General features: G+C 50.3%; 52 protein-coding genes, 1 other RNA gene and 1 pseudogene (1 of these 54 running past the window's edge). 25 read left to right on the top strand and 29 right to left on the bottom strand.

The window, feature by feature from the left end; translation table 11 throughout:
- From MES37_RS04670 to MES37_RS04635, 8 genes are all read right to left on the bottom strand, one after another.
- Positions 1–389 carry the 5' end (the start) of an MFS transporter gene (locus tag MES37_RS04670; protein WP_121814219.1) on the bottom strand. It extends 982 nt beyond the left edge of the window, so only the first 389 of its 1371 coding nucleotides appear in the window; its start codon is at positions 387–389; its stop codon lies off the left edge, out of view.
- 118 nt (positions 390–507) lie between these two features.
- On the bottom strand, positions 508–1395 hold the full coding sequence (gene cyoE, locus MES37_RS04665; protein WP_064549149.1) for a heme o synthase: 888 nt from the start codon (positions 1393–1395) through the stop codon (positions 508–510).
- An 11-nt stretch (positions 1396–1406) separates the two neighbouring features.
- Positions 1407–1736 carry a cytochrome o ubiquinol oxidase subunit IV gene (locus tag MES37_RS04660; protein WP_064549147.1) on the bottom strand — a complete coding sequence of 110 codons (330 nt, stop codon included), beginning with the start codon at positions 1734–1736 and terminating at the stop codon, positions 1407–1409.
- Positions 1736–2350, bottom strand: a complete 615-nt coding sequence (locus MES37_RS04655) for a cytochrome o ubiquinol oxidase subunit III (protein WP_064549145.1) — start codon at positions 2348–2350, stop codon at positions 1736–1738. Before MES37_RS04655 ends, MES37_RS04660 begins: the two co-directional genes overlap by 1 nt.
- The gene (cyoB, locus tag MES37_RS04650; RefSeq protein WP_121814218.1) at positions 2340–4331 is read right to left on the bottom strand and encodes a cytochrome o ubiquinol oxidase subunit I; all 1992 of its coding nucleotides are present in this window, start codon (positions 4329–4331) and stop codon (positions 2340–2342) included. The genes MES37_RS04655 and cyoB overlap by 11 nt, the downstream gene beginning before the upstream one ends.
- A gap of 19 nt (positions 4332–4350) precedes the next feature.
- Positions 4351–5298 (bottom strand): cytochrome o ubiquinol oxidase subunit II, encoded by a 948-nt coding sequence (cyoA, locus tag MES37_RS04645; protein ID WP_121814217.1) that lies wholly within the window; start codon positions 5296–5298, stop codon positions 4351–4353.
- Between the two features lie 473 nt (positions 5299–5771).
- The gene (gene ampG / locus MES37_RS04640) at positions 5772–7247 is read right to left on the bottom strand and encodes a muropeptide MFS transporter AmpG (RefSeq protein ID WP_133522333.1); all 1476 of its coding nucleotides are present in this window, start codon (positions 7245–7247) and stop codon (positions 5772–5774) included.
- A 48-nt stretch (positions 7248–7295) separates the two neighbouring features.
- Positions 7296–7874, bottom strand: coding sequence for a lipoprotein (locus tag MES37_RS04635; RefSeq protein WP_064549138.1), 579 nt, complete (start codon positions 7872–7874; stop codon positions 7296–7298).
- Positions 7875–8179: 305 nt separating this feature from the next.
- Here MES37_RS04635 and bolA point away from each other — a divergent pair, with 305 nt between their 5' ends.
- From bolA to MES37_RS04590, 9 genes are all read left to right on the top strand, one after another.
- The gene (gene bolA, locus MES37_RS04630; protein WP_064549136.1) at positions 8180–8497 is read left to right on the top strand and encodes a transcriptional regulator BolA; all 318 of its coding nucleotides are present in this window, start codon (positions 8180–8182) and stop codon (positions 8495–8497) included.
- Between the two features lie 355 nt (positions 8498–8852).
- Positions 8853–10151: a trigger factor gene (tig, locus tag MES37_RS04625; RefSeq protein WP_064549134.1), complete on the top strand. Its 1299-nt coding sequence runs from the start codon at positions 8853–8855 to the stop codon at positions 10149–10151.
- Between the two features lie 318 nt (positions 10152–10469).
- Positions 10470–11093 (top strand): ATP-dependent Clp endopeptidase proteolytic subunit ClpP, encoded by a 624-nt coding sequence (gene clpP, locus MES37_RS04620; protein ID WP_034457992.1) that lies wholly within the window; start codon positions 10470–10472, stop codon positions 11091–11093.
- A 130-nt stretch (positions 11094–11223) separates the two neighbouring features.
- Positions 11224–12498 carry an ATP-dependent protease ATP-binding subunit ClpX gene (clpX, locus tag MES37_RS04615; protein WP_034457994.1) on the top strand — a complete coding sequence of 425 codons (1275 nt, stop codon included), beginning with the start codon at positions 11224–11226 and terminating at the stop codon, positions 12496–12498.
- 307 nt (positions 12499–12805) lie between these two features.
- Positions 12806–15160 carry an endopeptidase La gene (gene lon, locus MES37_RS04610; RefSeq protein ID WP_064549120.1) on the top strand — a complete coding sequence of 785 codons (2355 nt, stop codon included), beginning with the start codon at positions 12806–12808 and terminating at the stop codon, positions 15158–15160.
- Positions 15161–15371: 211 nt separating this feature from the next.
- Entirely contained in the window at positions 15372–15644 is a 273-nt protein-coding gene (gene hupB, locus MES37_RS04605; RefSeq protein WP_034457998.1) for a nucleoid-associated protein HU-beta, read from the top strand.
- A 268-nt stretch (positions 15645–15912) separates the two neighbouring features.
- Positions 15913–17784 (top strand): peptidylprolyl isomerase, encoded by a 1872-nt coding sequence (gene ppiD / locus MES37_RS04600; protein ID WP_237930198.1) that lies wholly within the window; start codon positions 15913–15915, stop codon positions 17782–17784.
- A 163-nt stretch (positions 17785–17947) separates the two neighbouring features.
- Positions 17948–18313, top strand: a complete 366-nt coding sequence (locus tag MES37_RS04595) for a helix-hairpin-helix domain-containing protein (RefSeq protein ID WP_064549132.1) — start codon at positions 17948–17950, stop codon at positions 18311–18313.
- Positions 18314–18436: 123 nt separating this feature from the next.
- Positions 18437–18835: a YbgC/FadM family acyl-CoA thioesterase gene (locus MES37_RS04590; RefSeq protein ID WP_064549116.1), complete on the top strand. Its 399-nt coding sequence runs from the start codon at positions 18437–18439 to the stop codon at positions 18833–18835.
- Between the two features lie 33 nt (positions 18836–18868).
- On the opposite strand, the gene queC is transcribed toward MES37_RS04590, so the two are convergent.
- Together queC and MES37_RS04580 are read right to left on the bottom strand one after the other, a co-directional pair.
- A complete protein-coding gene (gene queC / locus MES37_RS04585) occupies positions 18869–19564 on the bottom strand; it encodes a 7-cyano-7-deazaguanine synthase QueC (RefSeq protein ID WP_121814214.1) in 696 nt (231 codons plus the stop codon).
- A 78-nt stretch (positions 19565–19642) separates the two neighbouring features.
- The gene (locus tag MES37_RS04580; RefSeq protein ID WP_133522335.1) at positions 19643–21346 is read right to left on the bottom strand and encodes an SgrR family transcriptional regulator; all 1704 of its coding nucleotides are present in this window, start codon (positions 21344–21346) and stop codon (positions 19643–19645) included.
- 101 nt (positions 21347–21447) lie between these two features.
- Here MES37_RS04580 and cof point away from each other — a divergent pair, with 101 nt between their 5' ends.
- Positions 21448–22269: an HMP-PP phosphatase gene (cof, locus tag MES37_RS04575; RefSeq protein WP_237930189.1), complete on the top strand. Its 822-nt coding sequence runs from the start codon at positions 21448–21450 to the stop codon at positions 22267–22269.
- 62 nt (positions 22270–22331) lie between these two features.
- On the opposite strand, the gene MES37_RS04570 is transcribed toward cof, so the two are convergent.
- Both MES37_RS04570 and MES37_RS04565 read right to left on the bottom strand, forming a co-directional pair.
- Positions 22332–23546: a lysozyme inhibitor LprI family protein gene (locus MES37_RS04570; protein ID WP_202914384.1), complete on the bottom strand. Its 1215-nt coding sequence runs from the start codon at positions 23544–23546 to the stop codon at positions 22332–22334.
- Positions 23547–23610: 64 nt separating this feature from the next.
- Complete coding sequence (locus tag MES37_RS04565; protein WP_133522336.1) at positions 23611–24663, bottom strand: PLP-dependent cysteine synthase family protein; 1053 nt, start codon at positions 24661–24663, stop codon at positions 23611–23613.
- 126 nt (positions 24664–24789) lie between these two features.
- On the opposite strand from MES37_RS04565, the gene MES37_RS04560 reads away from it, so the two are divergent.
- The 5 genes and pseudogenes from MES37_RS04560 (at position 24790) to amtB (ending at position 30767) form a co-directional block, all read left to right on the top strand.
- Positions 24790–25251, top strand: coding sequence for an Lrp/AsnC family transcriptional regulator (locus MES37_RS04560; RefSeq protein ID WP_064549128.1), 462 nt, complete (start codon positions 24790–24792; stop codon positions 25249–25251).
- A 56-nt stretch (positions 25252–25307) separates the two neighbouring features.
- A pseudogene (locus tag MES37_RS04555) lies at positions 25308–27085 on the top strand (SmdA family multidrug ABC transporter permease/ATP-binding protein).
- On the top strand, positions 27078–28856 hold the full coding sequence (locus tag MES37_RS04550; protein WP_064549105.1) for a SmdB family multidrug efflux ABC transporter permease/ATP-binding protein: 1779 nt from the start codon (positions 27078–27080) through the stop codon (positions 28854–28856). The pseudogene MES37_RS04555 and the gene MES37_RS04550 overlap by 8 nt, the downstream one beginning before the upstream one ends.
- Positions 28857–29109: 253 nt before the next feature.
- Positions 29110–29448, top strand: a complete 339-nt coding sequence (glnK, locus tag MES37_RS04545) for a P-II family nitrogen regulator (protein WP_002891893.1) — start codon at positions 29110–29112, stop codon at positions 29446–29448.
- Between the two features lie 32 nt (positions 29449–29480).
- Complete coding sequence (gene amtB, locus MES37_RS04540; protein WP_064549103.1) at positions 29481–30767, top strand: ammonium transporter AmtB; 1287 nt, start codon at positions 29481–29483, stop codon at positions 30765–30767.
- 110 nt (positions 30768–30877) lie between these two features.
- On the opposite strand, the gene tesB is transcribed toward amtB, so the two are convergent.
- A complete protein-coding gene (gene tesB, locus MES37_RS04535) occupies positions 30878–31738 on the bottom strand; it encodes an acyl-CoA thioesterase II (protein ID WP_064549101.1) in 861 nt (286 codons plus the stop codon).
- A gap of 215 nt (positions 31739–31953) precedes the next feature.
- On the opposite strand from tesB, the gene MES37_RS04530 reads away from it, so the two are divergent.
- Complete coding sequence (locus MES37_RS04530; RefSeq protein ID WP_064549099.1) at positions 31954–32490, top strand: YbaY family lipoprotein; 537 nt, start codon at positions 31954–31956, stop codon at positions 32488–32490.
- Positions 32491–32598: 108 nt separating this feature from the next.
- On the opposite strand, the gene MES37_RS04525 is transcribed toward MES37_RS04530, so the two are convergent.
- On the bottom strand, positions 32599–32910 hold the full coding sequence (locus MES37_RS04525; protein WP_064549097.1) for an MGMT family protein: 312 nt from the start codon (positions 32908–32910) through the stop codon (positions 32599–32601).
- A 172-nt stretch (positions 32911–33082) separates the two neighbouring features.
- Between MES37_RS04525 and ffs the strand changes: the two genes are divergently transcribed.
- Positions 33083–33179: signal recognition particle sRNA small type (ffs, locus tag MES37_RS04520), an RNA gene on the top strand.
- 23 nt (positions 33180–33202) lie between these two features.
- On the opposite strand, the gene yczR is transcribed toward ffs, so the two are convergent.
- Positions 33203–34633, bottom strand: a complete 1431-nt coding sequence (gene yczR, locus MES37_RS04515) for a MocR-like transcription factor YczR (protein WP_237930187.1) — start codon at positions 34631–34633, stop codon at positions 33203–33205.
- Between the two features lie 90 nt (positions 34634–34723).
- Here yczR and yczE point away from each other — a divergent pair, with 90 nt between their 5' ends.
- The 3 genes from yczE (at position 34724) to MES37_RS04500 (ending at position 36641) form a co-directional block, all read left to right on the top strand.
- Positions 34724–35338 (top strand): membrane protein YczE, encoded by a 615-nt coding sequence (yczE, locus tag MES37_RS04510; protein ID WP_064549126.1) that lies wholly within the window; start codon positions 34724–34726, stop codon positions 35336–35338.
- A 34-nt stretch (positions 35339–35372) separates the two neighbouring features.
- Positions 35373–36191, top strand: coding sequence for a GNAT family N-acetyltransferase (locus MES37_RS04505; RefSeq protein ID WP_121814209.1), 819 nt, complete (start codon positions 35373–35375; stop codon positions 36189–36191).
- Between the two features lie 96 nt (positions 36192–36287).
- The gene (locus MES37_RS04500; RefSeq protein WP_064549091.1) at positions 36288–36641 is read left to right on the top strand and encodes a DUF1428 domain-containing protein; all 354 of its coding nucleotides are present in this window, start codon (positions 36288–36290) and stop codon (positions 36639–36641) included.
- Positions 36642–36682: 41 nt separating this feature from the next.
- Here the strand turns inward: MES37_RS04500 and MES37_RS04495 are convergent, their stop codons facing one another.
- Positions 36683–38254: an EAL domain-containing protein gene (locus tag MES37_RS04495; RefSeq protein ID WP_121814208.1), complete on the bottom strand. Its 1572-nt coding sequence runs from the start codon at positions 38252–38254 to the stop codon at positions 36683–36685.
- Positions 38255–38396: 142 nt separating this feature from the next.
- Here MES37_RS04495 and MES37_RS04490 point away from each other — a divergent pair, with 142 nt between their 5' ends.
- Positions 38397–39119, top strand: a complete 723-nt coding sequence (locus tag MES37_RS04490) for a GntR family transcriptional regulator (protein ID WP_064549124.1) — start codon at positions 38397–38399, stop codon at positions 39117–39119.
- On the opposite strand, the gene MES37_RS04485 is transcribed toward MES37_RS04490, so the two are convergent.
- Positions 39107–40306 carry an enolase C-terminal domain-like protein gene (locus MES37_RS04485; protein ID WP_237930185.1) on the bottom strand — a complete coding sequence of 400 codons (1200 nt, stop codon included), beginning with the start codon at positions 40304–40306 and terminating at the stop codon, positions 39107–39109. The two genes, MES37_RS04490 and MES37_RS04485, sit on opposite strands and share 13 nt — an antisense overlap.
- Before the next feature lie 306 nt (positions 40307–40612).
- On the opposite strand from MES37_RS04485, the gene MES37_RS04480 reads away from it, so the two are divergent.
- Positions 40613–41983 (top strand): PTS transporter subunit EIIC, encoded by a 1371-nt coding sequence (locus MES37_RS04480; RefSeq protein ID WP_237930183.1) that lies wholly within the window; start codon positions 40613–40615, stop codon positions 41981–41983.
- Positions 41984–42047: 64 nt separating this feature from the next.
- Here MES37_RS04480 and MES37_RS04475 read toward each other — a convergent pair whose 3' ends face one another.
- The 4 genes from MES37_RS04475 to MES37_RS04460 are packed head-to-tail and all read right to left on the bottom strand — an operon-like array spanning position 42048 to position 45357.
- On the bottom strand, positions 42048–42719 hold the full coding sequence (locus tag MES37_RS04475; RefSeq protein WP_064549083.1) for a methionine ABC transporter permease: 672 nt from the start codon (positions 42717–42719) through the stop codon (positions 42048–42050).
- Complete coding sequence (locus tag MES37_RS04470; RefSeq protein ID WP_121814205.1) at positions 42704–43495, bottom strand: methionine ABC transporter ATP-binding protein; 792 nt, start codon at positions 43493–43495, stop codon at positions 42704–42706. Before MES37_RS04470 ends, MES37_RS04475 begins: the two co-directional genes overlap by 16 nt.
- Positions 43492–44301, bottom strand: coding sequence for a MetQ/NlpA family ABC transporter substrate-binding protein (locus tag MES37_RS04465; RefSeq protein WP_064549081.1), 810 nt, complete (start codon positions 44299–44301; stop codon positions 43492–43494). Before MES37_RS04465 ends, MES37_RS04470 begins: the two co-directional genes overlap by 4 nt.
- An 18-nt stretch (positions 44302–44319) precedes the next feature.
- A complete protein-coding gene (locus MES37_RS04460) occupies positions 44320–45357 on the bottom strand; it encodes an isopenicillin N synthase family dioxygenase (protein ID WP_064549079.1) in 1038 nt (345 codons plus the stop codon).
- 294 nt (positions 45358–45651) lie between these two features.
- Between MES37_RS04460 and ykgO the strand changes: the two genes are divergently transcribed.
- Entirely contained in the window at positions 45652–45792 is a 141-nt protein-coding gene (gene ykgO / locus MES37_RS04455; protein ID WP_034458060.1) for a type B 50S ribosomal protein L36, read from the top strand.
- A 39-nt stretch (positions 45793–45831) separates the two neighbouring features.
- Here ykgO and MES37_RS04450 read toward each other — a convergent pair whose 3' ends face one another.
- The 6 genes from MES37_RS04450 to acrA all read right to left on the bottom strand — a co-directional run bounded on the left by MES37_RS04450 (position 45832) and on the right by acrA (position 52704).
- On the bottom strand, positions 45832–46290 hold the full coding sequence (locus tag MES37_RS04450; RefSeq protein WP_064549077.1) for a YlaC family protein: 459 nt from the start codon (positions 46288–46290) through the stop codon (positions 45832–45834).
- A 102-nt stretch (positions 46291–46392) separates the two neighbouring features.
- Positions 46393–46959 (bottom strand): maltose O-acetyltransferase, encoded by a 567-nt coding sequence (gene maa / locus MES37_RS04445; RefSeq protein ID WP_064549075.1) that lies wholly within the window; start codon positions 46957–46959, stop codon positions 46393–46395.
- A 195-nt stretch (positions 46960–47154) separates the two neighbouring features.
- A complete protein-coding gene (locus MES37_RS04440) occupies positions 47155–47373 on the bottom strand; it encodes an HHA domain-containing protein (protein ID WP_064549071.1) in 219 nt (72 codons plus the stop codon).
- 29 nt (positions 47374–47402) lie between these two features.
- Positions 47403–47777, bottom strand: a complete 375-nt coding sequence (gene tomB / locus MES37_RS04435; RefSeq protein ID WP_064549070.1) for an Hha toxicity modulator TomB — start codon at positions 47775–47777, stop codon at positions 47403–47405.
- Positions 47778–48332: 555 nt separating this feature from the next.
- On the bottom strand, positions 48333–51482 hold the full coding sequence (acrB, locus tag MES37_RS04430; RefSeq protein ID WP_064549068.1) for a multidrug efflux RND transporter permease subunit AcrB: 3150 nt from the start codon (positions 51480–51482) through the stop codon (positions 48333–48335).
- A 22-nt stretch (positions 51483–51504) separates the two neighbouring features.
- Positions 51505–52704, bottom strand: coding sequence for a multidrug efflux RND transporter periplasmic adaptor subunit AcrA (acrA, locus tag MES37_RS04425; protein ID WP_064549066.1), 1200 nt, complete (start codon positions 52702–52704; stop codon positions 51505–51507).
- A 143-nt stretch (positions 52705–52847) separates the two neighbouring features.
- Between acrA and acrR the strand changes: the two genes are divergently transcribed.
- Positions 52848–53489, top strand: coding sequence for a multidrug efflux transporter transcriptional repressor AcrR (gene acrR, locus MES37_RS04420; protein WP_237930174.1), 642 nt, complete (start codon positions 52848–52850; stop codon positions 53487–53489).
- Between the two features lie 130 nt (positions 53490–53619).
- Complete coding sequence (mscK, locus tag MES37_RS04415) at positions 53620–56997, top strand: mechanosensitive channel MscK (RefSeq protein ID WP_273693556.1); 3378 nt, start codon at positions 53620–53622, stop codon at positions 56995–56997.
- A 3-nt stretch (positions 56998–57000) separates the two neighbouring features.
- Here mscK and rsmS read toward each other — a convergent pair whose 3' ends face one another.
- Together rsmS and priC are read right to left on the bottom strand one after the other, a co-directional pair.
- The gene (gene rsmS, locus MES37_RS04410; RefSeq protein ID WP_064549061.1) at positions 57001–57156 is read right to left on the bottom strand and encodes a pleiotropic regulatory protein RsmS; all 156 of its coding nucleotides are present in this window, start codon (positions 57154–57156) and stop codon (positions 57001–57003) included.
- A 152-nt stretch (positions 57157–57308) separates the two neighbouring features.
- Positions 57309–57671, bottom strand: a 363-nt coding sequence (gene priC / locus MES37_RS04405) for a primosomal replication protein PriC (protein WP_237930172.1), incomplete at its 5' end; no start/stop codon positions are given.

Below are 57671 nucleotides of genomic sequence, written 5' to 3'. Positions count from 1 at the left end.
TCACGGGTTAAATCAGAAAGCAGTGCCATGACGGCTGCGGCAATGGCACCCGAGCCTTGCAACGCACGGCCAAGGATCACGCCCCAGATAGATTCAGAAAGTGCGGCAATCACGCTGCCGAGAACGAAAATCAGCAAGCCGCCAATAATCAGCGGTTTGCGGCCAATGCGGTCAGAAAGCAGGCCAAAAGGGATCTGGAAGATAGCTTGCGCCAGGCCATAAATACCGATGGCGATGCCAATCAGTGCTTCGCTTGCGCCCTGTAAGGCCATCCCATAAGTAGTAAGAACGGGCAGCACCATAAACATGCCGAGCATGCGCAGTGAAAAGACCGTGCCTAAACCCCACGTCGCACGTAACTCGACGGGCGTCATTTTATAATCGTTCATTACCACCTCAGATAAAATGCAGGCCTTAGTGTAGTGCGTGGGTAAAGGGGGGTAAATGGATACATTGATAGTACTAATAAAAAAGGGCACCGAAGTGCCCTTTTATCAGGTTCAGAACTTACCAGACGTAAGTCAGCAGATTATGTGAATCTGGCACCATGAAATCGACCGACATCATCACGCTCAGTGAAGTGATAGCGACGATGGAAAAGACGAACAGTTTGCGCGCCCAGACTTTATCGTCTTCCACTTTATATCCGCGTAATGCCATGCCCAACCACCAGACGCTCACCGCAGCAGCTACCACCAGATATTTATACCCAGCGTAACCACCCAGAGTCAGCATCAGCGTGGCAACAGCGAACGCAATGATATACAGCGTGATGTGGTTCTTGGCGACCGAAATCCCTTTAACCACTGGCAACACCGGAATGTTAGCAGCCTGGTAATCTTTAAAGCGGAAGATGGCAATCGCATAGGAATGCGGCATCTGCCACAGGCTAAAGATAGCCAGCAGGATCAAAGCACCGGTGTCAAACTCGCCGGTCACCGCACAGTAACCAATCACTGGCGGTGCTGCACCGGAAAGGCTGCCAATCAGTGTGCCGTAGACAGATTTGCGCTTCATGTACAGGCTATAAACGCCGACATAAACCACAAAGCCCATCACGCCTAACCACATGGCTAGCGGATTAGCACCAAACCACAGCAGCATGAAGCCAGCAATACCCAACAAGGTGGCGTATACCAGCGAGGTTTTCGGCGCAATCAGGCCTTTGACCAGAACCCTGTTCTTGGTTCGCTCCATCTTGCGGTCGATGTCACGGTCGATGAAGTTGTTATATACACAACCCGACGCCACGACCAACGACACCCCAACAAGAGTGGAGATGAACAGGGAATAATCAATGCTGCCCTTTGAGGCCAGTAAAAATCCCCCAATGACAGAAATTAAATTGCCGAAAATAATTCCTGGTTTAGTGACTTGTAGGTACCGCTTCATCATATAGGCTGCTCTTAGTGAACCATCATGTTCTGGTTGAGGTTCCACATAATCCAGATAGAGCCGACCACCAGAATGGCTATTATCAGTGCGGTAAAGACAAAGGCCACCAGGTTCCAACGCTCTTCAGAAGAGGTGTTCATGTGCAGGAAGCACACCAGGTGAACCAAAATCTGTACCACGGCACTAACCAGTACCGTGCCGAGAATCACGGCATGGGAGGCTGTTCCTGACATCACCATCCAGAACGGGATTGCCGTTAGGATTATCGACAGGATAAAGCCGGTCAGATACGTTTTAACGCTACCGTGGTGGGCGCCTGCGTGTTCAGTTGAATGACTCATTACATCGCCCCCATCAGATAAACAACAGAGAATACGCAGATCCATACTACGTCCAGGAAGTGCCAGAACAAGCTCAGGCACATCAGGCGAGTACGGTTAGCGCTGGTCAGGCCGCGACGGTAGACGTGGAACATCATCAACGCCATCCAGACCAGACCAGAAGTCACGTGCAGACCGTGCGTTCCGACCAGGGCAAAGAAGCCTGACAGGAAGCCGCTACGATCCGGCCCGAAACCTTCTTTAATCAGGTGATGGAATTCATAGATTTCCATCCCGACGAAGCCCGCACCAAACAGGAAAGTCAGCGCCAGCCAGGAGATAACCTGGCTCTTGTTGTCTTTGTTCATGGCGATGATCGCCATGCCGTAAGTGATGGAGCTGAACAACAGCAGGGCAGTTTCGACCAGCACAAACGGCAGTTCGAAAATGTCTTTCCCTGCCGGGCCGCCGGCAGTGCCGTTCACCAGAACAGCATAAGTAGCAAACAAGCAACAGAACAGAATGCAGTCGCTCATCAGGTAGATCCAGAAACCAAAGACCTTATTGGTTCCTGCATCGTGATGCCCATGCTCAGCGGCGTGGGCGTTAGCGTGAGTGAGAGTTTCAGTTGACATTTTTCAGCCCTGCTTTGGTAATTTCATCGAAATGCTGGTTTTCCAGTTTTTCGACTTCCGCAACCGGAACGTAGTAATCCACATCTTCGTCGAAGCTTTTCGCAATCCAGGTGATGATGATGCCGGCAAAGCCAACAATCGCCAGCCACCAGATGTGCCAGATCATCGCGAAACCAAACACGGTAGCGAACGCGGCAATAATGATGCCCGCAGCGCTGTTACGTGGCATATGAATTTCTTCATAATGCGCTGGCTGTTTGTACGCTTCGCCTTTCTCTTTCATTTCCCAGAATGCATCACGCTCATGAACGTGTGGCAAGTGGGCAAAGTTGTAGAACGGAGGAGGGGAGGAGGTTGCCCACTCCAGCGTACGGCCACCCCACGGGTCACCGGTCAGGTCGCGGTTCTGCTCACGGTCACGAATTGAGACGTAGAACTGAATCAGCTGGCACAGGATGCCCAGAGCAATCAGCGCGGCACCACAAGCTGCAACAACCAGCAGAGTGTGGAACTGCGGATCAATCTGCTGGCTCAGACGACGGGTCATACCCATGAAGCCCAGCACGTACAACGGCATAAATGCTACGAAGAAACCGATGATCCAGAACCAGAAGGCGCGCTTGCCCCAGGTTTCATTCAGCGTGAAGCCAAAGGCTTTTGGCCACCAGTAAGTCAGGCCTGCGAAGCAACCGAATACCACACCACCGATAATCACGTTATGGAAGTGAGCAATCAGGAACAGACTGTTATGCAGTACGAAGTCAGCACCCGGAACCGCTAACAGAACACCGGTCATGCCACCGATAGAGAAGGTGACGACGAAACCAATGGTCCACAGCATTGCGGAGTTGAACTCAATACGGCCTTGATACATGGTGAACAGCCAGTTGAAGATCTTCACCCCGGTCGGGATGGCGATAATCATGGTGGCGATACCAAAGAAGGCGTTAACGTTCGCGCCGCTGCCCATGGTGAAGAAGTGGTGCAGCCAAACGATGAACGACAGTACCGTAATCGCGATGGTCGCCCACACCAGAGAGGTGTAACCGAACAGGCGTTTTTTCGAGAATGTCGCAACCACTTCAGAGAACACACCAAACACCGGCAGCACCAGAATATAAACTTCCGGATGGCCCCATGCCCAGATGAGGTTGATATACATCATCATGTTGCCACCCATATCATTGGTAAAGAAATGGGTGCCAAGGTAGCGGTCAAGGGTTAACAGTGCGACGGTCACGGTGAAGATTGGGAATGCCGCGATAATCAGTACGTTGGTACACAGCGAAGCCCAGGTAAACACCGGCATTTTGAACATTGTCATGCCAGGCGTACGCATATTAAGGATAGTAACGAAGAAGTTAATACCCGTTAATGTCGTACCGATACCCGAGAGTTGCAGTGCCCATATCCAGTAGTCGACGCCGACCCCCGGACTGTATTCAATGCCTGATAGCGGTGGATAAGCCACCCAACCGGTTTGCGCGAATTCACCTACCCCAAGAGACAGGTTAACCAGCACCACACCCACAACGGTGAACCAGAAGCTCAGGTTGTTCAGGAATGGGAAGGCTACGTCACGCGCACCAATCTGCAACGGCACGACAACGTTCATCAGGCCGATAACAAATGGCATCGCTACGAAGAAGATCATGATTACGCCGTGGGCGGTAAAGATCTGGTCGTAGTGATGAGGTGGCAGGAAGCCTGCTTCTCCGGCGGAGGCCAGCACTTGCTGACTACGCATCATGATGGCATCGGCAAAGCCACGCAGCAGCATGACGATAGCGACGATCACATACATGATGCCGAGGCGTTTGTGGTCAACCGAGGTGAACCACTCTTTCCATAAATATTCCCACTTACCGAAGTAAGTGATAGCTGCAACTAGCGCCAGTCCCCCGACGATAATTGCTGCCACCGTAACCATGATAATGGGTTCATGGTATGGGACTGAATCCAGTGTAAGTTTTCCGAACATCGTATTATTCCTCGGCCCCTTAGTGAGAGGTTTCCGCGTGACTCATGTCCATGCCTTCCATACCTTCATGTGCTGCGTGCTCACCTTCTGGCTGGGTCATGTCCATGCTCTTCCCGTGTCCCATGAATTTGTTAATAACGTCTTTAAACAAATCAGGTTTAACAGCGGAGAAGTATTCGACTTTGTTGTATTCGCTTGGTGCTGCAAGCTTCTCGTAAGTCGCCATGTCATTCATGACTTCTGGAGATTGTTTCGCTTTAGCAACCCATTGGTTAAAGGTATCCATATCCGGTGTGGCGATAGCCTTAAACTTCATACCGGAGAAACCTTTACCGCTGTAGTTAGACGAAATACCGTCGTAGGTGCCTGCTTCGTCTGCAATCAGGTGCAATTTAGTCTGCATACCTGCCATTGCGTAGATCTGGCTACCCAGTTGCGGAATAAAGAAGGAGTTCATCACCGAGTTAGAAGTGATTTTGAATTCCACCGGGGTGTTGGCCGGGAAGGCAATTTCATTAACCGTTGCAATACCTTGCTCTGGATAGATGAAGAACCATTTCCAGTCCATAGCGATAACTTCGATGGTCACCGGCTTCGCATCGTGAACAAGCGGTTTGCTTGGCTCAAGAGCGTGCGTGGTTTTCCAGGTTAGTACCGCGAGGAAGATGACGATAAGGATAGGAATCGTCCAGACCACAGCTTCAACTTTGTTCGAGTGCGACCAGTTGGGGCTGTATTTGGCGTTTTTGTTTGAAGCACGATACTTCCAGGCAAAACCGATAGCCATTGCGATAGCGGGTATAACGACTATCAACATCAGCCCAATAGCTGTCAGTATCAATGAACGTTGTTCCAGTCCAATTTGTCCTTTGGGGTCCAGAAGCGCAGAATCACAGCCACTCAGTAAAAAAGTGCCTGTAATTAATGCCAACCATCCCAAACTTTTATTGTATTTCCTGAGTCTCATTTAACGACCTCAATTCCGGGGAGCTCTAATTGTCGTTTAAAGTGTGAAGGCATTTTACGGGAAGGTTACATTACTGTAAACATGAATGGCGTAGTGTCAGTAGGGTGTTACCGGGTTCTGCCAACAATGTCACATAGAATGCAACAAACTGTAAAATATCGAGATAGCCCGCAGGCTGGCTGAGTTATAACGAAAACCTGCTTTGTCACAAATAGTACAGGTTAATTGGTATAACCAATCATTTTAATAAACATAATTTTAACAAATTAGCATCAATTGCTAAACGAAATGATCTACAAATTTATTTAACCAAAAGCTGAATCGGTTAAAGGCAGGGGGGGAATAATTTTCCTGCTAATAATGTAAAAAAAGAGTTTTGCTGACGAGAAATAATTCACCCCAGACAACGTTGTGTGTTAATCGAACAATATAGTTACACACCGAAACTTATTATTTTTATTTACCTACGACTTCTACATTAAAGCTGTTTTCCGTAAGGCCAGGTAATCAAGTAACCCGCCAAACACAATCCCACCGATAGCAAACAACGCTCCCCACTCCAGGAACTGAATGTTGAACGCCCAATTAGTCAGACCCGTAGCGTTGGTAATCAACACCACAAGCCAGACCGCCAGAAGTGCACAACCTAGCATTAACGCTCTTAGCGCAATGCGATAGGCTGAAGAAAACTCGCTTCGCGGTAAGAAACTATCGTTATTCTGGGTGTATTCCAGCGTGGTTCTGCAAACCAACAGGAGCAGGATGCCCGGCACTGCTGCAACAACGGAGAATAAATAAAACGTCGGCCAGCCCTGAGCTTCAACGAACCAACCGGCTATCGGCCCCACGTAAACTCGCCCTACGGCGGAGAGTGCAGATAGCAGCGCAAATTGGGTCGCAGAAAACGATTTATTACATAACGTCATCAGCAGCGCGACAAATGCTGCTGTGCCCATACCGCCACAGAGATTTTCAAAGAAGACCGCTGAAGCCATGCTGATCATATGCTTATCGGTTATCGACAGGAGCCAATAACCCGCGTTGGAAACCCCCTGTAAAATGCCAAATATTAGCAGGGCGCGGAACAGCGACAGGCGCTGCATCAAAATGCCGCCGTACAAGGCACCGATAATGGTGGCAATCAGACCCAGTGATTTATTCACCATGCCGACTTCACCCGCGTCAAAACCCACACCACGGATCAAAAATGTGGTGGTTAAACTCATGGCGAATGCATCGCCAAGTTTGTACATCACAATCAGCAGCAGAATGAGCCACGCATTGTTGCGACCAAAAAAATCACGCAGCGGGGCGACGACTGCTTGTTCCAGGCTTCTGGGAACCGGTATCGCGTCAGTCGGTTCTGGGGCCAGTAAAGTTGCGATGATACATGGCAACATCAGTGCCGCCATCAGCCAGTACATGCCTTGCCAGCCGAGGTGTCTGTCGGCAAGCCAGAGCGCTAAACCACCAGAAACTAACATTGCCAGGCGGTAGCCCAACACGCTGATTGCCGCGCCTGTACCCCGTTCTTCGGCCGGGAGAACATCGGTTTTCCAGGCATCAAAGACGATATCTTGCGAGGCAGAGCAAAAAGCAATAATAACGGCCAGTGCCGCCATCCACCGCAATTGCGAACCGGGTTCCAGAAAACCCATACCGGCAATCGCAACCAACAGCAGTATCTGTGTAATCAGCAACCAACCACGCCGCCGACCGAGCAGCGGTGGCGTATATCTGTCCATCACTGGCGACCACAGGAACTTAAACACATAGGCTTGCCCGACGAGCGAGAAGAAACCAATGGTTTTAAGATCGATGTTCTCAACCGTCATCCATGCCTGAAGTGTGCCGGAGGTGAGAGCGAGAGGGAGGCCAGAAGCAAAGCCTAGAATCAACAGGATGGCTGATTTAGGCTGCTGAAAAAGACGAAGATAATGGTTGGGCATACTTTGCTCTGCAGCCAGCCCGCATGACACGGGCTGGTGGGGTATTAATTAACGAGCGTTCTGCTTAATAAAGTCATGAACGCTGGTGTCCTGGGCCATATCAGCAATGGTATCAGTCAATACAGAGTTTACTGCATTGGCGATATTCTTGTTGGTCGCCTGGAAAGCACCTTCTACGTTGTAATTAGAACGGTAGTTTTTGTTCAGCTTGTTGCCATTTTTCGCCGTCGCAATAATCATGATGTCAGCTTTGGTGGCGATGTTGTAACGCACGCTGCCCTGAGACACGTCAGCATACAATTGGTTTACGATGATTTGCAGGTCAACCGGGCTGCTTGGCCCAACCATATAACCACGAGCAGTCATCTGTTTTTCCAGCACTTCTTGCAGCAGGAAACGCAGGTCACGTGATGGAGTCAACGTCACTAATTGGTTATCGCGGCTGACTTTTGCCAGAGCCTGGTCTTTGCGCTGATCTGCACCATTGATACTTACAGTTACGCCCATCAGGCTTGGATCTTGCTGTGGCAGGCTGATAGTTGGAGAAACATCAATGGTGGTTGGTGGTGTTGCGCAGCTGGCCAGCATAAAAATGGCAACCAACGGGAAGAATAATTTTTTTAACATGTTCGCTATCTCAATGTACTCAAGGGGCAGGCAGATAAAAAATCACGCCATCATAACACTGCGGATGCCCAGTGGAAGCAGTTAACGCACGTAATTTCATCGCGTTGCGCTTTTTCTGAGCGGTTGCAAAGCAATCTGACCATTTTGGTCTCGATTAGTGCCGTAATCACATTAAGCTACAGGGGCTTGGGTAAGAAAATCAGACGAAAGCTAAATAATTGTTGTTATTCTGTTATTAAAACGGCAAAAAGCGGCTAACATTTAAAGGGATGAGTGGCATCTCTACGCAGTCGAGGAGAAAGTTCATGATGATACGCGAGCAAATAGAATCAAAATTAAGGGCAGCGTTTGAACCCGTGTTCCTGGAAGTCGTGGATGAAAGCTATCGTCACAATGTCCCGGCGGGTTCGGAGAGCCATTTCAAAGTGGTTCTTGTGAGTGACCGTTTCGCCGGCGAGCGTTTTTTAAATCGCCATCGAATGATTTACGGCACCTTAAGTGCTGAACTCTCTACCACTGTTCATGCGTTGGCTCTGCACACCTACACCATTAAGGAATGGGAAGGGTTGCAGGATACGATTTTCGCCTCTCCACCTTGCCGTGGAGCAGGAACAATCGCCTGAAGTTAACCTTCAGGCTTGCAACTGAGGGAACTTTTCCTTTATGTTGCGGTATATGAATCGTGTTTTATAAACGGCCTGCGGGCCGTTTTGTTTTGTCTGAAATAGCCGTTGTTAACGCAAGGCTTGGGCAATAAATCCAAAAGAACTGTGAAAAGGGCCGCAGCAACACTGTGTTGCCGTTCTCGACTCACCTTGGTGATGCCGCTATAATGCTGCGTCTTATTTTTCGGAATGTCTTCGGGACGATTCTGACGACAGGGAATGTGATTCTGATTCAGAAGGCATCCCGGTTCTGTGAAGCGCAATTGAGCGTTTCCAGAGTTGACCGAGCACTGTGATTTTTTGAGGTAACAAGATGCAAGTTTCAGTTGAAACCACTCAGGGCCTTGGCCGCCGTCTCACGATTACTATCGCTGCAGACAGCATCGAAACCGCTGTAAAAAGCGAGCTGGTCAACGTGGCAAAGAAAGCCCGTATCGACGGTTTCCGTAAAGGAAAAGTGCCGATGACTGTTATCGCACAACGCTATGGCGCTTCTGTTCGCCAGGACGTGTTGGGCGAACTGATGAGCCGCAACTTCGTTGACGCGATCATCAAAGAAAAAATCAATCCAGCTGGTGCACCGAACTACGTTCCAGGCGAATACAAACTGGGCGAAGACTTCACCTACGCGGTTGAGTTTGAAGTGTACCCAGAAGTTGAGCTGCAAGGTCTGGAAGCAATCGAAGTTGAAAAACCGGTTGTTGAAGTGACTGACGAAGACGTTGATGCAATGCTGGACACCCTGCGTAAACAGCAAGCGACCTGGAAAGATTCAGAAGCTGCTGCAACTGCAGAAGACCGCGTAACTATCGACTTCACCGGTTCTGTTGACGGCGAAGTATTCGAAGGCGGCAAAGCATCTGACTTCGTACTGGCAATGGGCCAGGGTCGTATGATCCCAGGCTTCGAAGACGGTCTGGTTGGTCACAAAGCTGGCGAAGAATTCACTATCGAAGTGACCTTCCCGGAAGATTACCACGCTGAAAACCTGAAAGGTAAAGCGGCTAAGTTCGACATCGTTCTGAAGAAAGTTGAAGAGCGTGAACTGCCAGAATTTACTGAAGAATTCATCAAGCGCTTTGGCGTTGAAGATGGTTCTGTTGCAGGCCTGCGTACCGAAGTGCGTAAAAACATGGATCGTGAGCTGAAAGGTGCTGTGCGTAACCGCATCAAGTCGCAAGCAATCGACGGTCTGGTTGACGCGAACAATATCGACGTTCCAGCAGCACTGATCGACAGCGAAATCGACGTTCTGCGTCGCCAGGCTGCACAGCGTTTTGGTGGCAACGAGAAACAAGCGCTGGAACTGCCACGTGAATTGTTCGAAGAACAAGCTAAACGTCGCGTAGTTGTTGGCCTGCTGCTGGGCGAAGTGATTCGTACCCATGAGCTGAAAGCTGACGAAGAACGCGTTAAAGGTCTGATCGAAGAAATGGCTTCTGCCTACGAAGATCCGACTGAAGTTATCGAGTTCTACGGCAAAAACAAAGAACTGATGGACAACATGCGTAATGTTGCTCTGGAAGAACAAGCTGTTGAAGCCGTACTGTCTAAAGCGAAAGTGTCTGAAAAAGCGACTACCTTTAGCGAACTGATGAACCAGCAAGCGTAAGCATAATTTTTGGCATCATCGCCAAAATATTGCTGCATCAAGCCCGTCACCTACTGGTGGCGGGCTTTTTTTATCAGTGACTCTCTGAAAACCCATCAATAAAACGCAGTTTCAGGGTTAGCGTAACAAGAAAAGGTTGTTATGCTTGAAACAGGGTAAGCTCATCCCCATAAATACGGGTATGGCTCAAACATGGATCCCTGACTGATAATCCGTCCAGATAAGGTTATAGGCGGCAAGGAGCGTAGTCTTCTTTTGGCGCCTCAAGTAGAATCAGTGCAGCAGGTATCGAAGGCAAAATTATTCCAGGAGACGGAAATGTCATACAGTGGCGAAAGAGATCAATTTGCACCCCATATGGCCCTGGTGCCGATGGTTGTTGAACAGACATCGCGTGGCGAACGTTCATACGATATCTATTCCCGTCTGCTCAAGGAACGTGTCATCTTTATGACAGGCCAGGTCGAAGACCATATGGCTAATCTGATTGTGGCGCAGATGCTGTTTTTGGAAGCTGAAAACCCAGAAAAAGACATCTATCTCTACATCAACTCACCAGGTGGCGTCATTACTGCCGGTATGTCTATCTACGATACGATGCAATTTATTAAACCAGATGTCAGCACTATCTGTATGGGACAAGCCTGTTCAATGGGTGCCTTCCTGCTGACCGCTGGGGCTAAAGGTAAGCGTTTCTGCTTGCCGAACTCACGAGTGATGATTCACCAGCCGCTGGGTGGCTATCAGGGCCAGGCAACGGATATCGAAATCCATGCGCGCGAAATTCTGAAAGTGAAAGCTCGTATGAACGAACTCATGGCGCAACATACTGGTAAGTCTCTGGAAGAAATCGAAAGAGACACCGAGCGTGACCGTTTCCTCGCGGCAAGCGAGGCGGTAGAGTACGGATTAGTTGACTCAATCCTGACTCACCGTAGCTAACGCCCGAAAACAGTGAGCCGTATACTATAGTTGAAGTAGCGGCTCATAGCGCGCTTACGATTGGCTGCGCCGTAGAATGGCACTTGTGCCGTCCAGTACGGTGCAAAGAAACAGAAAAGAGGTTTTACCGATGACAGATAAGCGCAAAGACGGTTCAGGCAAATTACTGTACTGCTCTTTTTGCGGCAAAAGCCAGCATGAAGTGCGTAAACTGATTGCCGGGCCGTCAGTGTATATCTGCGATGAGTGTGTCGATTTATGTAACGACATTATTCGCGAAGAGATTAAAGAAGTCGCGCCGCATCGCGAACGTAGTGCGCTGCCGACTCCGCATGAAATCCGTCACCATCTCGATGATTACGTCATCGGTCAGGAACAGGCTAAGAAAGTCCTGGCGGTTGCGGTTTATAACCATTACAAACGTCTGCGTAACGGCGACAGCACCAACGGTATCGAACTGGGCAAAAGTAACATTTTGCTCATCGGGCCGACCGGTAGCGGGAAAACCCTGCTGGCTGAAACCCTGGCGCGTTTGCTGGATGTTCCATTCACCATGGCTGATGCCACAACGTTAACCGAAGCGGGTTACGTGGGTGAAGATGTCGAAAACATCATCCAGAAACTGCTACAGAAGTGCGATTACGATGTGCAGAAAGCACAGCGCGGTATCGTGTATATCGATGAGATCGACAAAATCTCCCGCAAATCTGATAACCCGTCCATCACCCGTGATGTGTCTGGTGAAGGTGTGCAGCAGGCGTTGCTGAAACTTATCGAAGGTACTGTTGCGGCGGTTCCACCACAGGGTGGCCGTAAGCATCCACAACAAGAATTCTTGCAGGTTGATACCTCTAAGATTCTGTTTATCTGTGGCGGTGCATTTGCAGGGCTGGATAAAGTTATTGCTAACCGCGTTGAAACCGGTTCAGGCATTGGCTTTGGTGCGACCGTAAAAGGTAAATCTCAGAAGGCGACCGAAGGCCAGTTGTTAGGCCAGGTTGAGCCAGAAGATTTGATCAAGTTTGGTCTGATCCCTGAGTTTATCGGCCGTCTGCCAGTGGTTGCTACGCTGACCGAACTGAGCGAAGAAGCGCTGATTCAAATCCTGAAAGAGCCGAAAAACGCCCTGACCAAGCAGTACCAGGCGTTGTTCAATCTGGAAGGCGTGGATCTGGAATTCCGCGACGAAGCACTGGATGCGATTGCTAAGAAAGCAATGGCACGTAAAACGGGTGCTCGTGGTCTGCGTTCCATCGTAGAAGGCGCATTGCTGGATACCATGTACGACCTTCCTTCTATGGAAGATGTCGAGAAAGTGGTGATTGACGAGTCCGTCATCGACGGTCAAAGCAAACCATTATTAATTTATGGTAAGCCGGAAGCACAACAAGCATCCGGTGAATAATTCGCCAAAATAACCAGTCAGTTAGTATAAAAAGGGGGATTTATATCCCCCTTTTGCTTTTCCTTCATTCCTGGCATTGAATGCTCTGGAAACATCCCCATATACTGACTTACTTGTTGGTGATGTCATGATATTCGTCATCCTTCAAACCGCAGGTGCGTTGACTGCACCCACTCGCTCCAGTCACATAGTCAACTATGCTACTGGAGATTCGTGGTCTGGTCGCCTTGCTGCAATTTGAATGATTTAGAATATAGACTGAGGCATCGCCCCATCACCAGGCGGACCTTAACTAAGAGAGAGCTCTATGAATCCTGAGCGTTCTGAACGCATTGAAATCCCCGTATTGCCGTTGCGCGATGTGGTGGTTTATCCGCACATGGTAATTCCACTGTTTGTCGGGCGAGAAAAATCCATTCGTTGCCTGGAAGCGGCCATGGATCATGATAAAAAAATCATGCTGGTGGCGCAGAAAGAAGCCTCGACAGATGAGCCAGGTATCAATGACCTGTTCTCAGTGGGGACCGTGGCATCCATCCTGCAAATGCTGAAACTGCCAGACGGCACCGTTAAAGTGCTGGTTGAAGGGTTACAGCGTGCGCGTATTACCACGCTTTCTGACAACGGTGACCATTTCTCAGCCCAGGCTGAGTACCTGAATTCGCCAGCTATCGAAGAGCGCGAACAGGAAGTGTTGGTACGCACCGCAATTGGGCAGTTTGAAGGCTATATCAAACTGAACAAAAAAATCCCGCCAGAAGTGCTGACATCGTTGAACAGCATTGACGATCCTGCGCGTCTGGCAGACACCATCGCGGCCCACATGCCATTGAAACTGACTGACAAACAGTCCGTTCTTGAGATGTCCGATATTAACGAGCGTCTTGAATATCTGATGGCCATGATGGAGTCAGAAATCGATCTGCTGCAGGTTGAGAAACGTATTCGCAACCGTGTTAAAAAGCAGATGGAAAAGAGCCAGCGTGAGTACTATCTGAATGAGCAAATGAAAGCGATTCAGAAAGAACTCGGCGAAATGGACGACGCTCCTGACGAAAATGAAGCGCTAAAACGCAAAATCGACGCGGCTAAAATGCCGAAAGAGGCGCGTGAAAAAACCGAAGCGGAACTGCAAAAACTGAAAATGATGTCGCCAATGTCTGCGGAAGCAACCGTAGTTCGTGGTTATATCGATTGGATGGTGCAGGTACCGTGGAATGCGCGTAGCAAAGTGAAAAAAGATCTGCGTCAGGCGCAGGAAGTCCTCGATACCGATCATTACGGCCTTGAGCGTGTGAAAGATCGTATCCTGGAATACCTCGCAGTCCAGAGCCGCGTTAACAAGCTCAAAGGGCCAATCTTGTGCCTGGTTGGGCCTCCAGGTGTAGGTAAAACCTCACTGGGTCAGTCCATCGCTCGTGCGACCGGGCGTAAATATGTGCGCATGGCTTTGGGTGGCGTACGTGACGAAGCTGAAATTCGTGGGCATCGTCGTACTTACATCGGTTCCATGCCGGGCAAATTGATTCAGAAAATGGCGAAAGTGGGCGTTAAAAACCCATTATTCCTGTTGGATGAAATCGATAAAATGTCCTCAGACATGCGTGGCGATCCGGCATCTGCACTTCTGGAAGTTCTTGATCCAGAACAGAACGTGGCGTTCAACGACCACTATCTGGAAGTAGATTACGATCTGAGCGACGTGATGTTTGTAGCAACGTCAAACTCCATGAACATTCCGGCACCGCTGCTGGATCGTATGGAAGTGATTCGTCTGTCCGGTTACACCGAAGACGAAAAACTGAACATTGCTAAACAGCATCTGTTGACCAAGCAAATCGAACGTAACGCATTGAAGAAAGGTGAGCTGACGGTTGAAGACAGCGCCATTAGCGGCATTATCCGTTATTACACCCGTGAAGCGGGTGTGCGTAGTCTGGAACGTGAAATCTCTAAACTATGCCGTAAAGCGGTTAAACAGCTGCTGCTGGATAAAACGCTCAAGCACATCACCATCAACGGCGATAACCTGAAAGATTTCCTTGGCGTGCAGCGCTTTGACTATGGCCGTGCAGAGAGCGAAAACCGTGTAGGGCAGGTAACAGGCCTTGCGTGGACCGAAGTAGGTGGTGATTTACTGACCATTGAAACCGCATGTGTGCCGGGCAAAGGCAAATTAACTTACACCGGTTCTTTGGGTGAAGTTATGCAGGAATCTATCCAGGCTGCGTTGACCGTGGTGCGTGCGCGTGCAGAGAAATTGGGCATTAATGCTGATTTCTACGAAAAACGCGACATCCACGTTCACGTACCGGAAGGTGCAACACCGAAAGATGGCCCAAGTGCGGGTATTGCGATGTGTACTGCGCTGGTATCTTGCCTGACAGGTAACCCTGTTCGTGCAGATGTGGCGATGACCGGTGAAATTACGCTGCGTGGTCAGGTTCTGCCAATCGGTGGTTTGAAAGAAAAACTGCTCGCGGCACACCGTGGTGGAATTAAAACTGTTCTGATTCCGGATGAAAATAAACGTGATCTGGAAGAGATTCCTGACAATGTTATCGCCGATCTGGATATCCATCCGGTGAAGCGCATCGAGGAAGTTTTGGCTCTTGCATTGCAAAACGAACCCTACGGAATGCAGGTTGTAACTGCAAAATAGTGACCTGACGCATATTCGGTCAATAAAATCAGAGCTGGCTGGTGAATTGTCACTTGCCAGCTTTTTTTTGTATCGCTACTTTAGACTGCTGGTGAGGCATGTCCTGAACAACGGGTGTTGTAAGGGCATGACAGGCCTGATATAACTGCTGCGCGGTCGCACTTTGAAGGATATCTGGTGCGATATAAATTATAAAGAGAGGAAGAGAAGAGTGAATAAATCTCAACTGATAGACAAAATTGCCGCAGGTGCTGATATTTCTAAAGCCGCGGCTGGACGTGCATTAGACGCTGTGATTGCTTCTGTTACCGAATCTCTGCAGTCCGGGGAAGACGTGGCACTGGTTGGCTTTGGAACTTTTGCTGTTCGTGAACGTGCTGCCCGTACTGGCCGTAACCCACAAACAGGTAAAGAAATCACCATCGCGGCTGCAAAAGTACCAGGCTTCCGTGCTGGTAAAGCGCTGAAAGAAGCTGTTAACTGATATATCGCGAGCCCTAACCTGCGTGATTCGGGTTGAATGATGACGGGGATATAGGGCAAGTCGAGTAAAGTTAGGTCAGGGCGCATCGTTAGATGTGCCTTTTTTTATGGCTGATGCCTAATTTTGCGCATGTTTGATGATTTGAACCCATTTTCTTGTCACAATACCCGCTTGCACACAGCGGCACAGCAGTACGCATATTCAGGGATGCCCATTTAGCGGCTGCGCTGGGTTTACCATTCACACTACAGTGGAGTGTTGTTACACCATGATGGACAATTTACGTACGGCGGCAAACAGCCTCGTAATCAAGATAATTTTCGGCATCATTATCGTGTCATTCATTTTGACTGGCGTGAGTGGCTACCTGATTGGCGGTAGTGCCAACTATGCCGCAAAAGTGAATGGTCAAGAAATCAGCCGTGGTCAGTTTGAAAACGCCGTTGCTAGCGAACGTAATCGTCAACAGCAGCAACTGGGCGAACAGTACTCTGTGCTGGCTGGCAACGAAGGCTACATTAAGCAGATGCGTCAGCAGGTGCTGTCACGCATGGTTGATGAAGCGTTAATGGATCAATACGCCAAACACCTTGGCCTTGGTATCAGCGATGAACAAATCAAACAAGCCATCTTTAAAGAGCCGGCATTCCAGAACAACGGCAAGTTTGATAACGCGCGTTATACCTCCATCCTCAACAACATGGGCATGACACCCGATCAATACGCGCAGGCACTTCGCAATCAACTGACCACTCAGCAACTGATTAACGCCGTCGTTGGCACCGATTTCATGCTGACCGGTGAAACTGATGAGCTGGCAGCTCTGGTATCACAGCAGCGTGTCGTTCGTGAAGCCACAATTGATGTGAACGCACTGGCTGCGAAGCAAGAAGTTACCGAGCAGGAAATTAACTCCAGCTACGAGCAAAACAAAAACAACTACATCGCTCCTGAGCAATTCCGGGTCAGCTACATCATGCTTGATGCGGCGTCTCAGAAAGTGGAAGTCGCAGATGCTGATATCCAGTCTTACTACGACCAGCATCAGGACGAGTTCACTCAGCCTCAGCGTAATCGCTACAGCGTGATTCAGACCAAAACTGAAGCCGAAGCTAAAGCGGTTCTTGATGAGCTGAGCAAAGGTGCTGACTTTGCTGCACTGGCTAAAGAAAAATCTGCGGACATCATCTCTGCACGTAAGGGTGGTGACATGGGTTGGCTGGAGCCAGGCACTACACCGGACGAGCTGAACAATGCAGGTCTGAAAGATAAAGGCCAGCTTTCTGGGGTAATCAAATCTTCTGTTGGTTTCCTGGTTGTCCGCCTCGACGACGTTCAGCCTGCGCAAACCAAACCGCTGTCTGAAGTAAAAGACGCGATTACGGCGAAAGTGAAGCAAGATAAAGCGGTTGATGCTTACTATGCGCTGCAACAGAAAGTAAGCGACGCGGCAAGCAACGATAACGAATCTCTGGCAAGTGCTGAAAAAGTCGCTGGCGTTAAAGCGGTTGAGACTGGCTGGTTCGGTCACGATAACTTACCGGCAGAGCTGAACTTCAAACCGGTTTCAGATGCTATTTTCAATGGTGCTCTGGTCGGTGCTAACGGTACGCCAGGAAGCAACTCTGACATCATTACCGTTGAGGGTGACCGTGCTTTCGTGGTGCGTGTAGCAGAACATAAAGCAGAAGCAATTAAACCGTTAGCTGAAGTTCGTGAGCAGGTTATCGCGCAGGTTAAACACCAAAAAGCTGAGCAACAAGCGAAGCTGAATGCAGATAAAATCCTGAACGAACTGAAACTGGGTAAAGGCGACGAAGCGATGAAAGTTGCAGGTTTGAGCTTCGGTTCCGCAAAAACGCTGGCGCGTACTGGCCAGGACCCAATCAGCCAGGCTGCTTTCACTCTGCCATTACCAGCTAAAGACAAGCCTTCCTTCGGCGTGGCTAACGACATGCAGGGTAACGTTGTTCTGTTAGCGGTCGATGAAGTTAAACCCGGTGATATGCCAGCTGAGCAGAAAAAAGCAATGGTACAAGGTATCACCCAGAACAATGCCCAAATTGCTTTCGAAGCGTTGATGACCAATCTGCGCAAAGAAGCCAAAATCAAGATGGGCGACAGCATCGAACAGCAGTAACGTTCTTCGGCGTTGCTCGCACTCCAGTGCAACGCTCTGCAACATTCAAAGGCCGCTTTCGCGGCCTTTTCCACATTTGAAGATTGCCATTTGCCCCTGTTTTTCCCTCCCGTTAAGGTTAATTCGCTGTCAACACACAAGGAGGAACAGCATGAAAACAGGAATCAAAAGCGGAATGAAAGCAGTCTGCATTGCGGTAGCTCTTATCGGTGCCAGCGCGTGCTCTCTGGCTACAGCAGCACCGGCTGCCGTCAAAAATGAAGCGGCTCAGCAACAAAGCGATAAAACCCCAGCCGCACCCGTCACCACCGCGAAGCAAGGTGATGCCGACGATGGCGTAGTAAGTATTAACACTGCCAGTGCAGAAGCTATGGCGCAGGCGATGAATGGTGTGGGGCTGAAGAAAGCTCAGTCGATTGTGAGCTATCGTGAAGAGTACGGCCCATTTAAGGCGATTGAGCAATTACAGGAGGTGCCAGGGATTGGCAGCGCGTTAGTCGAACGCAATCTGTCTCGCATTAAGCTCTGACGCATTAGCCCCGTTACTCGCATACGTTAAAAAGTTTGCTATGCTAAATGACAGGTCATACCAGTTTGGTGTGGCCTGTTTACTTCACCTGATGACCAAAACTAAAAATAGGGTTTTAGCGCTATGCAAACACAAATCAAAGTTCGGGGTTACCATCTTGATTTCTATCAGCATGTTAACAATGCCCGCTACCTTGAGTTCCTTGAAGAAGCCCGCTGGGAAGGGCTGGAGAACGCAGCGGGTTTCCAATGGATGACGGCCCACAACATTGCGTTCATCGTGGTAAACATCAATATTAACTACCGGCGTCCGGCAGTGCTTGGTGATGTATTACGCATTGAAAGCTCCCTGCAGCAACTCAATGGCAAAAGCGGTGTTTTAAGCCAGGTGGTTAAACTTGAGCCTGAAGGCGAGGTTGTGGCGGACGCGCTGCTGACATTCGTGTGTATCGATTTGAAAACTCAGAAGTCGGTGCCGCTGGAAGGAGAACTGCGCGAGAAGTTAGTGCAGATGATGGAATAACTGATGGGGCGTGGCAAAACCACGCCCGCTGAATTACTTCAGACCCGTTTTCTGCTTCATGGCCGCCATGATCGCGGGTTTATCTGCCAGGTAATGGTTTAACCCGTTAGCCCGCAGGTTGCAGGCCGCACACTCACCGCAGCCATCCCCCTGAATGCCGTTGTAACAGGTCAGGGTTTGCTGGCGTACCAAATCCAGTTGCTGCCAGTAATCTGCCAGCGCCCAGGTTTCTGCTTTATCCAGCCACATCAGTGGCGTTTCAAAACGAATATCCCGCGCCATACCGAGGCTGACTGCGTGATTGAGCGCTTTCACGAATTCATCGCGGCAATCCGGGTAACCTGAGAAATCAGTTTCGCAAACGCCGGTAATCACCGCTTCCGCTTCAACCTGATAGGCATAAATCGCGGTTAGCGTCAGGAACAGAATATTACGACCGGGTACGAAAGTGCTTGGAATGCCATTTTCTGTCGGATCGTAATTGGGCACCGGGATGCTGTCACGCGTCAGGCTGCTGACAGCCAGTTCGTTCAGCAAAGTGACATCGAGAACTTTATGCGCACGCGCGCCCAGTTTCAGAGCAAGCTCACGGGCAACGTCAATCTCAGCACGGTGGCGCTGGCCATAATCAAACGTCACACAGTGGACTTCATCATACTGTTGTAATGCCTGAATCAGGCAGGTTGTGGAATCCTGGCCACCACTAAAGACGACAACTGCACGTTTCATGTGTAATCCTGTTAAACAACTAAAAATATATGGTAACGCGTGGGCGTATGGCTGCCCAGCTCCTTGACGCCATTGTTTTCAAACCATGGTCGGTGGCGGTAACCACGCCTGAGTAAAATCGAACCAACCCCAGGCGTTCAATTCAATGCCATTTACACCTGGCGGCGCACTAATCTGGTAACGGTAATTAAACAGTGGAGACACGATGGCATCGCGCATTAATGCGCTGAACACTTCTTGCAAACCAGTATTGCGGGCATTTTCGTCGGGGTGGATTTGCACGGTATCGAGTGTTGCCTGCAAATGGGTGTACTGGTTTTCAGTCAGAACCGCAGGCCACAGCACATCGCTGCGTAACCACTGCTCCAGCGTGTAGACCGGTGCCTCGCCAATTAACCGGTCGCCCATCATTAAATCAGCTTCAGCTAACGCATCACACCCGGTCCAGTTTTTCGCGTCGTGGAAGACTAGCGTTAATTCACAACCTAAGGCAGCAAGAGATGTTTTAAGCTGCTGGGCCATCACGTGCAATTCAACCGGCAAATGATAAAGCAGCGTCACTTGTGGCGGCAGCGCAACCGCGTCGCACTGAGTCCACTCGGGAATTTTCCAGCCGGGGATCATCTCAACGCTTGGCATGATCAGCGATTCATCGACGGGCAGGCTGGCGATCAACTGTTGCTGGTGGATTACCTGCATCAGAAAGCGCGCCTGCTCTGGTGACAAGTTGCTGTTTTGCTTCACCGCCAGATAACAAAAGCCGAGGCTGATGCTATTACTGACAGGGCGAAGATGGACCAGTTCATCTTGTTGCCCAATGGCAATTTGCACCGGATGGCGGCAACTGGTGCCTAGTTCGGTGTCGAACAATTGTGGGGTAATCCAGTATTCCACTGCTTTGAGTAACGGATGGCCGAGATGGTAAGACTCAAAGCTCTCGATGCGTACCAGATTCTCTTTATAGCTGCTGATGCGAAATGGCCCGCAGCCGATTTGGTCATCTTCTGGGTGGGCCAGGCGGCTGCAATAACTCGCCAGCCGATGAGCCAGCCAGTAGTCGGGGCTATGCAGCACAAAACGGATGCATTGCGTATGGGCGAGCTCAATGCTTTTCACGCTGACAAACAGATGCCGCATTGCCGGAAGTGCCAGCAGCATCATTAAACGTTGCTGTAATTGCGTGCTTTCCACTGGCTCGCCGTTGTGCCAGTGAAGTGTGGAGCGAATAAAAAAGTTCCAGTTCAGGCCGTCTTCGGAGACTTCCCAATGATGAGCAAGGTCAGGTTGTGGGAGCGTGCCAGAGGAGGTGAATCGGGTGAGGCCAGCAAAGATTTGCCCAGCTAAATGCTGCTCGGCACGACCTGGCAGAAAACCCGGCTGCAAAGGTTCTAGCGGACGATAATAGGGAATACGTAGCGTCGGCGTATCATTTTGCCACTGCCCACCTAAAAATGGTTGCAGCAAATGGCGCAGTTGTTCCGGTGCGATCTGCGCCAGTTCGAGCGCATTCTGATGCTGTCCTTTGTGCAACACCTGTTCCATCATTCCTGAACGAACGCTTTCCGGCGTCACCAAAAAGGTCAGGGTGCCGCGTTTCCCGCGCCCGGACTTCGCCTCCCAGGTTAACCACCCCGCATCCTGTAGCTGATTGAGCAACGTTCGCACATGGCGTTCACTGCAAAAACAGCGAGCGGCCAAATCCGCTACGGTGACGTGTTGAATTTCCCCCGCCGAGGGTTGCCACAAACGTTGAAATTGGTTGAGTCGATTGAGTAGTCGCATAGTTAAACCCGGAACAATTTTAAAAAAGTATTCACTATTAGTTCCGTATATACCAGGTGATACTGCCAGCTGTGTTTTAGTCGTCACAAATCGGAGTAAACATGGCTCTTCTGGCTGCATTTGATATGGATGGTACGCTGTTAATGCCCAATCATCTTTTGGGCGAAGAAACGGTGCGTACCCTAAACCGGTTGCGCGATGAACGCCAGATGACACTCGCATTTGCCACGGGTCGCCATGTGCTGGAGATGCGCCATGTCCTGAACAAACTCTCACTGGAAGCGTTTTTGATAACCGGCAACGGGACACGCATTCACTCAACGGAAGGCGAACTTCTGCACCGCCAGGATCTTGCAGCAGAGGCAGCGGAAACCGTGATTCACGGGCAGTGGGAAACCCAGGCTAGCCTGCACGTGTTTAATGACACCGGCTGGTTAACGGAATATGCAGTTGGGGAAATGCTCAACGCCCACGTTTACAGCGGCTTTAGCCCGAAAATTGTTGATGTAAAACGCATCCCTTCTGATGAAGTGACGAAGACCTGTTTCTGTGGCCCGCACGATGACCTGCTACGGCTGAAAGTTCAACTGGAAGAGGCGCTGGGTGACCGCGCGTTTCTCTGTTTCTCGGCGGTAGATTGCTTAGAAGTGTTACCGGTGGGCTGCAACAAAGGCTCGGCGTTGAAGGTATTAAGTCAGCATCTTGGCCTGACGATGAAAGATTGTATGGCATTTGGCGACGCGATGAACGACCGCGAAATGCTCTCAAGCGTGGGTCATGGATTAATCATGGGCAACGCGATGGCACAACTGAAAGCAGATTTACCGCATTTACCTGTTATTGGTCATTGCCAAAAACAGGCCGTTTCTCATTATTTGACTCATTGGCTTGATACACCAAACCTCACTTATTCCCCCGAATGATAAGGCATTAAGCCAGCCGGGCATTAGCCCGGCTTTTTTTTCGTTATTGCCTGAATAACTCGTCACTGATCCCCTGTCGACAAATTCTCGCTGAGATAATCCAGTTGCTCATTTAACCACGCATTAACGATAGCTGTTGAGGCTTTACTGGCATCGCTGGCGGTGAATTTTCGCTCTGTTTGTAGCCACTCCATCGTCGCTTTACGTGCCGGATCTATCGCGATAAGTAGCTGTTCACGTTGCACCTTTGGCCAGCTTTTGTCATCCCATTCGCTAATTCTCTTCTCAGGGGATTCCTGCGATTGACCTTCAATTGGCTTAAGGAAATCGGTGGGTGAGAGCGTTGCACGCAGCCGGAGTATCGCCCAATCCGCATAGCTGGCATAACGAATGGTACCCGAATTTGGGTACGCAGCACTCATGACTGGATCGAGGATTTTATTAAGCTGCTTCCACGCAGGTAGTTCAAAAAGATTGCCTTGCGGTGGGCAGATAGGGGCCTGGCTATCGCGAGAGGAACCCCATAATGCCCCAAAAGCTCGATAAGCCGCATCGCCCTGGCGGCTAAAAACAAAGCAATGAACATCAGGGCGGGGAGGGACTTCATCATACCTGCCCTGCTCAATGGTCATGCGCAGAAAGGTCAGTACGGCAACGTTCTTGCTGGTTTTAGGATCGTTCTCAATATCTTTCAGCAATGAGGCTGCAAAGTCGTTCTGTTTATTTAACGCGGTGACCGCAACCTGGTGGCGTTGTTTCGCTTCTTCCGCCGTGACGCCACTGGTGGGTTCAAAACGATTGAGGTAGACCAGCCATGCGGAGGCAAGCGGGCCACGATACTGCTTCAACTGATAAGCGGCATTTGCCGGATCGGCAGGAATACTGGCAATAATCGCGTCGAGTTGAGTTTCCGCCTGTTGCGTTGTTGCTTGTAGACTGGATTTACGCTGGTTAAACAGGTTTTCCAGGCAAGCCGCATCGGCGTTACACGCATCGCGTTCTTTTAGCCAGCTACGCTGGTTTTTGCGTAACTCACTTGCCCCTTCATCAGACAGGTTCGCCATTGCCGTTTGGTATTTTTCATTGAGAGTACTGTCGAGCTGGCTCAGTGTTTCGTTATCACAAATAGCGTGTTCGATGGCCGTTGTCGCTTTGCTGCAATCGAACGAGGCCGCATGTGTTGAATGAACCACGAAGAAGCCTGCCAGGCTGAGACTCAGTAACAAACGCCGGTCAACTAACCGGCGTGGAAAGCGAAGAGAAGCGTGAATATGCACAGTGAGTTCCTTTCAGTGTCCTTTTTGGGGAGAACAATAATACCTCACTTCTCGCCTGTGGATTCTATTGTGCAGCCACCTGTTTGTGAATTTCAGCCATCCACGGCGCAACATCGCCGATGTTCGCCTTCACCCAATCCGCGTTGTAATAGGTTTCCAGATAACGTTCACCGCTGTCACAAAGCAACGTCACAATAGAACCGGTGCGCCCTTCATCACGCATCCGTGCGGCAAGCTGCAACACACCCCACATATTGGTGCCGGTCGATGCGCCGACTTTACGGCCCAGTATCGTTTCCAGCCATTGCATCGTGGCAATACTGGCCGCATCAGGGACACGCATCATTTCGTCGATAACATCCGGGATGAACGATGGCTCGCAGCGTGGGCGGCCAATCCCTTCAATTTTACTGCCGATAGCACTGCGCAGGCTGCAATCGCGGTTCTGCCAATAATCCATGAACACTGAATTTTGCGGGTCGACAACCGCCAGTTGCGTCGGATACCCCAGGTAGCGCAAATAACGGCCAATCGTTGCGGAAGTGCCGCCGGTACCGGCGCTCATCACAATATACTCAGGCACTGGATTAGGCTCATGTTCCATCTGGCGGAAAACACTGTCGGCAATGTTGTTATTGCCACGCCAGTCGGTGGCGCGTTCGGCGTAAGTAAACTGATCCATATAATGGCCGTTCAGTTCGCGAGCCAGCGTTTCAGAAGCTGCGTAAATTTCGCAGGCGTTTTCCACGAAATGGCAGCGGCCACCATAAAACTCAATTTGTTCAACCTTACGTTTCGCCGTGTAGGCGGGCATCACGGCGATAAAAGGCAGCCCTAACAAACGGGCAAAATAGGCCTCTGAAACAGCGGTAGAACCGGAAGACGCCTCAATGATGGTGGTGCCTTCTTTAATCCAGCCGTTACACAAACCATATAAAAACAGCGAACGGGCAAGACGATGTTTCAGGCTACCTGTTGGATGCGTACTTTCATCTTTCAGATACAGCTGAATACCGGGAAAACCAGGCAGCGCCAGGCGAATTAAATGTGTATCGGCGGAACGTTGGTAATCGGCGTTAATTTCGCTTATTGCGTGGTTTACCCAGATGCTGGTCATGTTGTTGTCCGTATGAATTTTCGTTTGTCTATTTGTGCCTAGAGTAATGCAAAAATGAGATAAAAAAGTTGCCTTTTAGCCTGTCAGGAACGTTCAATGGAGAAAAAATTTCTCCCGGAGGTCGCCATGTTAGATAAAATTGACCGCAAGCTGCTATCCTTGCTGCAAAAAGACTGCACCCTCTCTTTGCAGGCACTCGCTGATGCCGTTAATCTGACCACCACACCCTGCTGGAAACGCCTGAAACGGCTGGAAGACGACGGCATCATCCGCGCCAAAGTTGCGTTATTAGACCCGGAAAAACTCGGCCTCGGTCTGACAGCATTTGTGTTGATAAAAACCCAACACCACAGCAGTGAGTGGTACTGCAAATTTGTTTCTGTCGTGGAGCAGATGCCTGAAGTGCTCGGTTTCTGGCGCATGGCGGGGGAGTACGACTACCTGATGCGTGTACAGGTAGAAGACATGAAACGGTACGATGATTTTTACAAACGGCTGGTGAATGGTATTCCTGGTTTAACCGACGTGACTTCGAGTTTTGCCATGGAACAGATAAAATACACCACGGCCTTGCCACTGGAACGCTAAGTTAGGTTCTCCGGCCTCAATAGCATTTCACTAGTATTTCTCAGGAATTTGACTGCGTGCGATTATTTGCTCAATTAAGCTGGTACTTCACCCGCGAATGGCGACGCTATCTCGGGGCTGTCGCCTTGCTTATTATCATTGCTATCTTGCAACTTGTGCCGCCAAAACTGGTGGGCGTAATTGTCGATGGTGTGACTCAACAGCGCCTTTCTGGCAGTGACGTACTGATGTGGATTGGCGTGATACTGGTTATCGCGGTGATCGTCTACATACTACGTTACGTCTGGCGCGTGCTGTTGTTCGGGGCAAGCTACCAGCTTGCCGTTGAATTGCGCGAAGATTATTACCGCCAGTTGAGCCGCCATCATCCCGAGTTTTATCTACGTCACCGCACCGGTGACTTAATGGCACGCGCGACAAACGATGTTGATCGCGTGGTTTTTGCTGCAGGTGAAGGCGTGTTAACGCTGGTGGATTCGCTGGTGATGGGCTGCGCGGTATTAATCGTGATGTCGACGCAAATCAGCTGGGAGTTGACGCTGCTCGCGCTGTTACCTATGCCAGTTATGGCGCTGGTCATCAAACGTTATGGCGACCAATTACATCAACGCTTCAAACTCGCCCAGGCCGCATTCTCAACGCTAAATGACCGCACGCAGGAAAGTTTATCCAGCATCCGCATGATTAAAGCCTTTGGTCTTGAAGACCGCCAATCCGCGCTGTTTGCCGCTGAAGCTAAAGATGCTGGCGAGAAAAACATGAAAGTGGCGCGGGTGGATGCACGCTTTGATCCGACGATTTATATCACCATCGGCACCGCAAACCTGCTGGCGATCGGCGGCGGCAGTTGGATGGTGATTCAGGGTTCGCTCACCCTTGGGCAACTCACCAGCTTTGTGATGTACCTCGGCCTGATGATTGGCCGATGCTGGCGCTGGCGTGGATGTTCAATATTGTTGAGCGCGGCAGTGCGGCGTACAGCCGAATTCGCAGCATGCTCTCCGAAGCGCCGTCAGTCACCGATGGCACCAAAGAAGCGCCAGCCGGTCGCGGTACAGTTGAAGCGAATATTCAGGCGTTCCATTATCCGCAAACCGCACGCCCGACACTTGAAAATGTCTCCTTCACCTTAAAACCAGGCGAAATGTTGGGGTTATGTGGCCCAACGGGCGCCGGGAAAAGTACCATTCTGTCCCTGCTCCAGCGTCATTTTGACATCGACCAGGGTGAGATTTGTTTCCATGGTATTCCGCTGGTGCAGATGCAGCTCGACTCCTGGCGTAGCCGTCTGGCGGTGGTCAATCAGACACCATTCTTGTTCTCTGACACGGTGGCCAGCAATATTGCTTTGGGCAAACCGGGCGCCACGCAGCAGGAAATTGAACATGTTGCCAGGCTTGCCAGCGTTCATGACGATATTCTGCGTTTACCACAAGGTTACGAAACTGAAGTCGGTGAGCGTGGCGTGATGCTATCCGGCGGCCAGAAACAGCGTATTTCTATCGCTCGTGCATTATTGCTTGATGCAGAAATCTTGATCCTCGACGACGCGCTTTCTGCCGTTGACGGGCGTACCGAGCACCAAATCCTGCATAACCTGCGCCAGTGGGGCGAAAACCGCACCGTTATTATTAGCGCGCACCGTCTGTCGGCTTTGACCGAAGCCAGTGAAATCCTCGTGATGCAGCACGGGCATGTTGCCCAACGCGGCAATCACGATGTGCTGGTAGGGAAGTCTGGTTGGTATCGCGACATGTATCGTTATCAACAACTGGAAGCGGCGCTGGATGATGCGCCAGAAACGACGGTAGACGAGGAACCTGCCAATGCGTAAATCCATACAGCAATGGCCAACCATCAAACGCCTGCTGGCATATGGCTCACCGTGGCGTAAACCGCTCGCAGGGGCGGTAGTGATGTTGTGGATTGCGGCGGCAGCCGAAGTCAGCGGCCCGATTTTAGTGAGTTATTTTATTGATAACATGGTGTCTGAGCATCGCATGCCGATTGCGGCGGCAGCGGGGCTAGGAACAGCCTACCTGTTGCTGTCAATTTCGGCGGCGACGCTGCATTACTGGCAGGCTTTATTATTTAACCAGGCCGCTGTTGGCGTAGTACAAAAGCTGCGTACTGACGTGATGGATGCCGCATTGCGCCAGCCACTGAGTACCTTTGATACCCAGCCGGTTGGGCAATTAATTTCCCGTGTTACCAACGACACCGAAGTCATTCGCGATCTCTACGTGACGGTCGTTGCGACAGTATTGCGCAGTGCCGCACTGATTGGCGCGATGCTGGTGGCGATGTTCAGCCTCGACTGGCGCATGGCGTCGGTGGCGGTCTGCATCTTCCCGGCGGTGATCATCGTGATGTTTATCTACCAGCGTTACAGCACACCGATTGTGCGCCGGGTGCGTAGCTATCTGGCGGATATCAACGATGGCTTTAACGAAGTGATTAACGGGATGAGCGTCATCCAGCAGTTCCGCCAACAGGCAAGATTTGGCGAGCGGATGGGGGCGGCGAGCCGTTCGCACTATTTAGCGCGGATGCAAACCTTGCGCCTCGATGGTTTTTTATTACGACCGTTGTTGAGCCTGTTTTCCGCAATGGTGCTGTGCGGCTTGCTGATGCTGTTCGGTTTCACCTCAGTTGGCACCATTGAAGTTGGCGTGTTATACGCGTTTATCAACTATTTGGGGCGTCTTAACGAGCCGCTGATTGAACTCACCACGCAACAATCGATGCTGCAACAGGCAGTGGTGGCAGGTGAACGCGTGTTCGAATTAATGGACGGTAAGCGCCAGGATTACGGCAACGATACTCGCCCGCTGGAAAGCGGCCATATCGAGGTGGATAACGTCTCTTTCGCCTATCGCGGTGACCGTCTGGTATTGCAGGATATTCACCTTGATGTCCCAGCGCGTAGTTTTGTGGCGCTGGTGGGACATACCGGAAGTGGGAAAAGTACCCTCGCAAACTTGTTGATGGGCTATTACCCGCTGACCAACGGTGAAATTCGTCTTGATGGCCGCCCTCTGGATACGCTGAGCCATAGTGTGTTGCGCCAGGGTGTAGCGATGGTGCAACAAGATCCAGTGGTACTGGCGGACTCTTTCTTTGCTAACGTCACGCTAGGGCGCGACATCAGCGAAGCGGCGGTCTGGCAAGCGCTGGAAACGGTGCAACTGGCAGAACTGGCTCGCACCATGAGTGATGGCATCTACACGCGGTTGGGCGAGCAGGGCAATAACTTGTCTGTTGGTCAGAAGCAATTACTGGCTCTGGCACGCGTGCTGGTGGATGCACCGCAGATTTTGATCCTCGATGAAGCAACAGCAAATATCGACTCCGGCACCGAGCAGGCCATTCAACATGCGCTGGCCGCGGTGCGTGAGCACACCACGCTGGTGGTGATTGCTCACCGTTTATCGACCATTACCGATGCCGATACCATTCTGGTGTTGCACCGTGGGCAGGCTGTTGAACGTGGTACGCACAGTGAATTGCTGGCAGCACAGGGCCGTTACTGGCAGATGTACCAGCTGCAACTGGCAGGTGAAGAATTAGCCGCGGCAACTCGCGAAGAGCCTGCCACCGCTTGATGCACCAAAAACACGCATAAATCCAATGGGTATCTCCATTGGTGCAGAAGCGAAACGCACCATGCACTGAAATGGTGCGTTTTTATTACCTAAGAACTTTCTTAATCCCAGTCATCGTTATTCCTTCCCCATCAACCCTTATTCGGCGCGGCTTAACGCGCTGAAAAAACCTGTTTTTCATTTTTGGCATGGCCTTTGCTTTATGTAATCAGTGTTGCAAGGGCAATTACCCAATTCTGACTGGAGGGGATCTATGAAGCTGGTTACCGTGGTGATCAAACCGTTCAAACTCGAAGATGTACGCGAAGCGCTGTCTTCAATCGGTATTCAAGGGCTGACTGTTACCGAGGTTAAAGGCTTTGGCCGCCAGAAAGGTCACGCAGAGTTGTACCGCGGTGCTGAATACAGCGTCAATTTCCTGCCTAAAGTGAAAATTGATGTGGCAATTGCCGATGATCAACTTGATGAAGTGATTGATGTCATTAGCAAAGCTGCCTACACCGGCAAGATTGGCGATGGCAAAATTTTTGTTGCTGAACTGCAACGCGTCATCCGCATTCGTACCGGCGAAGCCGACGAAGCTGCACTGTAATCGTCTTGCCACTCGTGAAAGGGATGGAAAAAATGAAGAAATTAGCCTCTATCTTAGGCGTTGTAGCCCTGGCACTTGCGCCATCAATCGCGCTTGCGGCACCCGCTGTGGCCGATAAAGCAGACAACGCCTTTATGATGATTAGCACCGCATTGGTGCTGTTTATGACAATACCTGGGCTGGCGCTGTTTTACGGTGGCCTGATTCGCTCCAAAAACGTGCTGTCGATGCTGACTCAGATAACGGTCACGTTTGCGCTGGTTTGTGTGCTGTGGGTGGTTTATGGCTATACCCTGGCCTTTGGCTCCGGTGGCAGCTTCTTTGGTAACTTCGACTGGGTATTGCTGAAGAATATTCAGCTCACCGCGTTGATGGGCTCTTTCTACCAATATATTCATGTGGCGTTCCAGGGTTCCTTCGCCTGTATCACCGTGGGCCTAATTGTTGGCGCGCTGGCTGAACGTATTCGCTTCTCAGCGGTGCTGATTTTCGTCGTGATTTGGCTGACGCTCTCTTATGTGCCGATTGCCCATATGGTGTGGGGTGGTGGCTTACTGGCAACACACGGTGCAATGGACTTCGCGGGTGGTACTGTCGTCCATATCAATGCCGCGGTTGCGGGCCTGGTAGGTGCTTACCTGATTGGCAAACGTGTTGGCTACGGTAAAGAAGCGTTCAAACCGCACAACTTACCGATGGTGTTTACCGGTACTGCGATCCTCTACTTCGGCTGGTTTGGCTTCAACGCCGGTTCGGCAAGTGCTGCAAACGAAATCGCCGCTCTGGCCTTTGTGAACACGGTTGTTGCAACTGCCGCTGCCGTCCTCGGCTGGGTATTTGGTGAGTGGGCATTGCGTGGCAAACCTTCTCTGCTGGGCGCGTGTTCCGGTGCCATTGCAGGTCTGGTCGGTATCACTCCAGCGTGTGGTTATGTTGGCGTCGGCGGTGCACTGATTATCGGTATCGTAGCGGGTCTGGCCGGTTTGTGGGGTGTGACGCTGCTGAAAAAATGGCTGCGTGTCGATGACCCTTGTGATGTGTTCGGTGTCCACGGCGTGTGCGGTATCGTAGGTTGCATCATGACCGGTATCTTTGCTGCAACTTCACTGGGTGGTGTGGGCTATGCACAAGGCGTGACCATGGGCCATCAAATCCTGGTGCAACTGGAAAGTATCGGTGTGACGATTGTCTGGTCTGCGGTAGTCGCGTTCATTGGCTTCAAAGTGGCTGACCTGACTGTCGGTCTGCGTGTACCAGAAGAACATGAGCGTGAAGGCCTGGATGTGAACAGCCACGGCGAGAATGCTTACAACGCATAAATGATTTCCCCCTCACCCTGGCCCTCTCCCCAGGGAGAGGGGATAACCGGTGTTTTCTCTGACCTTCTCCCTCTCCTGGGGGAGAGGGTCGGGGTGAGGGCGAGCCAATCTTAACCTCGCTTACGCATAACCCCCTCTTGCACCGTAGACGCCACCAGCACGCCATCGCGTGAATAGAATTCGCCTCTAACAAAACCGCGCGCACTAGAAGCCGAAGTACTCTCAACGCTGTAAAGCAGCCAGTCATTCATATCGAACGGGCGGTGGAACCACATCGAATGATCGATTGTCGCCACCTGCATGCCCGGCTCCAGGAAACCGACGCCGTGAGGCTGAAGGGCGACGGGCAGGAAGTTAAAATCAGAGGCGTAACCCAGCAAGTACTGATGGACGTGTAACTCGGTTGGCATTTTCCCGTTGGCACGCATCCACACCTGGCGTACCGGCTCATCGACATGCCCTTGCATCGGGTTGTGGAACACCACCGGGCGGATCTCCAGCGGTTTTTCACAGAGAAACTTCTCTTTCAGGCTCTGAGGCAGCAGCTTTTCAAACGCCATGGCGATTTCTGTTTCTGACTTCAGGTTTTCCGGCGCAGGGGCTCCAGGCATAGCTTTTTGATGTTCAAAACCGGGTTCTGGCGCCTGGAAAGAGGCGGTCATATAGAAAATGGGTTTGCCATTTTGAATCGCCGCCACGCGACGAGCGCTGAAACTATTGCCATCACGCAGGGTTTCGACGTCATAAACAATCGGTTTTTGGCTATCGCCGGGACGCAGAAAATAACTGTGGAATGAATGCACCAGACGTTCAGCTGGCACGGTTTCTTTGGCGGCATACAACGCCTGGCCAACAACTTGCCCACCGAATACCTGACGTAAACCTAAGTCCTCGCTCTGGCCACGAAAAATACCTTCTTCAATCTTTTCCAGATTGAGTAATGCCAACAAATTGCTGAGCGCCTGACTCATAAAAGGTCCTCAATGGAATTAACAAAAATCGCGCAATTGGCCTGATTATAACAGGTTTCCTGTAATCGCCACTCAGTGGCCCGACCTGACGAAATGTCTTAGTTTTCAGAAAAAGTCAGAATTTTGTGCCACACTTAGCATGATAAGTATATTTAACCACTCATTACTCGTGGGCCTGAAGCCTGCTGGTGCGTTGATAAAAGGAGAACAAATCAATGAAACTTGTGCACACGTTAAGTGGTTTAGCCATGGCAGTTGCGTTGACGGGATGCGCGCATAACAAAAGTGCTGACATCCCAACGCCAGCCCCAGCTGCGACGACGTCGTCAGCGGCGGCATTAGCACAATCTGATATTCAACAGCCGAATGTATCGGGGACAGTCTGGATTCGTCAGCGTATTGCGCTTCCGCCGGATGCGGTGCTAACGGTGACATTGTCTGACGCATCTTTGGCAGATGCTCCGTCAAGAGTGCTGTCGCAAAGAGCGGTCCGTACTGAAGGGAAGCAATCACCTTTCAGTTTTGTGTTGCCGTTTAACCCAGCGGATATTCAGCCTAACGCTCGCATCATCTTGAGTGCGGCGATCACCGTAAACAATCAGCTGATGTTTATCACCGATACCATTCAGCCGGTCATTAACAACGGTGGGACCAAAGCAGACCTGACCCTGGTGCCCGTTCAGCAAACGGCGGTTCCAGTCCAGGATAACGGTGGTGCGGTATCGACCGTTCCTGCGCCAACGCAGTACTGATACTAAGCACATAAGCGCCTCTGCGGAGGCGCTTGACGCTGATATCGTAGGTCGGATAAGCGCAGCGTCATCCGACACAACTGGCTAATCCCCTCACGGAGGCGCTAATTAATAATTCCAGCGATAACGTTCCATCTCAATTTTCCCGTCCCCAGACACCATAATCCCTTCTGATAGCAAAGCTTGCCGCTGGCGCTGTAGATCCGGGCCGGTCAGCGAAATCGTGCCATGACGATTCACGACGCGATGCCACGGTAATTTACTGCCTTCAGGTAAGCGCTTGAGAACACCTCCGACTTGTCGTGCGGCACGCGGTGAACCCGCCAGGCGCGCCACATCGCCATATGTGGTGACGCAACCTTCAGGAATAGCGGCAATAATCTGATAAACACGCTGCGGGAATGAATCGTTGTTATCCATAGCAAACTCCAAATCAGGATGCCGGTAAGGATAATCGTCGTGTACTAAACTAGAAAGAAAAACTGGGGGTGCGCAAGAAAGCAACACCTGACCGCTCCTTGCTTGCAATTGCCGGGGGCAACATGGATAATGCGCCAGCGCGTTAGGTAACTAGCGCTCTCAATGGGGGCCCTGTTGGTTCTCCCGCAACACTAATTTGTGAATTCGGTCAGGTCCGGAAGGAAGCAGCCGCAGCAGATGACGTGTGTGCCGGGATGTAGCTGGCAGGGCCCCCACCCAATTCTGGGGTCTGCTAAACCACCGTTCTTCTTAGATATTCACTACCTGCTTGCGCAACACTCTCCCAAATCGGTTTTAATCGTTCCAGCGCGATGCGCATTTCCGTGGTTTCTAACGTAAACGGCATTCTTAAATAGCGTTCAAATGCGCCATCAATGCCAAAACGTGGCCCTGCGCCAATGCGGATGCCTTGCGATTCTGCACTTGCGGCAAACACCGTCGCCAATGGTTTTGGCAACTCAATCCACCACGATAATCCCCCTTGTGGCACCACGGTCAGTTTCCAGTCGGGAAACAGTTCTTTAATGGCTGCACCGCAGGCATCTCTGCGCTGGCGTAAAATTTCACGGCGTTGGGGTAAAAAGTTTTCAGCGTCGTTAAACAGGTTAATCGCGGCAAGTTGCTCAAGGATTGGCGAGCCTAAATCCAGCGAATCGCGGATTTGTATCAGCGAAGCAATGATGCGTGTACTGGCGCGTATCCAGCCGAGGCGCAAACCACCCCAGAAGCTTTTTCCGGCGGAACCTAGCGTAATCACCCGGTCGGCATCATCAAAAGCGGCCAGTGGTGGCGGTGGTGGGGCGTCGTACCACAGGTCGGCCATGGTTTCATCGACCACTATTGTGGTGCGTGTTCGGGCGGCAATATCAGCGATGGTTGCACGAGTTGTGGCATCCATACAGCAGCCGACAGGATTATGAAAATCGGCCAGCAAGTAGGCCAGCCGTGGCGAAGTTTGTGCAATGGTGGCTGCCATTCCTTCAGTGTCCCAACCTTGTTGTGTCAGGCTAACGGGAACAGCACGGCATGACGCTCCTTTAATGGCGGCGAGTGCCATCGGGTAAGTAGGCTGGTCGATGACCACGCGGTCGCCAGGGCCGGTTAACAAACGTAAGATCAAGCCAAAACCACTCAGCGCACCGTTGACGATCATAATCTGATCGGCGTCAGTTGGCAGCCCGCGGGCGGCATAGCGTTGCGCGATAATCTCACGCAGTTCAGGCAAACCCTGCTGGTTATAACCGGTCGTCGCTAAATGTTCTGGCAAGGCAATCAGTGCCTGAGCATAGGCCTGATGAATTTCTGGCCCGGCAGTGAGTGCCGCAGTGGAAAGATCTAATGTGGTCGCCCTGCCAGGAAGAGGAGAGACGGTTTGCCGCCCTTCCGGCAGCATGGTGACAGAACCTGAACCTTGTCGGCTTGCCAGATATCCTTCATCCCGCAACTGAGCCAGCGCGGTGGCGACCGTGGTACGGCTAATACCGAGTGCGGCTGCCAGTTCTCGCTCACCAGGCAGGCGGCAATCGAGCGGCAAGCGTCCATCCAGAATCAGCAACCGTAGCCCATCCGCCAGTTGGCGATAAACCGGGGAGCGCGGTAAATCCTGTTGCCAGTTTCCCAGCAATTTTGTCAGCGATGATGAACCGGTTCTGCGCTGTGTCATAGCAATCCACTTTGTATTAACTGGACCTTAATATCAGATCCATTTTGCGTGAAAGTAAAGCCACAAAAGATTTCTGAGGTGAAGATAATGATCGCTCGTCGCTTGCTGCAACTGTATACCGGTCTGGTGCTATACGGTGTCTCTACCGCCATGTTTGTGCGAGCCAATTTAGGGGCCGATCCATGGAATGTGTTCCACCTTGGTGTGGCGCGGATCTTCTCTCTTAATATTGGCATGGTGATGATTGTGGTCGGCGCGTTGGTGCTGCTACTGTGGATCCCGTTGCGCCAAAAACCTGGGCTTGGGACCATCAGCAACGTGATTGTGTTGGGGTTGGCCGCTGATGCCGCGTTAGCCTTAATGCCGCCGCTTGAATCGCTGGCAGCGCGCAGTATTTTGCTGTTGGCAGCGATACTGGTGAATGCGATTGCCACGGGGATGTACATCGGCGCTGGGTTTGGTTCAGGGCCACGAGATGGCTTAATGACCGGGATTAACGCGCGAACGGGTTGGTCGGTGCGCAGTGTACGCACCGCCATCGAATTGACGGTTTTACTGGCGGGATGGTTGATGGGCGGCACATTTGGCGTCGGGACGGTGTTATACGCGCTGGCGATTGGCCCATTAATTCAACTCTGTTTGCCGTGGTTTCGTATTCATATTCAACGGGAGAAAAAACTGGTTGAACCGACAATAGTACCCTAATGTTGAAACCTAAAACCGACAGTTTGAGGTCACGATGCACAACACGGTCATTAGCAAAGCGGCGGCACATTTTAGTAGCTATCAGTTAGCAGAAATTTTATCTCACTGTTTTGAAGGGTATTTAGTCCCTTTCACCATTGACGGCAAGGCCTTTGCCTCGCGTTTTGCCGCTGAAGATATGAGCCTCAATGATAGCCGTGTGTGGATGCAAAACGATGAACCGAAAGCGTTGGCGATCATCAGTCGCCGTGGCCAATCCTGTCGCCTCGCCGCATTTGCTATTCGCCCTGAACTGCGTGGGCAGGGGTTTGGCAGGCAATTCATGCAGCAATTAATTGATGAAGCGAAAGCGCGTGGCGACCGCAACATGTGGCTGGAAGTCATCGTCGGTAACGACAGTGGGCTGGCACTGTATGAGCGTATGGGATTTGTGCGTCAGAATACGTTCGTCGGATTTTACGCTACAAGCCCGGCGCGCTTTATTGCCACCAACGAATTAACTGAAGTCGATCCTCTGATGGTTGCCAAAAAAATGATGGCCGATACGCACCTGCGTTTGCCGTGGTTAAGCGGGGGGGAGACGCTGTTTAAATTACCCGGCCAGGCATTTTCGCTGCAAGATGCCGCTTACGCCATGGTAGTGACGGCGCCATACCTCAGGTTACGAATGCTGTATGTAGATCCGGCTGCACGAGGCAAAGGGCTGGCGAAAAAGCTGCTGATGTTATTGCGTGAGCGCTTCCCAGGTATTGCAACTGCAGCGGCTATCCCTGAACAAATGTCTCCTCTTTTCCTGAGCTGCGGCTACCGTCAAGACCCCATTACGCAATATGAAATGCTACTCAAACTCTGAGTAAGCAGTTTTCATTCTCAACGACTAAACTTATCAATCGCAATCATCACGGGTGGAAAACATCTGCCCGTCTTCACCACACCGTGGAGGTTCACCATGCATTATGTTGATGGTTTCGTTGTTGCTGTACCGGCAGCAAATAAAGATGCGTATAAGCAAATGGCCGCGAAAGCGGCGCCGCTATTCAAAGAGTTTGGTGCGTTACGCGTAGTAGAATGTTGGGCTGACGATGTGCCCGATGGCAAACTCACTGATTTTCGTATGGCGGTGAAAGCTGAAGAGAAAGAAGAAGTGGTTTTCAGCTGGATTGAATATCCTTCCAAAGAAGTTCGCGATCAAGCAAATGCCAAAATGATGTCTGACCCACGGATGAAAGAGTTTGGTGAGTCAATGCCATTTGATGGCAAGCGCATGATATATGGTGGCTTTGCACCACTGCTTGACGAGTAAAAAAGGGTGGATGACGCCAGGCCAGGTAGCCTGATCTGGCGTCAAGAGCGCTTCGTTGCCCTGGCGTGATAGTTCGCCACCCAGGCAATAAACTCCTCTTTCGGCAGCGCTCTACTGTACAACCAACCTTGCCCGTACTGCACACCCTGCTGGCGTAACCACGAGGCCTGAGCGGGGGTTTCAATACCTTCGGCCACCATTAAAACCCCCAGAGTATTGGCCATTTCAATGATATGTGGCGTGACGTTTTTATATTCCAGCGCATCGACAAACGACTTATCTATTTTAATGATATCGACATCGAGATCCTGCAAATAACTGAGACTCGAGTAACCAGTACCGAAATCATCAATATAAATGGCATGGCCCGCTTTGCGATATTGCGCAAGAATCGGTGCTGTCACTTTCGGATCGGCAAAACCCCGCTCGGTAATTTCAAGTGCAATTTGCTCTGGTTTAACGGAATAACGACTTAGATAAGGGGTAATGACTTCAAGAATATGTAGACTTCTTGCGTCGCGCACGCCCAGATTAACCGAAATATGGTGGTCTGGGTTTTGGCTAAGCCACTCGCCAAGCTCGAGGAAAATAAGCTCAATGACTTGTTCAGTTAATTGCGTGACCAGCCCGGTTTGTTCCGCCAGCGGAATAAACGCATCAGGATTCAGCATTGAACCATCTTGCTGCTTCCAGCGAATTAATGCTTCAGCTCCAACGCTTTCACCGCTTTGAAGATGGACAATAGGTTGATATACAACGCTAATTTCACGGTTTTTAATGGCGTCCATCAAGCGGTTACGTGGTGATAATAACCGGCGTAGAACACGAATTAAGAATGTACCCGCAAGAAGACTAATCACTAAACCGACGGGTAGCCAAATCAATAGTTGCTCATACCAAACCGTATTCAGCGGCTCCAGTGAAGCCCAGGCCACCATGGCCAGGCCAGTTTCTGGATTGCGACGGATAACATAAAAATCGTTCTCGCTTTGAAATTCCTCTACACCTTGTTTCAGCGGTTCACGCCACGCGTCTGGAATATAGTGACTATTGCTGGCAATTATTCTCTGTTTAGCCAGACCGACCATGGCAATATTTAGCGTGTATTTACCAAATGGTAGTACGTCAATAAAGGACATCGGGTCAACTAAGGCAACATGAGAGAACTTGCCAATATAGATCATCTTGCGTTTAAAGCCTGGCAGCGGTGGCGTGGTATACCATGCATTAAAGCCATAACTACCAGAATGTTCGGGTTTACCCAGGGTTTCACCGTGGCTGAATAACTCCAGCGAACTACACAGAAGATGGTCATCCTTTTGAAATATCACTTCTTGCACATAGCGATATTCAAGGGCGATGCGATGCATGGCCTCCGCATGAGCCGGAGAGCAGGTATTGTCTTTATTGAGGTTAATATCATCAACAGCAGCAACAGCCTGCTCGATAACATTGCCGGTGCGGTACAAGGCGTGATCGGCAAACTCTCCCAGTTCGTTATGAAAAACTTGCTCGGCATTACGATGAGCAAGATAAATGCTTAACAAAATAGGCAGCAAAACCGCCAAAATAAGTATGCCACTGACCAGGCTAATAAGCTTTCGGGATGTCATTCTTTTAGACCCCGTGAGAAATTTCGTTTTTATAATGGTTTTTCATAGAAGAGGTTAGTCTATCTCACATGAATGAGGGATGTTATGTTTTCATGCCGAGTGGGCATGGAGTCTTGAGATGCGAGCATCTGGTGAGCATAAAATGAAGAAAAAAGAGTTTGTTATTCAGGATTTGTTGAGCAAGATTTATCAACATAATGATTCACAGCGACGCAAATTACCCCCTGAACGCCAGCTTGCCATGGAATATGATGTTTCGCGTTTTACTATTCGCAAAGCGCTGGAAAAACTGGTGAGTATTGGGGTCGTGGAAATTGTCCAGGGATCTGGAATTTGGATTAACCCACAGGCCCGTAATAACCCGCTGGTCTATAACTCCATCACCGAAAAGCGTTTTGATCAGATGGCGTTTCGCATGGTGAATCTGCATAAGAAATTACCTAATCGCGAAGAGCAGCAAGTTTTTGGTGTGGGTGAAAATGACTACATCTGGCAGTTTTGCCGCTTGCGATATGTCGATAATCAAAAGGTACAAATCGAGATTTCGCGTATGCCGGTACAGGATTTCCCTGATTTAAACCAGCAAGTGATTGAACGCTCGATTCAACAATATGTGCTGAGCAAGGGGTTGCGAATTTCTCACCTGCTAACCAGTTATCAGGCGGTGGCGGTTAGCAAAGAACAGGCGGCCTTACTGGAATGTAAAAAAGGTATCCCGGCGATGCACATCATCAACCGGGGCATTCTGGAAGGGGGGCGCGTTTTTGAAATCAGCGACATCATCGACATCAACTATTCCTGCACCTACGTCATCCCCTATAACCATGACAATTTAGCGTATCGGCAGGGCACTCAAGGCGTGTGAATCGCCCCATTAGGCAAGCGACTTTGCGTCCACTCGTGTGGGCGATATTCCACCGGGAAGGCTTCCGCTTTTTGTTGATCGAAACCGACGCCAATGCCCGGCTTTTCAAGCGGATAAATATAACCGCGCTCTGCAACTGGCGCGCCGGGGAACACCGCTTCGGTATTCGGTTTATTCGGAATAAACTCCTGAATCGCCGCATTGTGCAGGTGAATATTTAAATGGGTATTCACCGCCACGCCGATTGGCGTCATGTCAGATGGGCCATGCCAGGCCAGACGCACACCAAATGCCTGGCAAAGAATGGCGAGTTTCAACGCTGGAGTTATCCCGCCAATTTGTGAAACGTGGCAGCGAATAAAATCGATGCGCCGATTCACAATCAAATCATGCCATTCAGCCGGGTTATTAAACAATTCGCCCATTGCCAGCGGCACTGATGAATGCGCGCGGACTTGCTCTAACCAGGCACTTTGTTGCGGTGGCAGAATATCTTCGATAAACCACGGTTGATAAGGCTCAAGCGCTTTTGCCAGCTGCACCGCTTGCAGCGGGAATAAACGTTCATGCACATCGTGAAGAATATGGAACTGGTTGCCGTACTTCTCGCGCAGCGCTTTGAACATCGCCACGGTATTCGCCATGTATTCGTCCTGATCGTAATAGGCGCCAGGCGTTGGCTCACGAGTGGCATGCAAACCTTGCGGCGTGCCACCGTAGAAACCTAACTGGCAGCGAATGTAGCGGTAACCTTGTGCCAGCAGTTTGTCCACTTCGAGATACAACCCTTCCAGGGTTTCACTGGCGGCGTGGCTGTAAGCGGCGATAGCGTCTTTCGATTTTCCGCCCAGCAATTGGTATAGCGGCATTCCGGCAAGCTGGCCTTTGATATCCCAAAGTGCCATATCCACACCGGCAATAGCGTTGTTGATGACCGGGCCGTTACGCCAGTAAGCGTTGACGGTCATCATCTGCCATAAGTCTTCGATATTATTGGCATCGCGCCCGATAAGCAGTGGTTTGAGGTATTCATCGACCATGGTTTTCACGGCCAGCGGGCGTTGCTGGAAGGTGGCACAGCCGTGGCCGGTCACACCCTTATTGGTGGTAACTCGCACTGTGACCAGGTTGTGACGGTCGGGGCGGGTAATAAAACATTCGATATTTTCAATAATGGTTGGCTGCACAAGATGACTCCGCAATGCGTTTTAAAAACGTTCATTGGCTTTTCAGGTTTAAGGCTTCTGCTTTTTACTATCACCCTATTTTTGACTGCGGGTAAATCATTTTTTTTGCTTATTTTTATTGGTCAGGAAAAGGTGTGCGGTGAACATAAAAACCGTACCAATTTGTCTCTTTAGGTGGTTTCATGGCTTTTGTATAGGCTAATTGTGATGTTGTTCAAAGTTTATTGGTTTGTTTTAGTGGTTGCGATTCCCTACCATCATGGGCATTCAACACATAACAATAAGCAATTTTTTGGGGAGTGACAGATGGGGACCCGTGATGCCATTAATAATATTATTCACCTGATTGGTGGGGCGGATAATATTAGTAAAGCCTGGCACTGTATGACGCGCTTGCGCTTCTCTCTGATTGACGAGAATAAAATTGATCAGTCCGGGATTAAAAAAATCCCTGGTGTTTTAGGGGCGCAGATTCAGAGCGATCAATTCCAGATAATTATTGGCCCGCAGGTCAACAGTTGGTATGAACAACTGACCCACGAGCTTGGCTCCACTCCTGAACAAACTTCACCAACCCACGCGAAGAAAGCGCGAAAAAGCCTGGTGTCAATGTTTATGGATACCGTGTCGGGCGTGTTTGGCCCGATTGTTCCCGCCATTGCCGGTGCCGGGATGATTAAAGGCCTGCTGGCGGGTTTGATTGCCTTGAAAGTGGTTTCGGCGAAAAGCGACACGGTGATCGTTATCGATTTAATCGCCAGTGGCGTGTTCTATTTTTTACCGTTCTTTTTGGCCATCTCCGCGGCGCGAATCTTCAAGACCAATGAATACCTGGCTGCGGCTGTCGCGGCATGCTTTATGTATCCATCGCTGATTGAAGCCGCCAAAGCACTGGCGGGCCACGCACCTGATGCGGTCGGTGCGTTTTACTTCCTGAATGTGATCCCCGTTTCGGTGTTCAACTACGCCTCAAGCGTGATTCCGGTGATTTTTTCGGTTCTGGCATTAAGTTACATCCATCGCTGGGTGGATAAAATCATGCCGGATTTGCTGAAAACGGTGTTTACCCCGACGCTCACCCTGTTCCTTGCGGCGTTAGTGGCGCTGGTGGTGATTGGGCCGCTGGGGATTTATCTTGGCAAAGGGTTGGCGTGGTTTATTGAAGGGCTATTTGGGGTGTCGGCGAGCTTTGCCGGATTAGTCGTAGGGGCGATTCGTCCGGTGGCTATTCTGACCGGTATGCACCACGCCATGACGCCAATCGCACTGCAAAACTTTACCGATCGCGGCTACGACATGCTGATGCCAATGATGTTCATGGCCAATATGGCGATTGCCGGTTCCACGCTTGCCATCTGGAAGCAGAGCAAATCCCGTGAAGAACGTGCAGTGGTTCTGCCAGCGGCAATTTCCGCGCTGCTGGGTATCACTGAACCGGCACTGTTTGGTGTACTGACTCGCTACAAGAAAGCGTTTATTGCCGCCACGGTTGCCAGCTCCCTCGCTTCGGCATTCATTGCTTTCTTCGGTGTGCGTTTGTATGGCTATATTTTGTCGAGTATTTTCAGTTTGCCGGCGTACATCGGCCCGTACTTTATCTTTGCGTTGATGGGCGTGGCGCTGGCATTGGGACTGTCGTTTACGCTGACAACTTTACTGGTGCGCGAGAAGAACTGAAAACAGGCGCTTATCCGACCTATGTGTCTTGTCGGTCGGATAAGCGTTAGCGTCATCCGACGCTTTACCGCCGGTGCGCGAGACGGCGCACTAGGCGGTCACCAATACTTTGTACAAGCTGTACCATCACCACTAAAATCACCACCGTGCCGACCATCACCTGGTCGTTAAAACGCTGGTAACCGTAACGAATCGCCAGATCTCCCAGACCGCCACCGCCAATCACACCTGCCATCGAGGAAAAGCCAATCAGCATCACCACGGTGAGCGTAATCCCCGCCAGAATGGCCGGTAGCGCTTCGGGTAGCAGCACTTTGCCGACGATATGCCAGACATTTCCACCCATCGACAAAATGGCTTCAATACGGCCTTTATCGACTTCATCCAGGGCGTTTTCCACTACTCGGGCAAAAAATGGAAACGCACCAATGGTGATGGGGACCACTGCCGCCGTGCTGCCCAACGTAGTGCCGATGATAATGCGGGTGAATGGGATTAAGGCAATCAACAGCACAATGAACGGTAGTGAACGCCCAACATTCACCACGCTGCCAATAACCTGATTCAAAACCGGTGCCGGTAGCACGCCGTCACGACGGGTGAGAAACAGCAACACGCCCAGCGGCAAACCGATAATCACGGTGAAAAGCGCGGCAAGGCCGACCATATATAACGTATCGAGCGTGCCATCGAGCAATAAAGGCCACAAATCTTCCCAGGCTAGGCGACTTCGCATAACACTCTCCCTGACACACCGATTCGGCGTAAAAATGCTTGTTCCGCAGCGTCGCCAGGTAATAGCGCCTGGCGCAGTCGGGAATAGGGGGTTGCCAGCAATTCAGATAACGAACCGCTTTCCACTAATTTGCCGTTTTCCAGTAGTGCTGCGTGATCGCATATTGCTTTCACCACTTCCAGTTGATGGGTAATCAGCACAATCGTGACGCCCAGTTTACGGTTGATATCCATCAGCAGCGCCAGTACGGAAGTGGTGGTTTCGCTATCTAATGCGCTGGTGGCTTCATCACAAAGCAGCACATCAGGATGCGCGGCCAGGGCACGAGCGATGCCTACGCGCTGCTTCTGCCCGCCGGAAAGCTGCGACGGAAAAGCCTGGGCTTTATCGCTCAGCCCAACTAATTCAAGCAACTCGATAATGCGTTTCTGGCGCACCTCACGCGGTTGCCCGGCGATTTCCAGCGGTACGGCAATGTTGTCCGTGACATTACGCGCATGAATCAGGTTGAAGTGCTGGAACACCATTCCGGTACGCTGGCGATGGGTGCGCAATTCGCGGTTATTGAGCGTGGTAATGTCCACGCCCTGCATCAGAATACGGCCCGAAGTGGGCCGCTCCAGTAAATTGAGACAGCGGATCAAGGTGCTTTTCCCCGCGCCACTGCGCCCGAGAATGCCGTAGATTGCACCGTCTGGCACAGTCAGCGAGACATCATCCAGTGCCGGTTGGCCTCCTCCGGCATACACTTTGCTCAGCCGCTCAACGGTAATCATGATTGCGGAGTAGCGACAGGGATGACTGAGCCATTGAACTGTTTGCGAATAAAGTCAGCAACTTGTGGGGATTGCAGATCTTTCGCCAGCTCTTTGATGCGCGGATCGTTAGCCAGATTTGGGTTGGTAACCAGAATATTGGCGTAAGGATTATGCGTGGCACTTTCCAGACCCAGTGCGTCTTTCGACGGCGTTAACCCGGCTTCCAGCGCGTAGTTGCCATTAATCACCGCCAGATCAACATCATCGAGCGAACGCGGCAGTTGCGGGGCTTCGATCTCGACGATCTTCAGCTTCTTCGGATTACTGGCGATATCACGCGGTGTGGCCTGGTTTTGCGCGGCATCTTTAAATTCCGGCTTCAGCGTAATCAGCCCTTTGTCCTGTAACAAATAGAGTGCGCGACTCAAGTTGGTGACGTTGTTCGGCAGGGCAATGGTGGCGTTTTCCGGCACCGACTTCAGGTCTTTATATTTGTGTGAATAGATTCCGAGCGGCTCGATATGCACGGTTGCGGCGACGGTGAATTTTTTACCCAGCGCTTTTTCCTGATCGCGCAAATAAGGAACGTGCTGGAAATAGTTGGCATCCACATCCCCGTTTGCCAGCAATTCGTTGGCATTCACACCGTTACTCAACTCAACCACTTTGAGTTTTAAATTCGGATCGAGCTTCTGCACAAAAGCGAGGATCTCGGCATGCGGTACTGCGTCAGCGGCGATGCGCAAAGTTTCTGCTGCGTGAGCGCTGAAGGCCAGAGTCAAAGACAGCGCGATCCCTGCCAGTTTAAAAGAGGCATTTTTCATGGTGTTTTCCTTTAAGGTTTAAGCGATGAGTTCACTGCTGTTACGCAAGACATCCGGGTAATAACGTTCCGCCACGTCGGGATGCGACCGCAGGCGACCTTTGAGATAATTCCAGCCGACATCGCGCAGCAACGGGTTGTCTGGGTCACTTTCTGGCCCATGAGCTTGTTGAGCGAGTTCGGGTGGCAGAGCATAAACGGGCACGACAGCGTCTAACTGCGCGCCGAGGAAAAAGGCAATCGACTGACGTTCCAGCCCAGGTAATGGGGAAACCACCCGATGAACCGTGGCGCGTAAATAGCCGTTGGTTGCCAGTTCCAGCAACTCGCCGATGTTCACCACAAAACTGCCTGGCAATGGGGCGGCATCTATCCAGTTATCTGGTGAGACTTCGACCTGCAAACCTTGCTGCTGGTCCTGCAACAGGAAGCTCAGGAAGCCTGAATCTTTATGCGCACCGACACCCTGATTGCCTTCCGTTGCTTGTTGGCCTGGATAACGAATCAGTTTGATGTGTTCGTTGGGTTGATGGCCGTACAGGTTATCGAAACTGTTGGCCGGCAGTTGTAACGCCTGCGCAAAAGTACGCAGCAGCTTGAGTGCCACCGCCGTCATTTCACGCTGAAATTGCAACAGGGTAGGTTTTAGAGAAGGCAACGATTCTGGCCACAAATTTGGGCCTTGTAAGCGCAGCCAGCCTGGCTGATCTTCATGAATTGCCAGCGCCGGGCGTTCTGCGCCGATATCAAACTGTTCGCGCCAGTCCGGTTTGCCACGAGTTAATTCGCTGGCAGCACGGTTGTAACCACGAAAATGAGGGGAGTGGATCATCGCCACTTTTTGTTTTTCAGCTGCGGGCAAAGCGAAAAACTGCTGCGCTTCATCCTGGACGGCCTGTTGCAATTCTGGGCTGATGCCGTGATTGATCAGGTAGAAGAAACCGATGTCACGCGCGGCATGGCGCAGTTGTTCAAGAAATGCGGCTCGATCTGTCGCGGTGCCGTTAAGGGCCAGGAGATCGAGTATTGGCAAGGCCTGGGTCGTTGTGTTGCTCATAATGAACTCCGCGTAAGACAAATGTTTTCCCGACAAACTCTGATTTTTTGTCCCAACAATAATTTTCACAACGACAGCGCTGATTCATGGTTTAACCCTTCTGACTGAGGTGGAGTACATGGAAATTACATTGCCGTAAGCGCGTCGTGCCGCCCAATATTGTTATCTTCTAAGTTATGGCTGTGTCGGGTTCTAAGCTTTTGCGAAATTCAGCAATGCCAACAAAACAGAGTTGCATTCTTTTTATTGGTCATTTATTGTTATGTTATAACATAATTTATTAGGCGTAGATTTATGCAGGTTTTGAATTCATTACGCAGCGCAAAGCAGCGTCATCCGGATTGCCAGATTGTGAAACGCAAAGGACGGCTGTATGTGATTTGCAAAAGTAATCCGCGTTTTAAAGCGGTGCAGGGCGGGAAAAAACGGCGTTAAAACAAGGGGCTTTGGCCCCTTTCTTTCTTAATGAGAGGGTTACGAACGCCCAAGAGAGAAGATATCGTAAAAAGAGAGTTCGCCTTTGGTGGCAACCATTTTATGCAGTAAAGATTTTTGTTGTTCGTCAACACCAGGGGAATGCAGGATTTTATCAATCAATGTCGACGGGACATTGCGCGTGTTGTACCACTCGCCGTTGTAACAAACGCGTAAATCCAGTACATCGATATCGTCGTAGCGATAACGGGGGTTCACATCAAAAAAGAAGAAACCATTAAGTAGCGCAAATAGCACCACCAGTAACCAGACCGAGCCTGCCAGAGTATCTGATTCCAGCATCACCCACAGTGTGGCAAACCAGCCTATCCACATGCCGATAAACAACCCCGGGTGTTTGCGAATGAAGCTGATGCTAAAACGCGGACGGTTATCGCGTTTTTCTTCGGCATTAAGTTGCTCGATAGTATCGGTGAGCAGGCGCTGAATTTCGGTCATGATGAGCCTTCTGAACGGAAACGTTACGGGCAGAGAACTGTTATTTTAAGAAGCCCTGTACGGGTAAAAAAGTAACAGTTATGCCAAAAAAAACCATAACAGTTAGTGGCCGATGACGGGAACCGTTTTAATCACTCGTGCCGGGTTTCCTGCAACCACTGAGTTGGCTGGAATGTCTTTCGTGACGACAGAACCCGAGCCAATCACCACGTTATCACCGATGGTGACACCGGGATTGATGACCGCACGTCCGCCAATCCAGACGTTATCACCAATCGTAACGGGTTTGCCAAACTCAACGCCACTGTTGCGTGTTTCAGCATCCAGCGGGTGTGTTGCAGTATAGATATGAACGCCTGGCGCCAACATGCAGTTTTCACCAATGTGAACCGGGCAAACATCGAGAATGACGCAGTCAAAATTGGCGTAGAAGTTTTTGCCGAGAAAAATATTGTAACCATAGTCACAGCGAAACGTTGGCTCAATATAAGCATTCAGACTTTGGCCCAACAGTTGTTCAAGCAATTGTGCACGCACAGCTTGTTCATCGGGTTCGGTGTGATTAAAACGGTAAATCAAATGACGCGCTTTAATACTATCGTCACGAAGTTGTGGGTCACCAGGGCGATAAAGTTCGCCTGCAATCATTTTCTGTTTCTCTTCACTCATCGCGATGCCTCAATTAAATAGACAGAACAGTGGTTACCGTAAGCGATGAGGTTGTTATTGATGAAAATGTTGTTTCTTTTTGTGATTTTAATCACATTGCAAAGCTGGTAATCAACAATCACTAACAATGAACCGCGACTGACGCATTCAGCAGTTAACTGTTTAAACCATGAACCTAATAACAATTACGAGGTATTAGCGGATAAATGTCCATACAGAGGGTGGTATTTTATCGTAAAGCTTATTCATGGTGAGTTCAGCAAGTCGGTGGTCGGCAGCTGAATAAAATACCGCCAATTCATTATCTGATAATTCGTATTTATTTTTTTCAATTACACGTTCTAAGGTCTCAATTGTTTGGCAGCGTCGCAGACGCATCAAATAATCAGTCTTAGTTAATGGTTTAGTAGTCATGAAATCACCTTATACATCTTGTAATATTTTTAAAAGGAGAGGCTTACAGGGTTAGCGCGGCTCTCTGTGACGAAACATCGGAATAATCGATTCCCGGACTTACGCCATTTCTGCAAATCGTGTGCATTGATGCCGTAGTTGCTGAACAGCATAAAGGTATCGTCCAAATATTCGTCAATTTGTTCAATCAATTTACTCTCATCATCATACTTAATTTTGTAATTAAGTGCGAAGGCAGCTATGTGCTCAATCAATTCATTCAACTGCAAGTTAATGGCCGAAGTAGGATCATTAACCCAACCATGATTACTCTCGCCAAGGTTGGTAAGGCAGTCATGATACAGGTTTTCGCAGAGAAATTTAAGCTGCGCAATATCATGCCGTTTTGGTGAGTATTCGTCCATAATGCAGCCCCTTTTATCGAAGAAAATTGATAAACACTACGCGTTGGGGTGGACACACCTGGATGAGGTGGGGATCAATAACAACGATTATTCCATATACTTTCACTATAAATCAATCTGCAGTAGATTTCCTTTCACTATTACGAAAAATTACATTTGTAGCAAATGTGTTTACCCTAACGTAATGTTTATAAAGAGTTTCACGTTTTTTAAAAGCAATGTCTTATAAATTATCCTAAAAGGGTACTTAAGAAAACAGTTTGCTTTCAACAGGTTAATCTCCTGTTGCTGTAATATCTCGTGGGCAGGTGTAAATAAAAAATCGACTAGGAATGTTCCTAATAAATAAGTATGAATCCGTATTTACAAATTCACCAGTCAGTTTGGGAAATATTTTGTCATGATATTCGAATGAAACATCTCCTGAACGGCAACACTTTGAAACCTACTCAGGGCCAGAGTCAGCATTTTCGATATTTAATAATATAGCAAATGAGGATAGGGCACAGATATAAAAAAGGCCGCTTGCGCGGCCTTGTACTTGCAGTCTAAGACTTACTTGTGGTGCTCAACCGGGTGAGCGTGCTCGAGGTCTTCAGTCTTACGGCTGAAGCGACGGCGTACTACCACGAAGAACACAGGTACGAAGAAGATAGCCAGAACAGTTGCAGTCACCATCCCGCCCATTACACCAGTACCTACGGCGTTCTGCGCACCGGAACCTGCACCGGAGCTGATGACCAGCGGCATTACCCCGAGGATAAACGCCAGTGATGTCATCAGAATTGGACGCAGACGCATACGCACCGCTTCAAGTGTAGCTTCAATCAAGCCTTTGCCTTCTTTCTCCATCAAGTCTTTGGCGAATTCTACGATAAGTATCGCGTTCTTCGCCGACAAACCAATGGTTGTCAGCAGGCCTACCTGGAAGTATACGTCGTTAGTCAGCCCACGTAATGTGGCGGCTAGCAGTGCACCGACAACACCCAATGGAACAACCAGCATGACCGAGAACGGAATTGACCAGCTCTCATACAGTGCTGCCAGACACAGGAATACCACTATCAAGGAAATCGCATACAGGGCAGGGGCCTGGTTACCAGACAAACGCTCCTGATAAGACATACCCGTCCAGTCGTAGCCGATACCGGTTGGCAATTTGCTCGCCAGTTCTTCCATCATGTTCATCGCTTCACCGGTACTCTTACCTGGCGCCGCCTGACCAAGGATTTCCATGGATGGCAAACCATTATAACGTTCCAGACGTGGTGAACCGTATTCCCAGTGCGCGGTAGAGAACGCAGAGAACGGTACCATCTGGCCGGTAGAACCGCGCACATACCAGTCGTTGATATCGCTTGGTAGCATACGGAATGGAGCATCAGCCATCAGGTAAACTTTCTTCACACGACCACGGTCGATGAAGTCGTTTACGTAACTACCGCCCCATGCAGCACCCAGAGTGGTGTTGATGTCGCTGATAGAAACGCCCAATGCTTGCGCTTTTTCCTGGTCGATATCGACTTTAAACTGCGGCGTATCTTCCAGACCGTTTGGACGCACGCCCACTAACAGGTCTGAGTGTTTAGCGACTTCACCAAACAACTGGTTACGCGCCTGAGTCAGTTTTTCGTGTCCAAGGTTCGCCTGGTCAATCAACTGGAAGTCGAAGCCCGTTGCGGTACCCAGTTCTACGATCGCTGGCAGGTTAAATGCGAACACGATGGCATCTTTGATTTTCGAGAATTGGGCACTGGCGCGAGCAGCAATCGCCGGAACCTTGTTCTCTTCACCAGGGCGCTCATCCCAATCTTTCAAGGAAACGAATGCCAGACCGGTATTCTGCCCCTGGCCTGAGAAGCCAAAGCCGTTAACGGTAAATACCGAGTTAACGTTGTCTTTCTCTTTTTCGAGGTAATACTTGCTCACCTCATCAAGAACGGCTTGGGTACGTTCTTGTGTCGCACCTGCAGGCAACTGAGCCATAGTCAGGAATACGCCCTGGTCTTCTTCTGGCAAGAAGGAACTTGGCAGACGAACAAACAGGAACGCCATACCCACCACAATCAGCAGATACAACACCAGGTAACGACCGGTGCTACGCAAGATGTTACCGACACTGTCGGTATAATGATGCGTGCTCTTATCGAACATGTTGTTAAACCAGCCGAAGAAGCCTTTCTTCGCATGGCTTTCACCTTTAGCGACCGGCTTGAGCAAAGTGGCGCAGAGTGCTGGTGTCAGAATCAGTGCTACCAGAACAGAAAGCACCATTGCCGATACGATGGTAATGGAGAACTGACGATAGATTGCCCCTGTAGAACCGCCGAAGAATGCCATCGGTATAAATACCGCTGACAGAACCATCGCGATCCCGACCAGAGCGCCCTGAATCTGCTCCATCGATTTGCGTGTGGCTTCTTTCGGTGGCAACCCTTCTTCCACCATCACACGCTCAACGTTTTCTACTACCACGATGGCGTCATCAACCAACAGGCCTATCGCAAGCACCATCCCGAACATCGTTAGGGTGTTTATCGAATAGCCAAAGATGGAAAGGATAGCGAACGTCCCCAGCAGTACCACCGGCACGGCAATCGTTGGAATCAATGTGGCGCGGAAGTTCTGTAAGAACAGATACATTACCAGGAACACCAGCACGATGGCTTCAACGAGAGTTTTGACTACCTCTTTGATAGAGATTTTAACGAATGGCGTGGTGTCATACGGATAAACCACTTTTAGGCCAGCCGGGAAAAATGGCTGCAGTTTTGCCACAGTGGCACGTACCGCATCAGCTGTATCCAGTGCGTTAGCACCGGTTGCCAGTTTGATACCTAAACCAGAAGCCGGTTGGCCGTTGTAACGTGCAACAACGTTATAGTTCTCGCCGCCCAACTCAACTTTTGCCACATCTTTGAGCAGAACTCGTGAGCCATCTTGATTCACTTTCAGCAGAATTTTGCTGAACTCATCGGCAGATTTCAAACGGGTCTGAGCAATGATAGAGGCGTTAAGTTGCTGACCTTTAACCGGTGGCGTACCACCCAACTGACCTGCTGCTACCTGGGCGTTCTGCGCTTTAATAGCATTGATAATATCGACCGGCGTGAGTTGGTAGTTGTTCAGTTTGTTCGGATCCATCCAGATACGCATCGCGTACTGAGCACCAAACAGCTGAACATCACCGACACCACGAGTACGGCTGATAGGGTCTTTAATGGTTGCGCCAACGTAGTCCGAAATATCTTCCTGGGTCATGGAGCCATCGGTGTTGATCAAACCGAGAACCATCAGGAAGTTACTGGAAGACTTCTCAACGCTAACACCTTGTTGCTGTACTTCTTGAGGAAGTAGCGGCATCGCAAGTTGCAGTTTGTTCTGAACCTGTACCTGGGCGATATCCGCGTCAGTACCAGAATCAAAGGTAATGGTGATGGTGACAGAACCAGAGGAATCACTGGAAGAGGACATGTACAGCAGGTTGTCGATACCGTTCATGTTCTGTTCGATAACCTGTGTCACGGTATCCTGTACCGTCTTCGCATCTGCACCTGGATAGTTTGCTGAGATCGAAATCGCCGGTGGCGCAATGGTTGGATATTGCGCGATAGGCAATTTCATGATCGCAAGCCCGCCCGCCAACATAATAATGATGGCGATTACCCAGGCAAAAATCGGGCGATCGATAAAAAACTTAGCCATGTCTTAACGTCTCCTGTTTAAGTTAAGACTTCGTTTGTTCAGACTGAGTGCCAGCGGCTGCTTGATTCTGACCTTTATCATCTGCCGCTACTTCCTGCGCTTTCACCTGAACACCGGGTTTCACTTTTTGCAAACCGGTCACAATTACGCGATCGCCATCCTTCAACCCACTGGTAACCAGCCATTTATCGCCGATAGCCTGAGCTGCTGTGATATCGCGAACTTCTACTTTGTCATCTTTGCCAATGACCAGGGCGGAAGCATCACCACGCGGTGTACGAGTGACACCTTGTTGCGGAACGAGCAGTGCGTTTGGATTAGTACCTTCTTCCAGTTGTGCGCGGACAAACATGCCCGGAAGCAGCGTTTTATCTGGGTTAGGGAAGATGGCACGCAGAGTGATAGAGCCGGTGCTCTGGTCAACTGTCACATCAGAAAACTCTAAAGAGCCTTCTTGCGGGAATGTAATACCGTCGTTAGTGACTAATTTGACTTTCGCTTTGCCGTTTTCTTGCTTCAGTTTGCCGTCAGCCAACTCTTGCTTAAGGCGCAAGAAATCGTTGCTGGACTGGGTGACATCCACGTAGATAGGATCAAGCTGTTGTACGGTCGCCATAGCGGTGGCCTGGGCTCCCGTTACCAGCGCGCCTTCAGTAACAGAAGACTTACCGATGCGACCACTAATTGGTGAAGTCACTTTGGTATAAGCCAGGTTAATGCGTGCCGATTCAACAGCGGCTTTAGCAGCAACAACTGCCGCATTTGCCTGTTGAGAATCGGCAAGAGCGGTGTCGTAGTCTTGTTGACTGATGTACTTAGTACCCAAAAGCTTCGCATAACGTTTCAGCGTCAGCTGAGCAATATTTGCACTCGCCTGTGCTTTCGCGAGGTCGCCTTTGGCGCTGTCATATGCGGCCTGATAGGTAGCCGGGTCAATTTGGTACAGCGACACACCAGCCTGAATTTCACTTCCCTCTACGAAGTTACGTTTCAGAATGATGCCACTGACTTGCGGGCGAACTTCTGCAATACGATAAGCACTTGTACGGCCTGGAAGCTCTGTGGTTATCTGCAAAGGAGCACTTTTTAGCGTGACGACACCCACTTCAGGGGTATGCGGCGCACTCTTTTGTGTATCTTTGTCATTACATCCTGTAAGCACTAAGCTGCCTGAAAGCATCAGAACGGCCGCCAGAGGCGTAAACCCTCTGTTTTTGTTCATATGTAAACCTCGAGTGTCCGATTTCAAAGTTGTTCAATGGATCAAATGTCCACAAACCCATTGCTGCGTTTATATTATCGTCGTGCTATGGTACATACATTCACAAATGTATGTAAATCTAACCACCTTACTTTCACCCACTTATGGCACGAAAAACCAAACAACAAGCTCTTGAGACTCGTCAGCATCTTCTTGATGTGGCAATCCGCTTGTTTTCTCAACACGGTGTTTCATCAACTTCGCTGGCAGATATTGCTAAAGCGGCAGGCGTCACCCGTGGTGCAATTTATTGGCATTTCAAAAATAAGTCGGATTTGTTTAATGAAATCTGGGAGCTAACTGAATCCAGTATTGGTGATTTAGAGACTGAGTATCAGGCAAAATTTCCTGACGATCCACTTTCTGTTGTAAGAGAGTTATTAATTTACATATTACAAGCAACTGTCACTGAAGAACGTCGCCGCTTAATGACGGAAATCATCTTCCATAAATGTGAATTTGTTGGAGAACTTGCGGTATTACAACAGGCCAGACGCAAACTTCATCTCGAAGGAAACGAAAGAATCGAGAGCAGTTTGCAGCGTTGTATTGATGCAGAAATGTTGCCAAAGGGTTTACGTATCCCTGTCGCGGTTATTCTGATGCGCAGTTATATCACTGGCCTCATCGAAAATTGGCTGGTTGCGCCAGATAGCTTTGATCTCCACGGCCAGGCCGAAGACTACATCGCTATTTTGATAGAAATGTTTCAGACCTGCCCAACCCTGCGAAATACTCCACACTAAAAATATGCTTATTAGGGCAATTCCGAAGCGAGTTGACCAAGGATTTTTTGACAAGACGTGCTAATCTGAGCGCTCATATTTCGTCTTTAACTCGCCATCCTTTCGGCCTGTTCTCAAACACTGTCAAACTATGCCGCAACTCTTGTGTTCACTGTATTCGCGTCGCTTATCTGCACGGTTTTTACTTATCGCTTTTATGAGCCTGTTTTGCCTGCTGGCGCAGCCAGTTTGGGCGAAAAATAACAGCAGCGATCTCCCGAGCCGCGATGAAATTCAAAACCAGCTAACTGCGCTTAATAAGCAAAAGACGCTGTCACCTAATGACAAACTCACCCAGCAAGATCTCAATGAAACACTTGAGGTGTTGGACAAAATTGACCGGGTCAAGGATGAAGCGGCAAAACTGCATCAGCAGATCACTGAAGCACCAAAAACGCTGCGCAAAGCCACCGATGCTTTAAATGAGATAAAGAATCAGCGAGATAACCAGGCCAATGAAGAGGCCGAAATTGAAGCGCTGAACTTACGCCAGCTCGAATCTCGCCTGAATGATTTGATGACGGATTTACAGAATTCACAGAGCGATTTAGCCACCTGGAACAGCCAACTGATTTCGCTGCAAACGCAGCCAGAACGTGTGCAGAATGCGATGATGGCCGCGTCGGCGCAACTCGAAACCATCCGTAACCGGCTGAATGGTGTTGCACCCGGTGCAGCAGAATTACGCCCCAGCCAGCAAACCTTATTACTGGCGCAGCAGGCGTTACTGAATGCGCAGCTCGACCAGCAACGTGACAGCCTGAAAGGCAACACGCTGTTGCAAGATACCCTGCAAAAACAACGTGATTACACTAACGCCCATATCAACCAGATGGAACACACGCTGCAACTGTTACAAAAGGCAGTCAGCAGCAAGCGTCTGACGCTAACCCAGCAGACCGCGCAAGAAGCCATCGACTCCGAAGACACGGTTAAAATTCAGCAAAACCCGTTGGTGAAACAAGAGTTGGATATTAACCACCAATTAAGTCAGCGGTTGATCGATGCCACCGAGCGAGCCAATGAGATGGTGCCGCCGAGTATCCGCATCAAAAACACGCTGGATCGTGCGGTGCAATCGGAACGCAATCTGAAAGAGCAAATCGCCGTCCTGAAAGGCAGCTTGCTGTTATCGCGCATTTTGTATCAGCAGCAACAACAGAACATGCCTTCAGCGGAAGACACAGAAGACCTGACCAACCGTATTGCGGATATTCGCCTCGAGCAGTTTGATATCAATCAGCAGCGTGACGCGCTATTCCAGCCTGACGAAATGGTGGCGAAAATTGAAGAAGGGCACAGCGCTGAAGTCACGCCTGACGTTCACGATGCACTGTTACAGGTTCTGGATACGCGCCGCGAATTACTCGACCAGTTGAATAAACAGCTCGGCATGCAGCTAATGCTGGCAATCAACCTGCAGAATAATAAACAGCAATTGCAAAACGTGACCAAATCCCTCGACCAAATTCTGACCGAGCAGATTTTTTGGGTCACCAGTAATAAGCCGATGGACTGGGACTGGCTGAAATCGTTGCCTTCTTCGTTACGCGATCAGTTTAAAAACAGCCATATCAATTTTAATGGAGCGGAAAGCTCGTTTAAAATTCTCGCGATTCTCTTGTTGATGATTCCCGCATTGCTGTTGGCAGGGGTGATTCGCTGGCGCTTTAAAGCAATCGACCGCTATCTGGAGAAGCAGGCAAGTCGAGTGGGGCAACTGCGTAACGACAGCCAAATGCTGACCCCGAAAGCCATTGCGTTGACCCTGGTGAAAGTCTTACCGGGGGCGCTTATCATCTATGCCATCGGCTTAGTATTTGCTGGCATTGACCTGAATATCAGCGAATCGATACTGGCGTTTTGTAAAAAGCTTTCCCTGTTCTGGATTGTTTTTGGCCTGACCTACAAAGTGTTGTCGAGCGATGGTGTTGCGGTTCGCCACTTTAATATGCCCCCACAACTGTGTAGCCATTATCGCCGCCAATTAGTGCGCATTGGCTTTGCACTCATGCCGTTGCTGTTTTGGTCGGTGTTGGGCGAGCGTTCGCCGCTGCACCTCGTGGAAGATGCGTTTGGTCAGTTGTTAATCTTCTTCAACCTGTTGCTGATCACCGCATTTGTCTTCCCAATGTGCCGTGAAAACTGGCGCAACAAAAATAACCATACTATGCAGCTCTTTACCGTTACGGTGATGGGGGTGGTGCCTGCGGTGTTAATTGTGCTGACGGCGATGGGGTACTTCTATACCACGTTGCGCCTTGCCGGCCGCTGGATTGAAACCATCTATCTGGTGCTTATCTGGAACCTGGTTTACCAGACCGTACTGCGTGGGCTAAGTGTGACGGCGCGCCGTATGGCTTATCGTCGCGCCGTGTTGCGCCGTGAAAACCTGGTGAGAGAGGGGGCTGAAGGGGGCGAGCCGGTAGAAGAACCGCCGTTGGCTCTGGATCAAATCAACCAGCAAACCATGCGCCTGGCGATCATTGCGCTGTTTGCGCTATTTGCCATCTTCTTCTACACCATTTGGTCAGACTTGTTTGGGGTATTTGGTTATCTCGACAGCATCCAGCTTTGGAGCTACAACGGCACTGAAGCGGGGGCCGCGGTGGTGAAAAACGTCACCATGGGCAGCTTGTTATTTGCGGTGATTGCCTTCGCCATTGCCTGGGTACTGATACGCAACTTACCGGGTTTGCTGGAAGTGCTGGTGCTCTCGCGTCTGAAGATGCGCCAGGGCGCTTCTTACGCCATCACTACCATTCTTAATTATGTGATTATTGGCGCTGGTGCGATGACCATCTTTGGTTCGCTCGGTGTGTCGTGGGATAAATTGCAATGGCTGGCAGCGGCGTTATCAGTCGGCCTGGGCTTCGGTTTGCAGGAGATATTCGGTAACTTTGTTTCCGGCTTGATTATCCTGTTTGAGCGCCCGGTGCGTATCGGCGATACCGTAACCATCGGCACCTTCTCGGGCAGCGTCAGCAAGATTCGTATTCGTGCCACCACCATCACTGACTTCGACAGGAAAGAAGTGATCATCCCGAACAAAGCCTTTGTGACCGAACGTTTGATCAACTGGTCGCTGTCCGACACCATCACGCGCGTGGTTATCCGCCTTGGCGTTGCTTACGGATCGGATCTGGATAAAGTGCGTGAAATCTTACTGAAAGCCGCTCATGAACATCCGAAAGTGATGCACGATCCTGAACCGACCGTGTTCTTCACTACCTTCGGGGCCAGCACGCTGGATCATGAATTGCGCCTGTATGTGCGCGAACTGCGCGATCGTAGTTATACGGTTGATGAATTGAATCGGACCATCGATCGTCTGTGCCGTGAAAATGGCATTAACATCGCCTTCAACCAACTCGAAGTGCATCTGCGTAATGACAAAGGCGATGAACTGACAGAAGTGAAACGCGATAACAACGGTAAATCGAACGGCGGCATCGTCCCGGTGCAGTAAAAATTAGCGGGAGGTGCTTTCTTCCCGCTTACGCAAAAAATCCTGACGGACAATCTCTAACGCAGCAAGCGCGGTTTCCGTCGGGACTTCATGTTCTTCCAGCAGCATTATCAAATCGACAGCCAGTTTCACTTCATCTGGTGCATTTTCCAGCGACATTGTATTAACCCGTAATTTGCGAAATAAAAAGAGACGGCTGACGAAACCTTTTTCGTAGGTCGGCTAAGCGCAGCGCCATCCGACACAACCAGCGCAGGTGGTGGATGACGCTATCGCTTATCCACCCTACAACACCAATTTAGTGGCTGTGATTAGCTTAGCCCACGTTCCCGCCGTTCAATCGCACGTTCAATTCGCGTAATCGCCTGGCGGCAGCGTTGCAGGCGGCCTTCAAGAGCCGCGATTTCTTTCTGGATCTTTTGTTGCCCAACGAGCGTCGTTTGAATCGCAAGTTGGCTGTCACGATCGCTAATCATCGTTTGCAGACGGCGTTCATAATCCTGATGAGTGGAGAGTTTCTCATACAGGTTTTCAACCACCGGCGGTTGGGGATCGTTTTTGCGCATCTGCAACGTCGCCAGTTCACGCTGCAAAGCGGCAATTTGCGCCACCAGTTTTTCGGCAAGATACGCCACTTGATCTGCTTTTCCGACTTTCACGCTAAGCTGTAATTG

It is taken from the genome of Buttiauxella sp. S19-1 (assembly GCF_022134725.1).
Taxonomy (GTDB): domain Bacteria; phylum Pseudomonadota; class Gammaproteobacteria; order Enterobacterales; family Enterobacteriaceae; genus Buttiauxella; species Buttiauxella ferragutiae.
The sequence above is the reverse complement of the archived record's forward strand: the minus strand, read 5'-3'. Positions and strand labels throughout refer to the sequence as shown.

What these genes read in the sequence shown, in the direction of transcription:
- cyoE (WP_064549149.1), bottom strand. Translation starts at nt 1,395, where the DNA reads ATGATGAAGCGGTACCTACAAGTCACTAAACCAGGAATTATTTTCGGC.
- MES37_RS04660 (WP_064549147.1), bottom strand. Translation starts at nt 1,736, where the DNA reads ATGAGTCATTCAACTGAACACGCAGGCGCCCACCACGGTAGCGTTAAA.
- MES37_RS04655 (WP_064549145.1), bottom strand. Translation starts at nt 2,350, where the DNA reads ATGTCAACTGAAACTCTCACTCACGCTAACGCCCACGCCGCTGAGCAT.
- cyoB (WP_121814218.1), bottom strand. Translation starts at nt 4,331, where the DNA reads ATGTTCGGAAAACTTACACTGGATTCAGTCCCATACCATGAACCCATT.
- cyoA (WP_121814217.1), bottom strand. Translation starts at nt 5,298, where the DNA reads ATGAGACTCAGGAAATACAATAAAAGTTTGGGATGGTTGGCATTAATT.
- ampG (WP_133522333.1), bottom strand. Translation starts at nt 7,247, where the DNA reads ATGCCCAACCATTATCTTCGTCTTTTTCAGCAGCCTAAATCAGCCATC.
- MES37_RS04635 (WP_064549138.1), bottom strand. Translation starts at nt 7,874, where the DNA reads ATGTTAAAAAAATTATTCTTCCCGTTGGTTGCCATTTTTATGCTGGCC.
- bolA (WP_064549136.1), top strand. Translation starts at nt 8,180, where the DNA reads ATGATGATACGCGAGCAAATAGAATCAAAATTAAGGGCAGCGTTTGAA.
- tig (WP_064549134.1), top strand. Translation starts at nt 8,853, where the DNA reads ATGCAAGTTTCAGTTGAAACCACTCAGGGCCTTGGCCGCCGTCTCACG.
- clpP (WP_034457992.1), top strand. Translation starts at nt 10,470, where the DNA reads ATGTCATACAGTGGCGAAAGAGATCAATTTGCACCCCATATGGCCCTG.
- clpX (WP_034457994.1), top strand. Translation starts at nt 11,224, where the DNA reads ATGACAGATAAGCGCAAAGACGGTTCAGGCAAATTACTGTACTGCTCT.
- lon (WP_064549120.1), top strand. Translation starts at nt 12,806, where the DNA reads ATGAATCCTGAGCGTTCTGAACGCATTGAAATCCCCGTATTGCCGTTG.
- ppiD (WP_237930198.1), top strand. Translation starts at nt 15,913, where the DNA reads ATGATGGACAATTTACGTACGGCGGCAAACAGCCTCGTAATCAAGATA.
- MES37_RS04590 (WP_064549116.1), top strand. Translation starts at nt 18,437, where the DNA reads ATGCAAACACAAATCAAAGTTCGGGGTTACCATCTTGATTTCTATCAG.
- queC (WP_121814214.1), bottom strand. Translation starts at nt 19,564, where the DNA reads ATGAAACGTGCAGTTGTCGTCTTTAGTGGTGGCCAGGATTCCACAACC.
- MES37_RS04580 (WP_133522335.1), bottom strand. Translation starts at nt 21,346, where the DNA reads ATGCGACTACTCAATCGACTCAACCAATTTCAACGTTTGTGGCAACCC.
- cof (WP_237930189.1), top strand. Translation starts at nt 21,448, where the DNA reads ATGGCTCTTCTGGCTGCATTTGATATGGATGGTACGCTGTTAATGCCC.
- MES37_RS04565 (WP_133522336.1), bottom strand. Translation starts at nt 24,663, where the DNA reads ATGACCAGCATCTGGGTAAACCACGCAATAAGCGAAATTAACGCCGAT.
- MES37_RS04560 (WP_064549128.1), top strand. Translation starts at nt 24,790, where the DNA reads ATGTTAGATAAAATTGACCGCAAGCTGCTATCCTTGCTGCAAAAAGAC.
- MES37_RS04550 (WP_064549105.1), top strand. Translation starts at nt 27,078, where the DNA reads ATGCGTAAATCCATACAGCAATGGCCAACCATCAAACGCCTGCTGGCA.
- glnK (WP_002891893.1), top strand. Translation starts at nt 29,110, where the DNA reads ATGAAGCTGGTTACCGTGGTGATCAAACCGTTCAAACTCGAAGATGTA.
- amtB (WP_064549103.1), top strand. Translation starts at nt 29,481, where the DNA reads ATGAAGAAATTAGCCTCTATCTTAGGCGTTGTAGCCCTGGCACTTGCG.
- tesB (WP_064549101.1), bottom strand. Translation starts at nt 31,738, where the DNA reads ATGAGTCAGGCGCTCAGCAATTTGTTGGCATTACTCAATCTGGAAAAG.
- MES37_RS04530 (WP_064549099.1), top strand. Translation starts at nt 31,954, where the DNA reads ATGAAACTTGTGCACACGTTAAGTGGTTTAGCCATGGCAGTTGCGTTG.
- MES37_RS04525 (WP_064549097.1), bottom strand. Translation starts at nt 32,910, where the DNA reads ATGGATAACAACGATTCATTCCCGCAGCGTGTTTATCAGATTATTGCC.
- yczR (WP_237930187.1), bottom strand. Translation starts at nt 34,633, where the DNA reads ATGACACAGCGCAGAACCGGTTCATCATCGCTGACAAAATTGCTGGGA.
- MES37_RS04505 (WP_121814209.1), top strand. Translation starts at nt 35,373, where the DNA reads ATGCACAACACGGTCATTAGCAAAGCGGCGGCACATTTTAGTAGCTAT.
- MES37_RS04500 (WP_064549091.1), top strand. Translation starts at nt 36,288, where the DNA reads ATGCATTATGTTGATGGTTTCGTTGTTGCTGTACCGGCAGCAAATAAA.
- MES37_RS04495 (WP_121814208.1), bottom strand. Translation starts at nt 38,254, where the DNA reads ATGACATCCCGAAAGCTTATTAGCCTGGTCAGTGGCATACTTATTTTG.
- MES37_RS04490 (WP_064549124.1), top strand. Translation starts at nt 38,397, where the DNA reads ATGAAGAAAAAAGAGTTTGTTATTCAGGATTTGTTGAGCAAGATTTAT.
- MES37_RS04480 (WP_237930183.1), top strand. Translation starts at nt 40,613, where the DNA reads ATGGGGACCCGTGATGCCATTAATAATATTATTCACCTGATTGGTGGG.
- MES37_RS04475 (WP_064549083.1), bottom strand. Translation starts at nt 42,719, where the DNA reads ATGCGAAGTCGCCTAGCCTGGGAAGATTTGTGGCCTTTATTGCTCGAT.
- MES37_RS04470 (WP_121814205.1), bottom strand. Translation starts at nt 43,495, where the DNA reads ATGATTACCGTTGAGCGGCTGAGCAAAGTGTATGCCGGAGGAGGCCAA.
- MES37_RS04465 (WP_064549081.1), bottom strand. Translation starts at nt 44,301, where the DNA reads ATGAAAAATGCCTCTTTTAAACTGGCAGGGATCGCGCTGTCTTTGACT.
- MES37_RS04460 (WP_064549079.1), bottom strand. Translation starts at nt 45,357, where the DNA reads ATGAGCAACACAACGACCCAGGCCTTGCCAATACTCGATCTCCTGGCC.
- ykgO (WP_034458060.1), top strand. Translation starts at nt 45,652, where the DNA reads ATGCAGGTTTTGAATTCATTACGCAGCGCAAAGCAGCGTCATCCGGAT.
- MES37_RS04450 (WP_064549077.1), bottom strand. Translation starts at nt 46,290, where the DNA reads ATGACCGAAATTCAGCGCCTGCTCACCGATACTATCGAGCAACTTAAT.
- maa (WP_064549075.1), bottom strand. Translation starts at nt 46,959, where the DNA reads ATGAGTGAAGAGAAACAGAAAATGATTGCAGGCGAACTTTATCGCCCT.
- MES37_RS04440 (WP_064549071.1), bottom strand. Translation starts at nt 47,373, where the DNA reads ATGACTACTAAACCATTAACTAAGACTGATTATTTGATGCGTCTGCGA.
- tomB (WP_064549070.1), bottom strand. Translation starts at nt 47,777, where the DNA reads ATGGACGAATACTCACCAAAACGGCATGATATTGCGCAGCTTAAATTT.
- acrB (WP_064549068.1), bottom strand. Translation starts at nt 51,482, where the DNA reads ATGGCTAAGTTTTTTATCGATCGCCCGATTTTTGCCTGGGTAATCGCC.
- acrA (WP_064549066.1), bottom strand. Translation starts at nt 52,704, where the DNA reads ATGAACAAAAACAGAGGGTTTACGCCTCTGGCGGCCGTTCTGATGCTT.
- acrR (WP_237930174.1), top strand. Translation starts at nt 52,848, where the DNA reads ATGGCACGAAAAACCAAACAACAAGCTCTTGAGACTCGTCAGCATCTT.
- mscK (WP_273693556.1), top strand. Translation starts at nt 53,620, where the DNA reads ATGCCGCAACTCTTGTGTTCACTGTATTCGCGTCGCTTATCTGCACGG.
- rsmS (WP_064549061.1), bottom strand. Translation starts at nt 57,156, where the DNA reads ATGTCGCTGGAAAATGCACCAGATGAAGTGAAACTGGCTGTCGATTTG.